The organism is Bradyrhizobium sp. WSM2254, from assembly GCF_000472645.1.
GTDB lineage: Bacteria > Pseudomonadota > Alphaproteobacteria > Rhizobiales > Xanthobacteraceae > Bradyrhizobium > Bradyrhizobium niftali.
On record NZ_AXAB01000050.1, the window covers coordinates 1 to 55,447 of the forward strand.

Annotated in this window: 56 protein-coding genes (1 of these 56 cut by a window edge); 24 read left to right on the plus strand and 32 right to left on the minus strand. The window is 63.9% G+C overall.

Annotated features, from left to right (window positions below; all coding sequences use genetic code 11):
• Nucleotides 1-282: ATP-binding protein (locus A3M7_RS0130955; protein WP_027546943.1), on the plus strand; the 282-nt coding region annotated here is incomplete at its 5' end.
• 295 nt (nt 283-577) lie between these two features.
• Here A3M7_RS0130955 and A3M7_RS50750 read toward each other — a convergent pair.
• The 11 genes from A3M7_RS50750 to A3M7_RS0131000 form a co-directional block, all read right to left on the minus strand.
• Nucleotides 578-772: a hypothetical protein gene (locus A3M7_RS50750; RefSeq protein WP_084302673.1), complete on the minus strand. Its 195-nt coding sequence runs from the start codon at nt 770-772 to the stop codon at nt 578-580.
• A 138-nt stretch (nt 773-910) separates the two neighbouring features.
• Nucleotides 911-2,482: an AAA family ATPase gene (locus A3M7_RS49935; protein WP_027547408.1), complete on the minus strand. Its 1,572-nt coding sequence runs from the start codon at nt 2,480-2,482 to the stop codon at nt 911-913.
• Entirely contained in the window at nt 2,479-2,961 is a 483-nt protein-coding gene (locus A3M7_RS0130965; RefSeq protein WP_027547409.1) for a hypothetical protein, read from the minus strand. Before A3M7_RS0130965 ends, A3M7_RS49935 begins: the two co-directional genes overlap by 4 nt.
• Before the next feature lie 12 nt (nt 2,962-2,973).
• Nucleotides 2,974-3,921 (minus strand): hypothetical protein, encoded by a 948-nt coding sequence (locus A3M7_RS49010; protein WP_027547410.1) that lies wholly within the window; start codon nt 3,919-3,921, stop codon nt 2,974-2,976.
• 229 nt (nt 3,922-4,150) lie between these two features.
• Nucleotides 4,151-4,306: a hypothetical protein gene (locus A3M7_RS49940; RefSeq protein ID WP_198033829.1), complete on the minus strand. Its 156-nt coding sequence runs from the start codon at nt 4,304-4,306 to the stop codon at nt 4,151-4,153.
• 373 nt (nt 4,307-4,679) lie between these two features.
• Nucleotides 4,680-5,681 (minus strand): hypothetical protein, encoded by a 1,002-nt coding sequence (locus tag A3M7_RS0130975; RefSeq protein ID WP_027547411.1) that lies wholly within the window; start codon nt 5,679-5,681, stop codon nt 4,680-4,682.
• 10 nt (nt 5,682-5,691) lie between these two features.
• Complete coding sequence (locus A3M7_RS0130980) at nt 5,692-6,819, minus strand: hypothetical protein (protein WP_027547412.1); 1,128 nt, start codon at nt 6,817-6,819, stop codon at nt 5,692-5,694.
• Nucleotides 6,819-7,094 carry a helix-turn-helix domain-containing protein gene (locus A3M7_RS0130985; protein ID WP_027547413.1) on the minus strand — a complete coding sequence of 92 codons (276 nt, stop codon included), beginning with the start codon at nt 7,092-7,094 and terminating at the stop codon, nt 6,819-6,821. The genes A3M7_RS0130980 and A3M7_RS0130985 overlap by 1 nt, the downstream gene beginning before the upstream one ends.
• A 328-nt stretch (nt 7,095-7,422) precedes the next feature.
• Entirely contained in the window at nt 7,423-8,268 is an 846-nt protein-coding gene (locus A3M7_RS0130990; RefSeq protein ID WP_156937022.1) for a hypothetical protein, read from the minus strand.
• A complete protein-coding gene (locus tag A3M7_RS0130995; protein WP_027547415.1) occupies nt 8,252-8,830 on the minus strand; it encodes a hypothetical protein in 579 nt (192 codons plus the stop codon). Before A3M7_RS0130995 ends, A3M7_RS0130990 begins: the two co-directional genes overlap by 17 nt.
• Before the next feature lie 354 nt (nt 8,831-9,184).
• Nucleotides 9,185-9,709 (minus strand): hypothetical protein, encoded by a 525-nt coding sequence (locus A3M7_RS0131000; protein ID WP_027547416.1) that lies wholly within the window; start codon nt 9,707-9,709, stop codon nt 9,185-9,187.
• A 247-nt stretch (nt 9,710-9,956) separates the two neighbouring features.
• Here A3M7_RS0131000 and A3M7_RS0131010 point away from each other — a divergent pair, with 247 nt between their 5' ends.
• On the plus strand, nt 9,957-10,430 hold the full coding sequence (locus tag A3M7_RS0131010) for an L-2-amino-thiazoline-4-carboxylic acid hydrolase (RefSeq protein ID WP_027547418.1): 474 nt from the start codon (nt 9,957-9,959) through the stop codon (nt 10,428-10,430).
• Between the two features lie 12 nt (nt 10,431-10,442).
• On the opposite strand, the gene A3M7_RS0131015 is transcribed toward A3M7_RS0131010, so the two are convergent.
• Complete coding sequence (locus A3M7_RS0131015) at nt 10,443-10,910, minus strand: NUDIX hydrolase (RefSeq protein ID WP_027547419.1); 468 nt, start codon at nt 10,908-10,910, stop codon at nt 10,443-10,445.
• 225 nt (nt 10,911-11,135) lie between these two features.
• Here A3M7_RS0131015 and A3M7_RS0131020 point away from each other — a divergent pair, with 225 nt between their 5' ends.
• On the plus strand, nt 11,136-11,558 hold the full coding sequence (locus tag A3M7_RS0131020; RefSeq protein WP_027547420.1) for a RidA family protein: 423 nt from the start codon (nt 11,136-11,138) through the stop codon (nt 11,556-11,558).
• 16 nt (nt 11,559-11,574) lie between these two features.
• Here A3M7_RS0131020 and A3M7_RS0131025 read toward each other — a convergent pair whose 3' ends face one another.
• Nucleotides 11,575-12,666: an enolase C-terminal domain-like protein gene (locus A3M7_RS0131025; protein ID WP_027547421.1), complete on the minus strand. Its 1,092-nt coding sequence runs from the start codon at nt 12,664-12,666 to the stop codon at nt 11,575-11,577.
• Nucleotides 12,667-12,859: 193 nt separating this feature from the next.
• Between A3M7_RS0131025 and A3M7_RS0131030 the strand changes: the two genes are divergently transcribed.
• Nucleotides 12,860-14,422, plus strand: a complete 1,563-nt coding sequence (locus tag A3M7_RS0131030; RefSeq protein ID WP_027547422.1) for an adenylate/guanylate cyclase domain-containing protein — start codon at nt 12,860-12,862, stop codon at nt 14,420-14,422.
• A 230-nt stretch (nt 14,423-14,652) separates the two neighbouring features.
• On the opposite strand, the gene A3M7_RS0131035 is transcribed toward A3M7_RS0131030, so the two are convergent.
• Nucleotides 14,653-15,876: an ABC transporter substrate-binding protein gene (locus A3M7_RS0131035; protein ID WP_027547423.1), complete on the minus strand. Its 1,224-nt coding sequence runs from the start codon at nt 15,874-15,876 to the stop codon at nt 14,653-14,655.
• Between the two features lie 427 nt (nt 15,877-16,303).
• On the opposite strand from A3M7_RS0131035, the gene A3M7_RS49015 reads away from it, so the two are divergent.
• Nucleotides 16,304-16,465, plus strand: coding sequence for a response regulator (locus A3M7_RS49015; RefSeq protein ID WP_156937023.1), 162 nt, complete (start codon nt 16,304-16,306; stop codon nt 16,463-16,465).
• A gap of 182 nt (nt 16,466-16,647) precedes the next feature.
• Here A3M7_RS49015 and A3M7_RS0131045 read toward each other — a convergent pair whose 3' ends face one another.
• The 5 genes from A3M7_RS0131045 to A3M7_RS0131065 form a co-directional block, all read right to left on the minus strand.
• The gene (locus tag A3M7_RS0131045) at nt 16,648-18,651 is read right to left on the minus strand and encodes a bifunctional diguanylate cyclase/phosphodiesterase (protein WP_027547425.1); all 2,004 of its coding nucleotides are present in this window, start codon (nt 18,649-18,651) and stop codon (nt 16,648-16,650) included.
• 6 nt (nt 18,652-18,657) lie between these two features.
• On the minus strand, nt 18,658-19,662 hold the full coding sequence (gene dctP / locus A3M7_RS0131050) for a TRAP transporter substrate-binding protein DctP (protein WP_049823773.1): 1,005 nt from the start codon (nt 19,660-19,662) through the stop codon (nt 18,658-18,660).
• 203 nt (nt 19,663-19,865) lie between these two features.
• On the minus strand, nt 19,866-20,795 hold the full coding sequence (locus A3M7_RS0131055; RefSeq protein ID WP_027547427.1) for a carboxylesterase family protein: 930 nt from the start codon (nt 20,793-20,795) through the stop codon (nt 19,866-19,868).
• A 109-nt stretch (nt 20,796-20,904) separates the two neighbouring features.
• Nucleotides 20,905-21,399, minus strand: a complete 495-nt coding sequence (locus tag A3M7_RS0131060) for a hypothetical protein (RefSeq protein WP_027547428.1) — start codon at nt 21,397-21,399, stop codon at nt 20,905-20,907.
• A 59-nt stretch (nt 21,400-21,458) separates the two neighbouring features.
• A complete protein-coding gene (locus A3M7_RS0131065) occupies nt 21,459-21,854 on the minus strand; it encodes a DUF3606 domain-containing protein (protein WP_027547429.1) in 396 nt (131 codons plus the stop codon).
• A 271-nt stretch (nt 21,855-22,125) separates the two neighbouring features.
• Here A3M7_RS0131065 and A3M7_RS49945 point away from each other — a divergent pair, with 271 nt between their 5' ends.
• The gene (locus A3M7_RS49945; RefSeq protein WP_007597071.1) at nt 22,126-22,266 is read left to right on the plus strand and encodes a hypothetical protein; all 141 of its coding nucleotides are present in this window, start codon (nt 22,126-22,128) and stop codon (nt 22,264-22,266) included.
• Here A3M7_RS49945 and A3M7_RS0131075 read toward each other — a convergent pair.
• Genes A3M7_RS0131075 through A3M7_RS0131085 form a run of 3 tightly spaced genes read right to left on the minus strand, consistent with a single transcriptional unit; the run spans nt 22,263 to nt 26,071 of the window.
• The gene (locus A3M7_RS0131075) at nt 22,263-23,849 is read right to left on the minus strand and encodes an ATP-binding protein (RefSeq protein WP_027547430.1); all 1,587 of its coding nucleotides are present in this window, start codon (nt 23,847-23,849) and stop codon (nt 22,263-22,265) included. The genes A3M7_RS49945 and A3M7_RS0131075 overlap by 4 nt on opposite strands.
• Nucleotides 23,846-24,550 (minus strand): response regulator transcription factor, encoded by a 705-nt coding sequence (locus tag A3M7_RS0131080; protein ID WP_027547431.1) that lies wholly within the window; start codon nt 24,548-24,550, stop codon nt 23,846-23,848. Before A3M7_RS0131080 ends, A3M7_RS0131075 begins: the two co-directional genes overlap by 4 nt.
• Nucleotides 24,551-24,562: 12 nt before the next feature.
• Complete coding sequence (locus A3M7_RS0131085) at nt 24,563-26,071, minus strand: DUF4173 domain-containing protein (RefSeq protein ID WP_049823774.1); 1,509 nt, start codon at nt 26,069-26,071, stop codon at nt 24,563-24,565.
• Between the two features lie 189 nt (nt 26,072-26,260).
• Here A3M7_RS0131085 and A3M7_RS0131090 point away from each other — a divergent pair, with 189 nt between their 5' ends.
• Complete coding sequence (locus tag A3M7_RS0131090) at nt 26,261-27,604, plus strand: glycoside hydrolase family 3 N-terminal domain-containing protein (protein ID WP_027547433.1); 1,344 nt, start codon at nt 26,261-26,263, stop codon at nt 27,602-27,604.
• On the opposite strand, the gene A3M7_RS0131095 is transcribed toward A3M7_RS0131090, so the two are convergent.
• The 3 genes from A3M7_RS0131095 to A3M7_RS0131105 all read right to left on the minus strand — a co-directional run bounded on the left by A3M7_RS0131095 (nt 27,601) and on the right by A3M7_RS0131105 (nt 31,477).
• On the minus strand, nt 27,601-29,223 hold the full coding sequence (locus tag A3M7_RS0131095) for an ABC transporter substrate-binding protein (RefSeq protein WP_027547434.1): 1,623 nt from the start codon (nt 29,221-29,223) through the stop codon (nt 27,601-27,603). The two genes, A3M7_RS0131090 and A3M7_RS0131095, sit on opposite strands and share 4 nt — an antisense overlap.
• Before the next feature lie 94 nt (nt 29,224-29,317).
• Complete coding sequence (gene hydA, locus A3M7_RS0131100; RefSeq protein ID WP_027547435.1) at nt 29,318-30,772, minus strand: dihydropyrimidinase; 1,455 nt, start codon at nt 30,770-30,772, stop codon at nt 29,318-29,320.
• 96 nt (nt 30,773-30,868) lie between these two features.
• Nucleotides 30,869-31,477, minus strand: coding sequence for a TetR/AcrR family transcriptional regulator (locus tag A3M7_RS0131105; RefSeq protein ID WP_027547436.1), 609 nt, complete (start codon nt 31,475-31,477; stop codon nt 30,869-30,871).
• Nucleotides 31,478-31,579: 102 nt separating this feature from the next.
• On the opposite strand from A3M7_RS0131105, the gene A3M7_RS0131110 reads away from it, so the two are divergent.
• The 6 genes from A3M7_RS0131110 to A3M7_RS0131135 all read left to right on the plus strand — a co-directional run bounded on the left by A3M7_RS0131110 (nt 31,580) and on the right by A3M7_RS0131135 (nt 35,701).
• On the plus strand, nt 31,580-32,275 hold the full coding sequence (locus A3M7_RS0131110) for a PspA/IM30 family protein (RefSeq protein ID WP_027547437.1): 696 nt from the start codon (nt 31,580-31,582) through the stop codon (nt 32,273-32,275).
• Between the two features lie 40 nt (nt 32,276-32,315).
• On the plus strand, nt 32,316-32,591 hold the full coding sequence (locus A3M7_RS0131115) for a YiaA/YiaB family inner membrane protein (RefSeq protein WP_027547438.1): 276 nt from the start codon (nt 32,316-32,318) through the stop codon (nt 32,589-32,591).
• A gap of 221 nt (nt 32,592-32,812) precedes the next feature.
• Nucleotides 32,813-33,874, plus strand: coding sequence for an amidohydrolase family protein (locus tag A3M7_RS0131120; RefSeq protein WP_027547439.1), 1,062 nt, complete (start codon nt 32,813-32,815; stop codon nt 33,872-33,874).
• 15 nt (nt 33,875-33,889) lie between these two features.
• Complete coding sequence (locus A3M7_RS0131125; RefSeq protein ID WP_027547440.1) at nt 33,890-35,002, plus strand: amidohydrolase family protein; 1,113 nt, start codon at nt 33,890-33,892, stop codon at nt 35,000-35,002.
• 7 nt (nt 35,003-35,009) lie between these two features.
• Nucleotides 35,010-35,423: a Rieske (2Fe-2S) protein gene (locus tag A3M7_RS0131130; RefSeq protein WP_027547441.1), complete on the plus strand. Its 414-nt coding sequence runs from the start codon at nt 35,010-35,012 to the stop codon at nt 35,421-35,423.
• Between the two features lie 71 nt (nt 35,424-35,494).
• On the plus strand, nt 35,495-35,701 hold the full coding sequence (locus tag A3M7_RS0131135; RefSeq protein ID WP_027547442.1) for a hypothetical protein: 207 nt from the start codon (nt 35,495-35,497) through the stop codon (nt 35,699-35,701).
• Nucleotides 35,702-35,711: 10 nt separating this feature from the next.
• On the opposite strand, the gene A3M7_RS0131140 is transcribed toward A3M7_RS0131135, so the two are convergent.
• Complete coding sequence (locus tag A3M7_RS0131140; protein ID WP_027547443.1) at nt 35,712-36,557, minus strand: SDR family oxidoreductase; 846 nt, start codon at nt 36,555-36,557, stop codon at nt 35,712-35,714.
• A 192-nt stretch (nt 36,558-36,749) separates the two neighbouring features.
• On the opposite strand from A3M7_RS0131140, the gene A3M7_RS0131145 reads away from it, so the two are divergent.
• From A3M7_RS0131145 to A3M7_RS0131155, 3 genes are all read left to right on the plus strand, one after another.
• Entirely contained in the window at nt 36,750-38,246 is a 1,497-nt protein-coding gene (locus A3M7_RS0131145; protein ID WP_027547444.1) for an aldehyde dehydrogenase family protein, read from the plus strand.
• Nucleotides 38,247-38,368: 122 nt separating this feature from the next.
• Complete coding sequence (locus A3M7_RS0131150; RefSeq protein WP_027547445.1) at nt 38,369-39,496, plus strand: alkene reductase; 1,128 nt, start codon at nt 38,369-38,371, stop codon at nt 39,494-39,496.
• A gap of 245 nt (nt 39,497-39,741) precedes the next feature.
• A complete protein-coding gene (locus tag A3M7_RS0131155; protein WP_027547446.1) occupies nt 39,742-40,248 on the plus strand; it encodes a GFA family protein in 507 nt (168 codons plus the stop codon).
• Here the strand turns inward: A3M7_RS0131155 and A3M7_RS45140 are convergent.
• The gene (locus A3M7_RS45140; RefSeq protein ID WP_245284355.1) at nt 40,202-40,744 is read right to left on the minus strand and encodes a TfoX/Sxy family protein; all 543 of its coding nucleotides are present in this window, start codon (nt 40,742-40,744) and stop codon (nt 40,202-40,204) included. The two genes, A3M7_RS0131155 and A3M7_RS45140, sit on opposite strands and share 47 nt — an antisense overlap.
• A 39-nt stretch (nt 40,745-40,783) precedes the next feature.
• Here A3M7_RS45140 and A3M7_RS0131165 point away from each other — a divergent pair, with 39 nt between their 5' ends.
• Nucleotides 40,784-42,445 carry a thiamine pyrophosphate-binding protein gene (locus A3M7_RS0131165; RefSeq protein ID WP_027547447.1) on the plus strand — a complete coding sequence of 554 codons (1,662 nt, stop codon included), beginning with the start codon at nt 40,784-40,786 and terminating at the stop codon, nt 42,443-42,445.
• Between the two features lie 151 nt (nt 42,446-42,596).
• Here A3M7_RS0131165 and A3M7_RS0131170 read toward each other — a convergent pair whose 3' ends face one another.
• A complete protein-coding gene (locus tag A3M7_RS0131170; RefSeq protein WP_027547448.1) occupies nt 42,597-43,976 on the minus strand; it encodes an LLM class flavin-dependent oxidoreductase in 1,380 nt (459 codons plus the stop codon).
• A 272-nt stretch (nt 43,977-44,248) separates the two neighbouring features.
• On the opposite strand from A3M7_RS0131170, the gene A3M7_RS0131175 reads away from it, so the two are divergent.
• The 6 genes from A3M7_RS0131175 to A3M7_RS0131200 all read left to right on the plus strand — a co-directional run bounded on the left by A3M7_RS0131175 (nt 44,249) and on the right by A3M7_RS0131200 (nt 50,000).
• Nucleotides 44,249-45,634, plus strand: a complete 1,386-nt coding sequence (locus A3M7_RS0131175) for a M20 family metallopeptidase (protein WP_027547449.1) — start codon at nt 44,249-44,251, stop codon at nt 45,632-45,634.
• A gap of 112 nt (nt 45,635-45,746) precedes the next feature.
• On the plus strand, nt 45,747-46,658 hold the full coding sequence (locus tag A3M7_RS0131180) for an amino acid ABC transporter substrate-binding protein (protein ID WP_027547450.1): 912 nt from the start codon (nt 45,747-45,749) through the stop codon (nt 46,656-46,658).
• A gap of 126 nt (nt 46,659-46,784) precedes the next feature.
• Nucleotides 46,785-47,516, plus strand: coding sequence for an amino acid ABC transporter permease (locus A3M7_RS0131185; RefSeq protein ID WP_027547451.1), 732 nt, complete (start codon nt 46,785-46,787; stop codon nt 47,514-47,516).
• Between the two features lie 4 nt (nt 47,517-47,520).
• A complete protein-coding gene (locus tag A3M7_RS0131190) occupies nt 47,521-48,213 on the plus strand; it encodes an amino acid ABC transporter permease (protein ID WP_027547452.1) in 693 nt (230 codons plus the stop codon).
• A gap of 12 nt (nt 48,214-48,225) precedes the next feature.
• The gene (locus A3M7_RS0131195; protein ID WP_027547453.1) at nt 48,226-48,957 is read left to right on the plus strand and encodes an amino acid ABC transporter ATP-binding protein; all 732 of its coding nucleotides are present in this window, start codon (nt 48,226-48,228) and stop codon (nt 48,955-48,957) included.
• A 182-nt stretch (nt 48,958-49,139) separates the two neighbouring features.
• Nucleotides 49,140-50,000: a D-amino-acid transaminase gene (locus A3M7_RS0131200; protein WP_027547454.1), complete on the plus strand. Its 861-nt coding sequence runs from the start codon at nt 49,140-49,142 to the stop codon at nt 49,998-50,000.
• 219 nt (nt 50,001-50,219) lie between these two features.
• On the opposite strand, the gene A3M7_RS0131205 is transcribed toward A3M7_RS0131200, so the two are convergent.
• The 3 genes from A3M7_RS0131205 to A3M7_RS0131215 form a co-directional block, all read right to left on the minus strand.
• Nucleotides 50,220-50,681, minus strand: coding sequence for a carboxymuconolactone decarboxylase family protein (locus tag A3M7_RS0131205; protein WP_027547455.1), 462 nt, complete (start codon nt 50,679-50,681; stop codon nt 50,220-50,222).
• Between the two features lie 28 nt (nt 50,682-50,709).
• Entirely contained in the window at nt 50,710-52,326 is a 1,617-nt protein-coding gene (locus A3M7_RS0131210) for an MDR family MFS transporter (protein WP_027547456.1), read from the minus strand.
• A gap of 118 nt (nt 52,327-52,444) precedes the next feature.
• Nucleotides 52,445-53,626 carry an HlyD family secretion protein gene (locus A3M7_RS0131215; protein ID WP_027547457.1) on the minus strand — a complete coding sequence of 394 codons (1,182 nt, stop codon included), beginning with the start codon at nt 53,624-53,626 and terminating at the stop codon, nt 52,445-52,447.
• Nucleotides 53,627-53,904: 278 nt separating this feature from the next.
• Between A3M7_RS0131215 and A3M7_RS0131225 the strand changes: the two genes are divergently transcribed.
• Nucleotides 53,905-54,816 (plus strand): LysR family transcriptional regulator, encoded by a 912-nt coding sequence (locus A3M7_RS0131225; RefSeq protein ID WP_027547458.1) that lies wholly within the window; start codon nt 53,905-53,907, stop codon nt 54,814-54,816.
• Nucleotides 54,817-54,951: 135 nt separating this feature from the next.
• On the opposite strand, the gene iaaH is transcribed toward A3M7_RS0131225, so the two are convergent.
• Nucleotides 54,952-55,447, minus strand: the 3' portion of a protein-coding gene (iaaH, locus tag A3M7_RS0131230) for an indoleacetamide hydrolase (protein ID WP_027547459.1). It continues 926 nt past the right edge of the window; the window shows 496 of its 1,422 coding nt (coding positions 927-1,422); its start codon lies beyond the right edge, outside the window; it ends in the stop codon at nt 54,952-54,954.

The window sequence follows — 55,447 nt, forward strand, 5'->3', positions numbered from 1 at the left end:
ATCGTGACCACCAATCTTGCCTTCGGCGAATGGCCAAGCGTGTTCGGCGACGCCAAGATGACCACCGCGCTGCTCGATCGGTTGACCCACCACTGCGACATTGTCGAAACCGGCAACGACAGCTGGCGGTTCAAAAGCCGCGACGACGATCACGCCACCCGCGCTCGTCTCGCCTCCGCTATCCCGACCAGCTCCGACGAGACGAGCGCTACCACCAAACCCCGCCGCGCTAAGGGGTCAAAATTGGACGCCGATGAGGGGTCAAATTTGCAGGCCGATTGACATGCGTCAGACGTGCGACCTATCGGATGACGCCGCTCTGTCCTCGAGGGCGAGCAGATTACTAAGCCAAAGTGCTAGTTCTGCAATCCTAGGACGAACGGAACCAGACCCCCGCCCAATGGATCGGAGGTATCGAGATCATCAAGAGTTGCCGTAGGCTTTCGATATCGAAGCGGTGACGATCATCACTCAGCGCGGAGCAATTGATGACGAAGACCACGGCGCTTCCTGTAACACGACCCCAGTTTCGCACACCGCGCCGCTTCAAGACGCGCCTCTCTGAGTTCGCCGGTGCTCATGAAGCCGCGCGTGATGTTGCTGGCGGTTGAGTTCGCGCCCGTTCTTCCCGAATTCCCAGGCGTAGATGCTGCCGCCATGGGGTCGGCAGGCGCAGGTTGATGCAGTTGTGCTCGGTCAGGGGCGCGGCGAGCGATTCTGTCAGCTTGATTTCGGTGCGGCAGCTCGGGCAGACGATCTGGGGATCGGTCACGGTATCGGTCCTCTGATGATTGCCCGCGATAGTACCGGGCGAGGGGGCGCCGTTTAAGCCCTGCGCGGGTTATCCCGCGCAATTGCGGCGGCCGCGGCAATGGCGGTTTCGGCTTTCTGTCGCTCTGTTCCGCCATGATCAGTTCCTCGTTGCGCGGATATCGCGCTCACGCAGGATTGCTTCGACGATTCGGCGAAGGCGGCGCACGGAGCCTCCTGACCAGTGTCGTGCGATGGCCTCGCGCTCGACCCCATCGAGTGGCATCACCCAGCTCTGGTCGAGGCCGCGCTCTTTGGCGAGGTCGGCGATCACCGCCGGCAGCAGAGCGTCCAAATGATTGGCCGTCGGCTTGGGAAACGTCACGATGCGAAAGCGGTCCCGGATAGGGCTCGGCAGCGGATCGAGACTGTTGGCGGTGGCGACGTAACTCACCTGCGACAGATCGAGATTGGTCTGCAATGCGGGGTCCGGATATCGGCAATTTGTTTCGGATTCGAGAAAACCAAGCATACAGTCCCAGAGACGGCCGTGGTCGGACCTCGTCGCCGCTTTCTCGAATTCATCCAGGAGGACCAGTACGTTTGCCGTTTTGCCTTGCGCTATGGCAAGAAAAGGATGGCATGGCTCGCTCGAGTACCAGCGCCGGTCGGTCCCCCCGAACACCGCGCCGTCGGAACGACTGGCGTCGGTCCGCCAAACGTGGAGGCCCAACACCTCACCGAGCCGACGAGCAAACCGGCTCTTACCGCCGCCGGGTTCGCCCACGATGAGGAGGGGGCGTAGCTGAATCGTTGCGCGCCCCACTAGATCGGCTAGTGCGAAGTCAACCACTTCGGCGGCGTACGGGAACTCGAACAGCAGAGCGGTGCGCGCGTCGTGCAGCACCGGAGTCTGCACGAGCGGCAGTGCGGTATTGATGACGTTCTTCAATGGGCCGATGATGTCCTTGAGCTTCTGGCTCTTCATCTCCTGGTCGGACAAGCGCGCGACCACGAGATGGTGGTCGGGAATGGTTGCCGCAATGGCGGTGGGCTGTTGCTGGACAGCTTCGGCTTGATCCTCGGATTCTTGTTTTCTTTTGCGGTCTTCTTGCTCCCGATACTCGCGCCGGAGTGCGGCCTTGGCTGCGATGATCCGGTGTTCCGCCATGCGGTATCCAAGCCTATCGGCGTTCGCAGCTGCTGAGACCATCTTCGGCAGAACGTGGGTGCAAGCCGGCAGCGCGGCCCAACCGTAGGTGAACCCTTCGAGGTCGCTGCAGAGCTCCTCGTCGGCGTGCCTGACACCTACGTGAAGCGCCTGGACGAGGGCTTTGCCAACCCTGCGGTGCAGCTCGAAGTATTCGTCAGTGGACGGTGTCGGCAAGCTCACAAGCCGGATGCTATCGGCAAGGCCCCTAAGCACCGGCTCATTCTGACCGGCAGCGAGGTGGTCAAGTTCATCCGCGAGTGCCAAGGCGGCCTCGAGCGATCTGCTAGTGGCCCATGCAAGGTTAAATGGCAATTGCGGACAGAGTTCGTCAACCTCCGCGATGAGCCGCTCCTCGATATGGTCGGCCTCATCGATGATGAGCTTTGCGTAGCGCAGAAGCCGGGGCAGACCCTTCAGGCACTCATCCGAATCGGCCGAATCGGCAGCGGCGCCGGTCGAGACGACATCCTCCGCCGCCGGCAGATCGAAGTCGTCGTCACCACCGTTATCAGTGCTCACGTGCCGCTCTCCTCTTGGCAGAAAAAATCGGAGAGCGCAGCTTCCGTCTGAGCAAACCGATGTGGATCACGCGCGGAACGAAAGTGGTGCGCGAGCCGTGAGGTGGCGAGTTCAGCGGCGAAGGGATGGTCGAACTCAATGCGACCTATGACGTGCGACAGCACAAGTGCGGCCGCAGCGTCGTTGTCCAGGGCGGAACGGAGCAGGGCAGTCATCGCGATGTCGACCGACAGTGACACCTCACGTATCGGCACGAGCGAGAGCGCCGCGGCGATCGCCGCCGCAGGATCACCTCTCAACGCAGCTGCGACTTGCTCGCCAACATGGATCACGGCGATTCCTTCCAGAGCGTTCCGCACGAGGAGGTGCTCGGCGTCGCGGAAATGATGCATCGGCAGCATCCGCCACCATGCCAAGGGCGAAACGTCCTCCGCGCGGAAGGGCCAGGCGTCGTCGTGCTTGTTGATTGAAACAGGCATCTGATCGCTCCCTTACTTCGCGATGATGATCGGCTGGGGGAAGCGGCGCGGTACCCAGACCCGAGCGGCGGCGTGAGCGCCGGTGACCACTTTCGCGGCAATCGCCGGGGACGGAAACCAAACGGCCGCCAGCAGGCGCTCGCGATTAGCAACGCCTGATATTGCGACCAGGGCTTTCTTCTCTCTCAGCTCATTGCGGCGCGTCTCGACGATGTCATGGGCGCTTCCGTTGACCGGAGTTCGTACTTCAGCGCCTGGCAGGACGACAAAGCCGCCGTCGACAGTGGGGTAGCCGCGAGCCCATAGACCCACGTAGTTGAGCTCAAGTTCGCTTCCAGCCGGCGGCGTGGCGACCACGTCAATTCGGATCGGGTCTTCATCATTCGGACCGACGGGGTCGTCATCGAGTTCAGGGGACAAAGCGACACGGCGCTGACTATCGAAATTGGAGTCAAGCGCCAGACAGCCGGCGTCGAACAACAGCTGACGAGCGTGTTCGAGGAGCCACTGCAACTCGCCGCGCTTCTCCTCATCTGCCGTGGGCATTTGCGGGGTGCGCTCATTGGCGATGTTCACATGACCGGCCGTTTGCGCGATGTCCCACAAGCGGTACTGCAGATAGACGGCGGGAACCTTATTCGGCCACGGTTCCGGATGGCCAGTCGCGATGTATGCGACGCGAGCGAACGCCTTGGTCGGGTCTAAGAGATGCTGGTTGATGCGAGTGCTTGCGTTGGAGGTCTCGCCAAAATATGCCGTGTCATGGTTCATCAACACGTAGGCGGCAGGACCCGAGGCCAATGCCGCGAGATGAGCTGCTTGAGCCAAGGGGATGGCGCAAACCGCAACACGGCTTACGGCGTCGCGAACCAGGCGCGGGCCGGTGATACCTTGGAGCGGGCGGTAAACTCTTGTCGTGCAGAACGACCGAGGCGAAGGCAGTTCGATGGTGATTGACATGATTGATACCCCTTGTTGCGAGGGGCCGCGGGCCGACGTCGTGAGCTGAGCGATCGATGCCGTTCCGGCTGAGTGAGCCAGGTAAGACCAAAGCCAAAAGCGCCGGTAACATCCAGTCGGCTCGATGAGCACAAACGTGCGGTCGGACCGAACGCAGGAGCACAGCGCAAGTTGGCTCGATCTCTATGGCGCCCTCGGCGCCTCACGAGGCCAAACCTGCGACCGTTTCCTAGTCCGTGACCGGGAAAATGGCCGTGGACGGCGGCAGCGAGCCGATTCCCAGGACGCGCTCGCGCGTCACTGAGTTTGAAGGGGGAAGCTCCCCGAGCAGCAAGTGGTGGTGGGGCAGATGCGCCGAATCGGCGATATACTGGCTGTCAGCCATGGTCGACTCTCCTATAGTCGGGTGTGGTCAGGCTGTCGTTCGGTGTTCCAGACCGGACGGCAGCCGCTTCGCGTGATCCGTGAAGCTGAAGCAAATATGCCCATAGGCCAGCCGCTTCGCCAGCGGCGGCGCACGAAGATGGTTAATGCAGGCGTTCGCCGAGGGCATCAGCGCAACGTTGACCGATTTCCGGTGTGTCGCGGCTCCGCAGATTGACCTAGCTGGGATCCATCGTTGAGCTCGGCTCGCTGCTCAATTCGAAATGGATCCAGGCGCTTACTGCATGTGAGGCAGGGTCAACATTGCGCGCCGTTTGGGTGGCAGAACCCGCGCCGACGAAAGCTATCTCGCCAGAGACTTCTTCAACGACCTGCTAGGGCTTCCACTCCTCGCACTTGACGCTCATCGGCGCGCGGTAGCGCTTGCGAACACGTGCGACTTCCTCCGGGGCGGGCGTAGGCGTCGGAAATCGGCCACCCGCCTCGCCGGCGCGTGCGTAGTGTCGGGTTGCCGTCTCGTCAGTGGCGTGCCCCAATAGCGCCGCAACAATTGCAAGTCCGAGCTCCTTGTCCTCCGGCGAGCGCGCGGAGACCACGTAGTTCATTTTCCACCGGGCGGTCGCGGCGTGCCGCGCTGATGATAGCGTAGGGCGGCGCTGTCGCCTCGGGAAAAGCTGCTTGGTCACTCGCCGCATCAGCGATTCCAGCGTTGATATGAGGGTGTCGTAGCATCCATTGGCGGCTGCCTCGCGCGCCGCAAAGATCCAGGCTTTCGTCTGGGCGACTAGATCCTCGGGTAGCCATTCCCATCTCAAAACGCGCGTTTCGCCGTGCGCGCGTCCGTTTGAGTGCTTGCCGTTTACGAGCGTCAATTGCCACGCGTAGTCGGGATCGCTGGACGGTCCGAATTTAGCCGTCGGCCATTCGACGAGCCGTGCACCGGTGAGCGAGCCGACCGTCAGGCAATCCACCAAAGCGCTCGCATTCGGGCTCGTTGTGGCTAACGCGCCATGGCAGATGCGGTCCAAATCGTCATCGAGGCGCTTCTGTTTCTGCGCCGAGGTGTGCGGCACCCCATCGTCGGGCCTCTCAACGGATTCGACATCCTTCAATATCGCGATCGCCGCGCGCGTTTGCGGGTCCAAGGCGGGCTGGTTCAGTGCGACCTCGTTCAGCATGAAGGTGACGGCGGCGCGGTTCTGCCGGAAGCTCGCCGCGGCAAGCTGCGGGCGGCGGGCAACCATGGTTTGAGCAAGCTCGGTCGGCGACAGAGGGCGCTTTGCTTTCTTGCTCGCCGCTGTGGCGATCTGCTTCGCACGCCTGCGGTATGAATCCTCGGTTTTTTCTTTCCGGGTCGTCGTCTTGTTGGTGGTCATCGCTAGTACCTCAAAGCCAGGGAGGGGAAAGGATGTTGTGGCGCTTCGTGTGCGAGGCGATTTCACGCACGAACGCCTCGACCGCTGCCTTCGCGTTGAGCAGGTAATCGGGGGCGAAGGGGCTGTAAACGAGCGTCGTCTCGATCGAATCCGGCGGGCGGAGGTGCCCGAGAAACAGCGAGATCTCGAGCGGCTCAACGCCATTCCTCAGCATGTAGCGACCGAGAGCATGGCGAATGGAGTACGTGTTTTCGCCTCCCGGTAGTTTTGCGCGGCGGCAAGCTGCCGCGAACCCCGTGTCGATTTCACCTACCGGTTCGCGGCGCCAGTTAATGATGAAGCCGGGTGGCAGGTCGCGCGTCCAGGGCTCAAGCGTGGCGGTGATGGGAAGCGTGGGACGCCATTTGTCCGTCTGAACGCGGCCGGGCGCGTTGAGATGGATGAGGCCATAGGTCCGGTCGATCTGCGCGGCGGTCACGTCGAGGATCGCACCGATCCGACTGGCAGTGTTGATGATGTAAACAGTTGCGACAAGGAGATGGAGGAAGTCGAGGGCGTCGATGAGCGCGGCGATCTCGCGTGGCGTCATCACGCGACCTTTTGGCGCGGCGCTGCGGGCGTGGTTCTTCGTCAGATAGTATGGCACGGCCGGAACGTGATGGCGCGGCAGCCGCCGCTCGTTGGCCGCCAGTTTGCAGGCGCTTCGCAAAACCGTGAGCGTACGGTGCGCAGTCGAACGCGAGATTCCTTCGGCCAAAGCCGCTTCGAGGAAGTTGTCGAAGTCCGACTTGACCATAGTCTGCAACGCTTTGCTGCCAACCAAGCGCGTCATGCGATCGATAGCGACCCCGCCGAATTCAGCAGATGCTTGCTTTTCGACGGTCGGGCGATAGAAATCGAGCACCTCGGCCACGGTGCGGAGGGGTTTCTGCACCAGAGCCTCTGCGGGGTCGCCGGTCACGCCGCGGTCAACGAGGCTGCGTACCTGAACGCAGGCATTTTCGATGCTCGTGGTCAGCAACGAGCGGTAGACCGTTTTTCCGATTTCCTCGACGTAGGCTCTTACGTAGAGATTCGGCGTGCCTTTGTGGCGGCACACGACGAACTCGCCGATTTCTTCGAGCTTTTCGTAAGCCATCAGCGAGCCTGCGCGTCGATCTCGGCCTCGGCGCGGACCGCTGAAGCGGTGTTGGGCTGCTGGCCGTCTTTAGGCGAGGAGGCGGCGCTGATATCGCCCCGTGCGAAGGCCCGCACCGCGATGGCGGGGAAATACAAGACGCGGAATCCGGCGATGGCGCGGAGCCGCCCCTCCTTGGCTGCCTTTCTGACAGCACCGGGGCTGATCTTGAGGGCCTCCGCCACGTCTAGCGTCGAGAGCAGCATGTAGTCGCTGCAGCAGTCGAGATCGATCATTGGTGCTCTACTCCATTTACCATATCACTGGCTCTATCGGTTGCTTTAGGAACCAACGCCATGCGATCCAACGTCTTTCGTGCCCCGGCAACGGTCAACGACCCGCGACCACAAGAGGCGGGAAAACCTGTTGAGAGCCGGAAGTCCGAGGAGGTGTTCGAGTTCGCCTCGGACCCTGATACGTCGGACGGTCGCGACTGATAGGAGGACCGTCACGTATCCGGGCGGAAGCCGGCGGTAACGACGGTAGTAATCGAGCACGAAGGTCGCTGCTTCGACTTTGATCAACTGCCGCCGCCGCACGAGATGGGCGACCCGCTCCTGGAGCCTACGCGGTGAAACCTGCCGGCGCATGCTTCACCTCGAGCATCTTCTGGAGCTCGGCGCCCGTGGCGTTCCACCAGACGGCCAGTTCGGAGGCACATGCAGTGGCCGCGAAGACGTGCACACCGAGACGGCTCGCCAGTTTATCGAACGGCAGCATCAGCGCCGAGGCGATGTCCAGGCCAGCATCCGAACAGAGCTGCAGGGCGCGCCCGGCAACGAGCGGGATGGACAGCTGGGGGATGGCGCCCGCCGCAATCTTCAGGCGGGCGAAGGCTTCGGCCTGTTCCGACTGCTCCGGCCAGTGGAACGGGCCATTGCGGCCCGACAATCCGAGCGCGCGGGGCAGATTCGGAGCGACCTTCTCGAGGCCCTTCAGATAGCGTTCGGCTTGACCCATGTGCTCGGCGGAGCAACTCGTCATGACGATCGACATGCCGCGGATCCCCATCGCCGCAAGTGTCGCGTCGAAGTTCGTTGCGGCAAGCACTTCCAGCCGGTGCGCAGCGGTCCCGCCAGGCCAGTCGACGATCACCGCGCCGCCGCTCCGTGGAATCCGCATGATCGCCTCGTAGAAGGGCGAGAGTACCCCGACCAAGCCTCCGGTCCGGGTCGCGGCGCTGGTGAACTCCTCGAGCGGGATGAAGATCTCGGTGTCAGCGCAGCCGCTGTCGTGTCCGCGGCGACGGGCGCTCTCGATCCGTACGCGGGTCACGGGCCGGCCCGCCTCCCGGTACAGATGGCTGGTCCGGTTGGCCAAGGTGCTCTTTCCGATCGCGGTCCCATCGGATCCGATCTCGACGAGATCGATCAGATTGGGTTTGGTCTCCTTCTTAGGTGTCTTCATCATTCAAACTCCTGATTTGAGCGAGTAGAGCCGCTGAGCGGCGGGTGTCCGCCGGCAGGTCGAAGCCGGCCGGCGGTCCGTTCGGCATGGGCCGAAGGGAGCTGTTGGCGCGCGCAGGCGTTGGCGCGTCCTGAAGCGGGGGGCGGTTGAGGAGGCCTTGGATCGGCGCTCCGTCAGGCGCTGCATTGGCCTGCGGTGCATTGCAGGCCTCTGCAGCGACCTGCATGTCCATGCAGCTTTCGGCCGGGCACTGCCGCATGGCGGGCGCACGGGCGGCGCGTTCGCGGGCGCGGCTGAGCGCGCTGGACACGGTGCCGGCTGGCAGCGGCGTGCCGTCCGAGCGGGCGATGCCGGCCTCCGCCAGCAACTGCCCGATCATGACCGCGGTGGCGCCGGCTGCGGCGAGATACTCGAACAGGCTAAAGTGAGCATCGAAAATGCTCTGGAAGCAGGCCGCTCCGAACACCCCGCGCCCCTCGCTGCCGATCTGCAGCAAGCGCTGGCGTGGTTCGGGGGGCAGCCGGTCAAGCAGGCGTCCGGTCGGAGGGGAGAGCACCCGGCTCATGCGAGCACCTCCAGCAATGCCGGGCGGCTTCCACGAACTTTCCACGTTGCGCTCAAAACGCCGGAGAATGGCGACGAACGAGGCCGCATGACGTGGAACGAAAAGGATTTGAGATCAATAAGATACGCTGGCGGGACCTTCCTTGACATGGTAGGGGTCACAGGTTCGATCCCTGTCGTGCCCACCACGCTTCGCCTCCGGCTTCGCGTGGCACAGCCTGGAAGATTGCGGCGAAGCGTGTCCGGCGTAGCTCGAAGAGCGTAGACGGACTGGAGCGTCTTGCTCCGCTTCTCTGGAACACCGCGAGACCCGGATCACGCCACGCTCCATTCGGGCTTCGATTCTGGATCGCAGCTATTTCAGTTCCGTGTTCGCGACCGGCAGGACGGACGCGACGGACCAGCCGTTCGCATCCCGCACGTAGGTCTGGCTGATCAGAAACGTATTCTGTTGCGGCGGCTTGCCGGGAAGGCCGCGCGTGAAGACGATGGGAACGAGGACCTGCATGACCTCGTTCGAGATCACGGCGACGTGGAATTTCGACATGTCGGGCTCGAGGTGCCAGGTGCCCTCGTAGTAGCCCTTGAAGCGGTCCGCGACCGCATCACGGCCTCTGGTTTCGATGCCTCTCGCAAACAGCAGCGTGCCGGGCGAATTCCACAGCATGGCCTTCACATCGTCCGCGTTGTGCGCATTCTGCGCGGCAATGAACTTCTCGAAGATGGTTCGTGCTTCGGCATCATTTGCCGCGGCCAGCGCAGGCCCGACCGACCAGACTATCATGGCGAGCAACAGCGCCGCGGCAGTCGCCGCAAGATGGCGGCGCCGTGCAAATGGTCGTGGCCTGACGTGGACTGGAGACATCTCGGACGGGGGCATGTTCACCTCTCTTTTGGATGACGATAATCATACCACCAGCCGCCTCGCCGGCTTTTCAGGATCGCGCGATCAGCGATCACCTCGGCATCACAGATGCGTTGGTTCAGGTCATGCCGGTTGCCGCGGGACGTAACGGGCAAACTCTCGTCGCCACCGTCAAGTTGAGTTATCGTGTCGCGGTTGAAGTAGCCTGGATGGAGCGAAGCGCAATCCGGGCTTCGATTTCATCCCAGTCGCGAGCCTGACCATGAGCACATCCGTCATCGAACAGGCAAAGATCCAGGCGCAGGTGCTGGTGCCGCTGGTTAGGGCGCTCCAGGCCGAGCTCGGCGAGGCGCGCGCCAACGCGCTGGTGCGCAAGGCGCTGGGCGATCTCTATCGCGGCTTCGGCGAGGAATTCTGGAAGGCAAAGAACGAGAGCGATCTCGGCAAGGCCGTCTCGTCGGCGTTCAGGGCCTATGCCCGCGACGATGCGCTCGCCTATGACGTGATCGAGCAGAGCCACGACGCCTTCGCGTTCGACGTCAAGCGATGCGCCTATGCCGAGTTCTACAAGGCGCTGGGCGAGCCGGAACTCGGCTTTCTCCTGATCTGCACCGCGGACTTCGCGACCGCCGAAGGATTCGGCCCCGACGTCAGGCTCACGCGCACGCAGACGATCATGCAAGGCGCCGATCATTGCGACTTCCGCTACCGGCGCGATGACGGCGGGGCGCGATGAGAGGGGCGCCTCTCACGCAGCTCCGTCGCTTGCCCCCCGCAGCAAGCCCTTCAGTCCGCCCGGATAGAGGCTAGGTCCGCCCTCCACGTCGAGATCGGCGAGGTCGAACCAGCGCGCGACGATCTGCTCGCCGTTGTCCTCGCGGAAATCGATGCGGTCCTGGCCGCCGAACGCGCCGTCCGGAAATGCCACCTCGGCGATGAACATCACCTCGTGCCCAATGGCGTCCTCGTGCACGAAAATGTTCTCCATCATCAACGGCTCGCCTTTGATGGTGATGTCGAGGCCGAGCTCTTCCCTGAATTCCCGTATCAGCGCAGTCCGCCAGCTCTCGCCGAATTCGATCTCGCCGCCGAGCGGACGGACACCCCTGAGCCGGCCTGCATTGTCGCGAACCTCGGCCGCTAGCAGGCGCCCGGCCCGCCAGTGCAGGCCGATCGCGACAACCCTGATGCCGGGATGGGGGCGCCATGTGGTCATGGGGGCATCGTTATCGTGCTCGCCGCGGCTGCGCAATGCGCGCCGGCGAATGTCGTCGGGCCTGGATCGCTTTCAGCATGCAAAAGCTTCGCAGCCTTGATCCGTGACGTCCTGCCTGCCATTGTCCGGTCATCCACCACGGCGACGGGCGTGGTGAGATCCAGATTGTGGCGTTCGGCGACAGGTGTCGCTTCGCCGGACGTGAAGAGAAGGCAAGTTGGCGAGATGAGCAGTGTGAACAAGCCCGGCGGCAACTACCTGCCGGTGATCATCCATGCTGGAATTGCGTATGTCAGTGGTCAGCTCCCGCGTCGCGGCGAAGACCTGCTATATGCGGGCAAGGTCGGTGCAGGTGTCGACATCGCGGCCGCGCAAGAGGCTGCGGCCCTTTGCGCTGATCTCTGCATTGCCGCCATCAACCACGCCACAGGCGGCGAGGACAGGGTCGTCCAGGTCCTGCAACTCGTGGGATACGTCGCCTCGGCGCCTGGATTTACCCAGCAGTCGCAAGTCATGAACGGTGCCTCCGACCGGCTGATCGAACGCCTCGGCGATCGCGGTCGTCACACGCGTACGTCCGTCGGCGTCGCCGAGTTGCCGCGAGGGGCGCCGGTCGAGCTGAGCATGATCGCCGCTGTTCGGGCCTAGGACGGCGCTCAGCCCCTTATCCGACGAGATACTTGGCGACCGCCGCCTCGTCCCACGCAATTCCGTTGCCGGGCTCCTCGCCCGGCAGCGCAAAGCCGTCCTTGATCGTCAAACGCGCCGAAAGCACCGCGTCGGCCCAGTCGACATATTCCAGCCAGTGCGCGGTCGGCGTCACGCACAGCAGGTGTGCGCTGACCTCCGAGAACAGATGGGTGGACATCTCGATGCCGGCGGCATGCGCGAGCGATGCGGCGCGGAGCCAGCCGGTGACACCGCCGATGCGCTGCACGTCGGGCATCACGTAATCGCAGGCTTCCGCCGACAGCGCCGATTGCATCGCGAAGGCGCTGTCAAAATTCTCGCCGATCTGGACCGGCGTGCCCAGCGCGTCCGCGATGCGGGCGCAGCCGGCGTAATCGTCGTGACGGATCGGCTCCTCGATCCAGGTCAGCCCCTCGTCGTCGAGCATCTCGCCGCGGCGGATCGCCTCGGTCACCGTGAGCGCCTGGTTGTAGTCGCACATCAGCGTGATCCGGTCGCCGACGGCGTTTCGCACCGCGCGCACCACGGCGAGATCCTCCCGCGCATCGGGCCGGCCGACGCGGATCTTGGCGGCGTGAAAACCCTCGGCCAGCAGCTTGTGCGCCTCTTCCACCGCGGCGCCCGCCGGCATGATGCCGAGCCCCTTCGAATTGTAGGCCTTGACCGGTTTCGGCGCGCCGCCGAGCAGCCTCGCCAGCGGCAGGCCGCGTGTGCGGGCCAGCGCGTCCCAGGCCGCCATGTCGATGCCGGACTGCGCCAGCCGCTGCAGGCCGGCGAGGCCCAGCAGCGTAAAGCGCTGGGTCAGCTTGCGCTCGATCTCGAACGGCAGCAGCTCGTCGCCGGCGAGCAGCTCCGACATTTCCGTGACCATCGCCGTCAGCGGCTTCAAGGCCGACGGTGTGATCGAGAACAGATAGGCGTGCCCGCGGGCGCCCTGGTCGGTCTCGCAGTCGATCAGCACCAGCGGCGCCTTCGCGACCGCCCCGGTCGAGGTCTGGAGCGGCAGGTTCATCGGCACGATCACAGGCCGCGCAATGAAGCGCTTGATGCGGACGGTCTCGGTCATGGGCACTGGTTCCGGATTTATCAACGCAGGTTGATCCCGATCTTAAACCTTCGTGATGAAACGGAAAGACGCTTGGTGCGACCACCATAAAATGGGGTTGCGCGGGGGCGCGTTTGTTGGCTCTGTGCCGCCGCAGGCTTTGCCGCAAATCGCGAGAGGTTTGCGACAAAAATGCACGCAACGGAGCCACAGAGTGAAACAAGAGATCGCCGAAGAACAGCGCAAGAGCGGCATCCTGACCGGTGCCGCGATCGCCTTCCTGCTGCTCGCGCTGCCGCTCGCGGTGTGGCTGGACCTGACCGAGCTCTCCAAGACGGCGCTGCGCCGGCAGGCCGCCGATCTCAATTCGGTGATCACGAGCGTGCGCAGCTATTACGCGACCAACGTGGTCGGGCGCATCATCGCCAATCCGAACGGCACGACCAGGGTGGTCCACAACTACGAATCCGTCCCCGGCGCGATCCCGATCCCGGCGACGCTGTCGCTGGAGCTCGGACGGGTGATCGGCGCGCAGCAGGAGAACATCACCTACCGCTTTGTCTCGGACTTCCCGTTCCAGAACCGTGCGCCGCACCAGCTCGACAAGTTCGAGAAGGACGCGCTCGACGCGCTGCGCAGGGATCCCGAGCAGAAGATCGTCGAGACCGAGACCTCGCTGTTCAACGACAAGGTCCGCCTCGTCGCCCCCGTCACGATGGGCCCAGCCTGCGTGAGCTGCCACAACAGTCATCCCGAAAGCCCGAAGAAGGACTGGAAGGTCGGCGATATCAGGGGCATCCAGGAGGTGATCATCGCCCAGCCGATCGCCGCCAACATCTTCTCGTTCAAGTTCCTGCTGGCCTATTTCCTGATCGCCGCGGGCAGCGGCCTGTCGTTCCTCTCGCTCCAGCGCCGCCAGGCGAGCCGCATCAAGGGCATGAACAAGGAGCTCGAATCCGCCAACGACTTCCTCGCCTCGCTCTCGATGAAGATCTCGCGCTACATCCCGCCGCAGGTCTACAAGAGCATCTTCTCCGGTCAGAAGGACGTCACCATCCACACCGAGCGCAAGAAGCTCACGATCTTCTTCTCCGACATCCAGAACTTCACCGCGACCGCGGAGCGCCTTCAGCCCGAATTGCTGACCCAGCTCCTCAACGAATACTTCACCGAGATGTCGGCGATCGCCCATGAATATGGCGGCACCATCGACAAGTTCATCGGCGACGCCATGCTGATCTTCTTCGGCGACCCCGAGACCAGGGGCGATCGCGCCGATGCCGAGGCCTGCCTCCAGATGGCCTGGCGGATGCAGCAGCGGCTCGCCGAGCTCAATGCGAAGTGGCGCGCCTCCGGCATCGAGCAGCCGTTCCGCTCGCGCATGGGCATCAATTCCGGCTATTGCAATGTCGGCAATTTCGGCAGCAGCGACCGCATGGACTACACCATCATCGGTGCCGAAGCGAACCTCGCCGCGCGCCTGCAATCGATCGCCGAGCCCGGCGGCATCGTGCTGAGCTACGAGACCTTTGCGCTGGTCAGCGACATCGTCCGCGCTCACGCGCTGCCGGCGATCACGATGAAGGGTATCAGCCGCGAGGTCATTCCCTATTCGGTCGACGCGCTGAACGATGCCGCAGCGGAGAAGAGCGGCATCATCACCGAGCGCGCGCCAGGCCTCGAGCTCTATCTCGATCCCGCGGTGGTGAAGTCAGGCGACGCCGCGCGCGTGCGCTCGCTGCTGGAAAGCGCACTGGCCTCGCTGAAGCCGGCGTGAGGCGTCCGTCGTTTCCGATCGAGAGAGTTTGCCGCGTGGCACCCCTCTCCCTAACCCTCCCCCGCAAGGGGGGAGGGAACGCACCTATGCGCGTGGCTGCTTCAAGGTGACGATAGTTGGCTTTGAGCTTGTGAGCCCGGCTCTCGCCGCTCGGCACACTGCGCTCCCTCCCCCCTTGCGGGGGAGGGCGGGGGAGAGGGGTAACCCGGCAAAAGGTGCGCCTGAGCAGGCTAGCGCGCCGCGCCTTCCGTGAACGCCGTCTCGATCACCTCGCCGAAGAGCTGCCAGGAGCGGCCGTCAAACTGGACCAGCCGCATCTGCTTGATCGGCAGATAGCTGGTGGGCGAGGTGCTCATCCTGATGTTGGGCAGCGCAACGGAGGGCTGATAACTCTTAAGCGAAGCCGCCTGGCGCATGATGTTCTCGCGCGAGAGGTCGTCGCCACATTGCTGCAGCACCTTGGTCAGCGCCTCGGCCGCGGCGTAGCCATAGACTGCCGCGCTGTTGTTCGTGCTTTCGATCTGATGGTACCGGTCCATGAAGGCGAACCAGTCCTTCATGGCGGGATCGTCTTTCCATGCGGGATCGCTCGGATCCTTCAGGAAGGCGGCCGAGATCACGCCGGCCGAATTTTCCAGGCCCGCCGGCGCCATCGCATTGGCGATCGAGGCGGAGGCGTCGTTCACGATGAAGACCGGACGCCATTTGAGCGACGCCGCCAGCTTGATCACCTTGGACGCCGTCGACGGCACGCCGAGAAAGACGAAGATATCGGCGCCCGCGCGCTTCAGGATCGAGACGTGCCCTTCGAGATGCTCGTCGTTGATGTCGAAGGCGATGTCGACGAGGACGAGACGGTTGAGGTCGCCGAGACCTTCCTGGATGCCCTTGTAGAGCATGCGCCCGAACTGGTCGTTCTGCCAGAGCACGACGATCTTCTTCCTGGGATAATAGGCCTGGATGTAGTTGGCGTAGATGCGCCCCTCCGACCGGAACGATGGCTGCCAGCCCATGGTCCAGGGAAACGCCTTGGCCTGGCTCAGCTCCTCGTCGCCAGAGGCGAGGAAAAGCTGCGGGATCTTCTTCTCGTTCAGATACCGGCGCGTGGCGAGATTCCCGGGCGTGCCGAACGAGCCGAACATGAGATGGACGTCGTCCTTCTCCACCAGGTTGCGGGTCAGCTCCAGTGCGGCCGCCGGATCGGAATTGTCGTCGCGGGTGATGAAGCGGATCTTGCGTCCGTTGATGCCGCCGCGCGCGTTGATCATGTCGAAATAGGCGGCCTCCGCCGTGCCGATCGCGCCGAATTCCGAGAGCGGCCCCGAATACGGCATGACATTGCCGATGCGGATTTCGTTGTCGCTTGCGGATTGATCTGCGTGTTGCTGCGACATCGCGCCGAGCGAGGCGAACGCGACCACGAAAACGAGCAGCATCCTGCCGACGATGCGCATGTCCGACACCTTGATGTTGGCCCCACATGGAGGTCGGCTCAACTGGTCAAGCCCGCTTGATCTAGGTCAAGCGTTTGTCAATCGTGTGGCTTGACGGTTCGTTTTCGAAGCGGCGCACTTGTCGTCCACGAAATGGCAGGCGTGCTGACGCGCCGATGTCTTGGCCGACTCGGGGTTGCACTCGGCGGGTTTGGAATCGTCCGATGAAAAATGAATCGATCTGTGTAAGATCACGTTCGGGATAGCGGGCCTTAATTTGGATGGTGGTCAATATTGACCAGTGGCAGCAGAGCTCATGGTTCCATGATGGTCCATCACCGCCCCCATCCGCATCCATCGGTGACTGAGAGTATCGCGCTCCCGCCGGATCCAGGCGAGTCTCATGACCATTCAGCGACCACCTTGTCCTAAATGCCAGACAACAACGATGCTGGCGCGCATCACGCCCGGCCCCGCCGGTTTTGACATTCGTACCTTCGAATGTCCCGCTTGCAATTTCGTCGATCAGATCGAGGTCGAACTGGTCGACCCGATGAGATCGGCCAAAACCCTGGCTTGGTTTCAGAGCGAATTGCGGGCGCCCACGTAGGGGCGCGCGACCCGGAACGATCGAGCGCCGGAAGCCGAGAGGCGGGCGTTGGTCGAGAAGAGCCGATTGCAGCGCTCGGCTTGCGAAAGACGCACGACCAATTCTTTAAAGCCCCACGCAGAATTGTCTGCAATAGAGATCTGCCAAGAGCCGCATTGGCCGATACAGGCAAAGGGTCCGTGCTACCGTTCAGCCGAAAAGTTGACGAGGCGCAGCTTGGCCGCTTGTGCAGTCGCGGACGAAGGTGTCGGCGTTGTCTTCTCAAAGTCCGCGAGAATGCTGGCGCTGAGCTCCGAGGCAGGGACCGGCCGGCCGAAGAAGAACCCCTGGGCCTGATCACCGTCGGCCGATTCGAGGAAAGCCGCCTGGTTGGCGGTTTCGACGCCTTCGACCGTCACTCGCATGTGCAACTCGCGTCCGAGCGCGATGATCGCTTTCACGACCGTCCCGACCTGACAATGGGAGCCGTCGAGGCCCTGTATGAAGCTTCGATCGATCTTGATCTTGTCGAACGGAAAGCGCCACAGGTAGCTGAAGCTCGAATAGCCGGCCCCGAAATCGTCCATCACGATCGCTACGCCCATCGCCTTGAGCGTCAGGAGCTGCGCCATGATCGTCTCGGTGTTGCCGAGCAGCAGGCTTTCGGTGATCTCCAATTCGAGCCGGTGCGCCGCGAGGCCCGCCTCTTTCAGTGCGGCGGCGACGATGCCGCTGATGCTACCCGCCACGAACTGCGCGGGCGACAGGTTCACTGCAACGGTCAGGTGCTCCGGCCAGGTCGCGGCGGTGCGGCATGCCTCCCGCAATACCCATGCGCCGATCTGGTCGATAAGCCGCAACTCCTCGGCGACGGGAATGAAGGTCAATGGCGGAATGAGCGTTCCGTCCGCCGCGGGCATACGGATCAGCGCTTCGAAGCCGACAAGGCGGCGCTGAGACATTTCGAAGAGCGGCTGGTAGTGCAGTTCGAAGCGATCATTCAGCACCGCCTCGCGGATTGTCCTCTCGAGCTCGATTCGCGCTTGCAACGCAGTATCCATCTCGGGCAGGAAAAACCGGATGCAATTGCGTCCGGCTGCCTTGGCCGCGTACAGCGCCAGATCGGCGCTCTTGAGCAACTGCTCCGCGGTGGTGGCTTGCTCCGGCGCCAGGGCCACGCCGATGCTGGCGGTGGTGAGGATCTCGTGCTGCTTGAACCTCACCGGAGCATTTACAGCGGTGGCAAGATGGCGCGCAAACGACTCGGCCTGCGTCCTGCCGGCGACGTCATACTGCACGACGACGAACTCGTCCCCGCCGAGCCGGGCCACCACGTCGTCGATCCGGACCGTTGCGCGCAGACGCTCCGCGATGGACTTGAGCAGAAAATCGCCACCGTCATGACCAAGCGTATCGTTGACCTCCTTGAAGCGGTCGACGTCGATGAAGTGCACGGCAAGGCTGCCGCCCCGCTTCGGCAAGTGAACGAGAGCTCTCTCCAGTTTTTCGATCAGATGGGGACGATTGGTCAGTCCGGTCAACGCGTCATGGTGGGCGAGGAATCGGATGCGTCGGTCAGCCTGCTTCACCTTTGTTTCACGATACCACGCAATCGCGGGAATGGAGAAGGCGAGGCCCGACAGCAGGCAAAGGAATACGGCCGCGGTCAGGAACGTATTGTGGACATTCTTGCGTTGCTCGGTTTCATCCACATAGGCCGCAACGACCGCGGTGAGGCGACCATCGGTCTGGACCGGGACATAGGCGCGGGCGAAGAATGCCGGTCGGTCGGGTGAACTTCCCTCCCTGACGTCGACGATCGGGCGACCGTCAATCACTGATCGCGCCGCATCGGGGCTGTATTCGGACAAGTCGACGAGCGCGATCTTTTCGCGGGTCGAAACGAGCTGGGAGTAGCCATTGCGGTTGAATATTTCGTAGTGAAAGACCTCGCCGGAATTTCGCGCCGACAGGAAGAACCTCAGACTCGCGGCTGAAGGCTGCTCGCCGCCGGCGATCTGCTCAAGATCGGTGACGCTGGCCGCCAGGAAGCTCGCCCAGCTGCGTGCGGTCGACATCGCATCTTGGCGGAGAAGGTGATCGGTCGTGATCTTCAGGGTCATCCCGGTGCCCGTCAACAGAATGGCGAGCGCAGCGACGATGGTGACGATGTTTCGCTGAGGCCAGATGTTGGCGAGCGACGGCATCCGCGGCTACCGGGTCGATCGCATTTTCGTGAGCTCGGTCCGGACCGTTTTCAGCAGTTCGGCATTGCGCTCGCTTTTTGAAGCCCAATCATTGGCAATGGCTGCGAACACGGCATTTGCCGCATCTAGGTCCGACGACGAGGGCATGATCACTTGGCGCTTCGGATCGGATTTCAGTTCCCGCATAATGCTGTTTTCCACCGCTTCGTAGGTGTCCATGAAGCGCGCGGCAGCCCACTCACCACTGTATTTGAGGATGATCGCCTGGGCCAATTCGGGCAGCCGATCGAACGTTTTTCGGTTCATCAAAACCATCAATGGCGCGCCGCTGATTCCAAGAAGGTAATGATAAGTTGCAACGCGTTTGATGCCATAGTCGACCAATGGAGACGGTGGCACGAGCGCGCCATCGATGCTGCCGTTGCCGATGGCTTCTGAGATCTTGGTGACCGCCAGAAACACGGGCTGCGCTCCGAATTTTTCCAGCGCGGCGGCTTCGCCGGGATTGTTGACGCGAATTCTCTTGCCCTTCAAATCATTCAGCGACGTGATCGGGATCTTGCTGTGGATCGTCTCCGGTTCGGTGACGTAGGCGCCGATCACGGTGTAGTCATCGTATCCTTGCAAGGCATTGGCGGCCACGAGCCGGGTGAACACGGCAACGGACTCCCGCATGCTCGTAAACAGACCGGGCATCTCGATGATTGCATTGTCTGCGAACCGGTTGCGCGTCAGGCCTGTCACGACGTAGGCGATGTCGGCCGTACCATCGAGCACGAGCTGGGGCTGCTCAGCCGGATCCTTGCCGAGCACGCCGCTGAAATAGGTCTCGATTTCGATCACGCCTCTTGCCTCGGCGTTGACCGCATCGACAAATGGTCTGACCGCGGCGAGATAACTCGTCGAGCGGTCGGAGCTGGGGAAGGCCAATTTGAGCTTGACCGGTTCGGCGGCCGACGCCGAAATCAACACAACAGAGATCACCGCGCATCGTGCCAGCAACTTGAGCATCGGTTTTCCGATCGTGGCGGCGGCGCGTCACACAGTTGTGCGAACGCCGATTTCCTCGGTCTCTAGCGAACCCCCCATAGATAGAAATGTTCCAGATAACTCTCCTAGATAGCATGCGGCGGTCCGGGCGGCGACCAAATCGCGAATCGTGGTTTGAGGCGTGCTAACGCCGGCGAGACAATTGTCTGGGAGGCAACGCCCCGCTACGGCAGTCCCCGCGCCTCGAGCTGATGCACCAGCAGCAGCGTCGGTTCGGCGAGGCTGTCGCCTGAGCCGTCGAGGCCGAACGCGGCGGCGATGCCGTCGCGGCTGCGCAGGATGGTGCCGCGCGGACAATGGCCGGCGCCGCAGAGCGTCTTCTTCAGGGTCTCGCCCTGTGCCACCACCCCGGCGGAATCGTCTGCGGCCCAGGCCAGCACGATCGGCACGTCGACATTGAGGATGCCGGGGAAGACCGAGCGCTTGTCGTACTGGCCGGCGTCGCCGCCGAGATAGGCCTTCACGCTGTCGCTGGCGTCCTTGCCCGCACGGTAGATTCCGGACACCAGCACGACGCCCGCGACGTCGGCGCGGTCGGTCTGGAACTCGGGATGCGCCAGCAGGGTGGCGACGTGAAAGGCGCCGGCGCCATAACCGACCGCGACGATCTCGCGGGCGTCGCCATTGAACAGGTCGATATTGCCGTGAACCCAGGACAGCGCCGCCGCCACGTCGGTCGCCCCGACGGGCCAGGTCGCCGATGGCGCGAGGCGATAGCTGACGCGCACCCCGATCATGTCGTTGCGCGCGGCAAAGCACATGGCCTGGTCCTGGATCTGGCGCGACAGCTCCGGCGCCGCATGATCGCCCGTGAAGGTGTCGCCCGCCACGAACAGCAGCACCGGCCGCGGCGTATCCGCCTTGGTCGCGCTGGTGGCGACATCGAGCACATTGGCTTCGCTCTCGCCGTAGCGCAGGCCGCGCGCGAAGGTAACCTGCTCGCAGAGCCGCGCGGTGCCGCCGGCGGTGGTGTCGCTGTCGGTGAGCCCGACGCGGACGAGCTCGGACGGCGCAGTCAGCCGGGCCGGAACCGGACCATGTGCGGAGGCTGTCGAGACGGTCAGAACAAGTAAAAATGCGAGATAATTCTTCATGATGGTGCCGGGCCTTGCGCGCTCATATTGGCTCGCTGTCGGGGCCTGTCTTTTCAATTCGCCTTATTTGTTGGCTGGTCTTGAGGCGATTTGACGGCACCTTCGGCTCTCAATTCCCCGGCTCGAACGTGCAATCCGCGCCGCTGCCGTCCTTCCGCCTGATCGCATTGGGGTCGATCGTGCAGCTCAGCTTGGCGAGGCTCTCGAAATTCGTTCCCGCCGCGCCGTCGGGCGGAACGCCGGCCAGCGCTTCGGTGGCGAAGATCTCGTTGGCGGTGGAGCCGTTCACGGTCTTCACCTTCTTGCCGAAGGTCACCTCGCAATTGCGAACGGTGATGTCGACATTGCCGGTGCGGCAGACGATCCGGTCAGCCGTCACCACGATCGCCTTCTTGTAGGCAATGTCGGCATTGGCGGCGAACAGCATCGCCACCGCCTTCTTCTCGGCGCCGGTGAGATTCGGCGACAGCGGCGCGATCACGCCCGCGAGCGCCAGCGCCGTCGCGCCCGAGACCTTCGCGGGCGTGGCCGCGGAGGCGCCGGCGAGGTGGGACGTGGCGGCAAGAACGAGGGCGCAGGATAGGATCGATCGGCCGGATGTCATCCCTGCCTCCAAGAGTCCGAAAATGAGTCCGAAAATGGGTCCGAAAATCGGCCGAAATCTCAGGCGGCCTTCTTCCGTTTGACCGTTTTCTTCGCCTTCTTGGCCTTTTTCGCCGCCTTCTGGGCTGCGAGGTACGCTTCCACCTTCCTGGAGGAATGGCCGGCTGCGGCCACGGCGGCCTTCAGCCTGGCCGGGGTGATCTTGAATTTCTTCGACCAGTAGCGGACCTCATAGGCCTCGCCGAGCGCGATGCGGCTCTTGTCGGAGGCGCGGTGCTTCTGGAGCTTGATGTAGGCCTCGACCTTTTTGGCGGAGTGGCCGACCTTCTTGACGGCGTATTTCAGCTTGGCCGGCGTCACCTTGAACTTCTTCGACCAATAGGCGACTTCGTATTTCTCGGTGAGCGCAATCAGGGCGCGATCGGCGCCGCCCCGCTTTGCCTTGTTGTCGGCCATGCTTCCCTCCTGCCGTGGACGGCGTCCAGTCTAGCATGCAACCGGATTTGGAAGGCAAGGCGCGGGGCACGCGGGAATTGCGCGGCGGGGCCGTTTTGGCTCGGCGCGTCAGGCGGTTGTGCGGCGCGACCTAGCCTCGTGCCGGAGCAGGCTTTCTACTGTGCATGGGGTTGTTTTCGCGTTTTTTTATTCCTCGCATGTCCGTGATGGAACCTTATGGCGGCTGGTGCGACTTAATCCATAGACACGGGGAGAAACGTGCGAGGCTGTCATGGCAGAGAAGCATACCGCCGATCCGGCAGAGATCATGCGGGCGACCGGTCACCCTGAACTGGAATATGCCGCCGGCTGGACCATCGCTGGTCTCGTCACCATCGGCACCATCGTCGCCGCCTGGGTGTTCGCGATCTAGGCGACTGGAAACTGCAGCTCGAAGGCCGCGCCCTCGTCGGTCGGCTTGAGCCTGATCGAGCCGCCATGGCTCGCCATCACCGCGCGCGCGATTGCCAGCCCCATCCCGGTGCCGCCCTGGTCGCGGCGGGTCGTGAAGAACGCGTCAAAGATCCTGTCGCGGTTCGGCGCCGAGATCGGCTCGCCGTCATTGCTCACCGTCACAAGCAGGGTCGTCCGCTCGTCCACCGCCTCCAGCCTGATTGACCTCGCCTTGTGCCGCATCGCGTTGTCGGCGAGATGCGACAGCACGATCAATGCCTTCTCGCCGGACATGCCGATCGCCCGGTCGAGGCTGCCGCTGGCCGAGATTGAGCTTGCCGGAAACCGGCTCCGGAGGTCGGCGATGACGGGCGCCAGCTCAGTGCGCTCGTTCTGCGGCAGGCTCTCGGCCCGGGCGAGCTCGCGCAGCCGCTGCGCCATCGCCTCCAGCCGCTGGGTGTCGGACAGGATGTTGGCGATGAAAGTCGTCTGCTCGGCCGGCGTCAGGCTGCCCGACTTGCCTTGAACCGAATCCTGCAGCAGCTCGGCCGCGCCCTTGATCGAGGTCAGCGGCGACTTCAGCTCGTGGGTGAGATGGGCCGAGAAGGTCGCGATATAGTCGGAGCGCCTTGCGAGCTGCTCGGCCATGCCGAGGAAGCTGTGCGAGAGCTGGGCGAACTCGCGCGTGCCGTAGTGCCGGAGCGGCCTGAACGCCTCGCGGTCGCCGCGGCCGATCCGCGCGGCGCGGTCGATCAATTCGCGCATCGGCAGCGTGATGGTGCGCGAGAATACCAGGCCGATCGCGATCGTGCCGAGGATCACGGCGAGCCCGGCCAGCACGAACTTGGCCCGCTCCTGGTACAGATGGTCGAAGATGTTGCTCGGCGTCCGCGTGGTGTAGATCACCCCCGCAACGCGGTTGTTGACGATGACCGGCATCGCCGAGAACACGTGCACGCCGAGGCCGCGGCTGAAGGAATAGATCGGCGGCGGCGGCTTGTCCGGCACGCGGTTGCGCAAGGTGGCGCGGTACTGCCCGTGCAGCGCGTCCGCGACCTCCTCGATATGGGCGAGCGACTGGCCGACCTCCTGGCGCCCGGCGATCACCACACCCTGCGGATCGAGGATGCGAAAGCCCGCCAGCGTCACCTTCTGGGTCTCGCGGATGATCGGCGTCAGCCTTGCGCCGATCTCGACATAGGCCGGCTGTGCCGGCCGGATTGCTGCCTGCGCATCGGGCCGCCGCCGCAACAAATCGTTGGCGGTCAGGTCAAGCGCGGGGCGGATCGGCGTGACCAGGTCGCCGGGGTCGGGCAGCACGTCCGGCGGCACCTCGGCGCCGAGCGTGAGGCCGCCATCGAGCCGCGCGGTGACCTCCTGTGCATAGATCGTCGCCAGCACGCGGCTTTGCGCGATCAGCTCGGCCTGGGTCTGGCGGATCAGCTGGTTGTCGTAGAGGCGGAAGAAGAACAGGCCGACCAGCGGCAGCACCGCGACGGTCGCCAGCACCGCGAAGATGACGAGCCCGAGCGACGGCCGCCATTTGTCGGGCGCCGCGCTCATGCCTCTTTCTCGCAGCGGCCGAGCTTGAAGCCGACGCCGTGAATGGTCTCGATCACGTTCTCGCAATTCAGCGCCGCGAGCTTGGCGCGGATGTTGCGGATGTGGCTGTCGATGGTGCGGTCGGAGACCTGGATGTTGAGCTGATAGGCCGCCCGCATCAGCTGCTCGCGGTTGAACACCGAGGTCGGCCGGGTCAGGAGCGCGCGCAGGATGCCGAACTCGATCGCGGTCAGCTTCAGCGGCGTACCGGCGAAGGACGCGACATGCTGCTCGGGATCGATCAGCAGGCCGCCTTGCGCCAGCGCGCTCGGCCCGGCCTTGGCCTCGCCATTGCGCGGGCTGAGGCGGCGCAGAATGACGTTGACCCGCGCCACCAGCTCGCGCGGGCTGAAGGGTTTTGTCACGTAATCGTCGCCACCGATCTCGAGACCCAGGATGCGGTCGATCTCCTCGTCGCGCGCCGACAGGAACAGGATCGGCACGTCGGAGCTCTTGCGTATCTCGCGGCAGACGTCGAGGCCATCGAACTCGGGCATGCCGATATCGAGCACGATCAGGTCAGGCTTGTCGGCGGCAAAGCGGGTGAGTGCCTCCTTGCCGTCGCGGGCCTCGATCACGTCCATGCCGGCCTTCTTCAGCGCGACGCGGATGACCTCGCGGATGTGGCCTTCGTCGTCGACGATGAGAATGCGATGCGCCAAGGATATCTCCGCTTAGCCGGCCGGCTGATTGCCGGGCGGGTTCTTGACCTCGGCATCGAGCCTGCGTTGCAGCCGCCAGCTCCGAAAGCCCCAGCTTCGCCAGGCCAGATCCCGGTGCTGAAGTTCTACAAGCAGGTCGCGGCGCGACACAAGGCAGCTCTCGTTGGCGCCGGGCCGCAGCAACATCGCCTTGTCGATTGCGGGCAACGCCTGCGGTCCGAGCGTGAGGAGGTAGTTGATATCGATCTGCACGCCTTTGCCTGACACTTCCCGGCTGTGGGCGACATTATAGTCGGCGATGAACGCGTCGAAGTTCACCAGCGAGGTAATATAGAGCACGATCGTTAACACGATCAGGTTGGCACTGATCAGCCACAGGTTGGACCGGTCGAGCGCGATCCGGGCGACGATCAGGATCAGCCCGAGCGCCACCAGCCCCATCCAGATGAAGGCCGCGATGCGCCAGTAGGTCAGCATGTAGATGTCGACGTAGAGATCGAGGCGGAGGATGGAGGAGGCGACCAGCAGCACGTTCTGCCCCACCCAGAGATACACCAGCGGCCGGATCACCTTCGATTTCTCCGCCGGTCCGCCCGGACGCATCGCCACCAGCACGAAGGCAGCGGCGAGCAGGGCGGTCGCGATCAGCGGATAGGCGCCGCGATGGGCATAGGCCGCGTAGGTCAGGTTGGCCGGCAGCGCCACATGGCCCCAGAGATAGATCCCGTCGAGGATGGACTGTGCCGCGAACAGCAGGTTGAACAGGATCAGGGAGCGCAGAATCGCCGAGGGTCCCAGGAACTCGGCCGGGACCAGGGGCGGGAGCGGCGGCGGCACCGGGCCATCGTCGACCGTCGTGGTGAGAACCTTCCTGCGCCGCCAGCGCACATGAATGAATGGCCAGACCAGCGCCAGCATCAAAGTCCAGAACAGCACGCGCCAGACGCTGACATATTCGAAGACGACCTTGGGATTGAGCAGGGAGACCCACTGCTCGATCACCGGATTGGCCGCGGCGAACAGCGCGACGAACACCGTGCCGAGCGCCGCCGGCAGCAGCCAGAGCGCAATGCCGCGGGTGAAGGCCGACATGTTGAAGATCTGGAGCGTCTCGGGGAAGAACCTGAAGGGACCGAACAGGACAAAGTTGCGCAGCGCGCGGGCGCGGTCGGCGAGTTCAGTCGTCTCCGGGTTGGTCGCGAGCAGCAGCGCAATCGTCAGCGACGTGACCAGGATCAGGAACGACAGCGTATTGAGCTCCTCGACGGCGGGCATGAGGCCGAGCATGAAGATCGTGCCGCCGATCGCCGCGCGCCGAAAATCCAGTACCGCATGGTTGAAGAGCACGGACACGCAAGCCATCGCGACGGCAAAGAGCGTGAGCGAAAGTCCGATCCGCTCGCCATAGAACAGCCAGTCGGCGAGCGCGGCCAGCGCCAGCGCGAGGCCGACCTTGGCCGCAATCGAGGAATGCCTGATCGGCTGGATGTCCGCTGCGATCGTCGAAGCCAGGCTCGTCATGTCCGGAAAACCTCTCGTGATGGGTGACGTCACGAAGTCTGACCGCTGCTTGTGCAGAAGGCGGGATCATCGTCTGCACGGTTTCAGGAGTCTTTTGCAGTTTTCGTGCAGGCGCGCTTTTGCCTCTCGCGCAGCGCAAATCGCTTTGTTAGGTGCGAAGCATTCATCACCTCTCGCATGTGGCGCATCATGCAATTCCTCCGCCGTATTGGTCTCATGCTGCTCTGGCTGGCCGCGCCCCTCGTCGCATTCGCGGCCGCGAACAAGAACGATCCTTATTTGGTCCCGCTGCGCGGCGCCGGAAACATCGTGCTTGTCGTTGCAAGCATCGCGATTGTCATTTTTCTGCTTCGCAGAGGGCGGTGGCGCACCATGGCCGGCAAGCTTCTCGTCATGCTCTGGTGCCTGCCGCCGCTGTTGATGTCGGCAGCGCATCTGAAGTTCGAGTTGCGCAAGCACGATGTTCTGGGGGCCAGTGCCGTCGAGGCGCGCCAGCTCGGGCCTCACTTCATGATCGGCTATTCCTCTTTTCCCGAGGTCGCGCGTCTTGCCGAGCAAGGCTTGATCGGTGGCGTCTACGTGACCCGGCACAACATCCGCGGCCGGACGGTCGAGACGCTGCGTGCCGAGATCGCGGCGCTCCAGGACAAGCGGCGGGCAGCTAGCCTGCCGCCGCTGGTCGTCGCCGCCGACCAGGAGGGCGGCATCGTCGGGCATCTCGCGCCGCCGCTGACGAAGGTGCCGGCGCTGGCGACGCTCACCGGGCTCGCCCCCGACGACCAGCAGGCCAAGGCCGAAGAGTTCGGCCGTATCCACGGCCGCGAGCTCGCCGGCCTCGGCGTCAACCTCAATCTCGCGCCGGTGCTCGACCTCAAGCCGCCGGGTCGCCGCAATCGTCTCGACTTCCACACGCTGATCGGTCAACGGGCGATTGCGACCGATCCCGTCGTGGTCAGCACGATCGCGAACGCCTATGTGCGCGGGCTGGAAGAGTCCGGCGTCGGCGCCACGCTCAAGCATTTTCCCGGCATCGGGCGCGTGCGCACCGACACGCATCATTTCAGCGCCAATCTCGACACGCCGGTTAGGGAGCTGGAAGCAACCGACTGGCTCCCGTTCCGCGAGGTGCTGTCGCATTCACACAGCGCGCTCATGGTCGGCCATGTCACGCTCACCGCGGTCGATCCCGATCGCGCCGCCTCGCATTCGAAGCGCGTCGTCCAGGGCATCATCCGCGACAAGTGGAATTACCAGGGCGTGGTGATGACCGACGACCTCGTGATGGGCGCGATCTACCAGCACGACGTCTGCAAGGCGGTGGTCGAGGCGATCAACGCCGGCGTCGATCTGCTGCTGGTCGCCTATGACGGCGCGCAGTTCTACCGCGTCTTTGCCTGCGCGCTGGACGGATCGCGACAAGGCAAGCTCGATGCGACGATACTCCGTGCGAGCGAGGCGCGGCTGGAAAGGGGCTTTCCGACCGCGCAGGCGCGAGGCCCCTCAGGCCTCGTCCGCGTCGTCGATCGGAACTAGCCCTTTGCGAACTGACGGTAGTCCGGCTCGCGGTGAAACCAGAACTCGTAGCCGGTGACGCCTTTCTGCATGGCGACGTCGTGGATCGGCTGGTTGAGCGGGATGACGGGAACGTCACGCATGCAGAGCGCGATGAAATCCTTGACGGCCTTGTCGTACTCGGCTGCATCCGCAGTGAAGCGTGCCTTGTCGATCAGCGCGTCCATCTCCTTGTTCTGGTAGGAGGAGATGTTGAAGATCGAGTTGTTGCCGTGGAAATTCCAGTAGAAGTAATACTCGGGATAATCGAGCCAGCCGCTGAAGCGATTGAGCGCGAGCGGCAGCTCCTTCTTGTTCAGCGTCGTGCGCCAGTTCGCACCGGGGATTTTTTCGATCGACGCCTTGATGCCGATCTTGGCGAGGCTCTCCTGGATCAGGATCGCGGTCGGCTCGCCGACGGTCGCCGTACCGGTGTCGAGCGACAGCGTCGTTTCCAGCCCGGACTCGAAGCCGGCCTCCTTCATCAGGGCCTTGGCCTTGTCGAGATCGGTGACATAGGGAAACGGCTGCGGCCAGACCGGCTTTGAGACATCGGCCGCGCCGCCATACATGGGGACGGCGCGTCCGAAGAAGGCGCTGCTCTGGATCTGCTCGTAAGGCATCGCCCAGGCGATGGCCTGGCGCAGCCTGGCATTGTCGAACGGCGGCTTTGCCGTGTTCAGCGCGACGTACCAGAGCGCGTTCGGGATCGGCACCCCTGATACCTTGACCTTGCCCTCCCGAATGATCTGCTCGAAATCGCGCGGTGCAAAGCCGCTGGAGATATCCGCATCGCCCCGCTCCAGCATCGCGCGCCGGGTGCCGGCGGAAGGGACGTCGCGTGCGATCACGCGCTTGACCTTCGGCAGCGGTCCGCTCTTCCAGTCGTCGAAGCGCGCCAGCACGGTCTCGCTGCCGGGCTTCCAGCTCTCGATCCTGTAGGCGCCGCCGCCGGCCTCGTTGGTCTTCAGCCACGCCAGCGCCCACGGATCCTCAGGCGTTGCGTTCTTCTTCGCGAGCTCGGAGTTGATGATGAAGGGCACGACGACCGCCACGTTGAACAGCAGCATCTTGTCCTTGCGGACATAATCGATTCGGAAGGTGTGGTCGTCGACCACGATGAATTGCTCGGGCTTTTCCAGCGATCCCGCCGACATCTGAAAGGTCGGAAAGCCACCGACCTTCACCGCACGGTCGAACGACCATTTGACGTCCCTGGCCGTGACCGGCGTGCCGTCGTGGAATTTCGCGTCCTTCCGCAAGCGGAAGGTGCAGGACATGCCGTCGGCCGCGACCTCCCAGCTCTCGGCGAGCTCGGGCGCGAGCTTCTCGCGATCATAGGACACGGTCCCATCGGGCAGCGTCTTGGAGGCGTAGGTCAGCAGGCGATCGTAACAATTCCAGGACAGGCCGTTCACGGTCTGGTTGGAGCCGACGCCCTGCATGTCGAGCGAATTCGGCCCCAGCTCCTGTACCACCAGCAGCGTCTCGCTGCGCCCCTGCGCCCAGGCGAGGGGAGGCGCGATCGCCGTCATTCCGGCGATGCCGAGGCCGCCGAGCACGACGCTGCGGCGGTTCATGTCGGAAGATGATGCGCTCATCGCGGCCTCCTTGAGAGAAAGTTGCGACATAAAGAGGCAAAGCGCGTGCCATCAGCCGCGCTTCATGGCGCCGCATCCCGCGTGAATCGCGTTCTTACGGCGTCACCGCTCCGCGTGCGACCGCGCGCGGGGCGCTGAGCTCCTTCCATGTGGAATTCGCCACATGGACGGGCGAGAAGGCGGGGCGTTCGACGTAGCGGCCATCGCCTGCCTCGGCGCGCAGATCGCCATCCTTCCAGACAATGCTGCCGCGCGAGAGCGTCGCCGCCGGTCCGCCGGTGCAGGCAAAGCCCTCGAACACGTTGTAATCGATCCGGCTCATCTGCCGCTTGGCGCTGATGCTCTTGCTCGCCTTGGGGTCCCACACGACGATATCGGCATCCGAGCCGACCGCGACCGCGCCCTTGCGCGGATAGATGTTGAGGATGCGGGCGATGTTTGCCGAGGTCACCGCGACGAACTCTTCCTTGGTCAGCCGCCCCGTGGCGACGCCCGCGGTCCACAATAGCGCGAGGCGGTCTTCGAGGCCGCCGGTGCCGTTCGGGATCTTCCTGAAATCGCCGAGCCCGAACCGCTTCTGCTCCGTGGTGAAGGCGCAATGGTCGGTCGCGACCACCTGGAGCGAGCCGGCTTGCAGGCCGGCCCAAAGGCTATCCTGGTGCGACTTGTCGCGGAACGGCGGCGACATCACGCGCTGCGCGGAATGATCCCAGTCCTTGTTCTGGTACTCGCCGGCATCGAGCAGCAGATGCTGGATCAGCGGTTCGCCGTAGACGCGTTTTCCCGCCGCGCGCGCCCGCGCGATCGCTTCATGCGCCTCGCGGCAGCTCGTGTGCACGATATAGACCGGTGTGCCCGTCATGTCCGCGATCATGATGGCGCGGTTGGTGGCTTCGCCCTCGACTTCCGGCGGCCGCGAATAAGCGTGGCCCTCGGGGCCGGTGAGGCCGCGCGCGATCAGCGCCTCCTGCATCAGGGCGACGACGTCGCCGTTTTCCGCATGGACAACGGGCATGGCGCCGAGATGGGCGCAGCGTGCGAACGAGTTGTAGAGCTCGTCGTCGTTCACCATCAGCGCGCCCTTGTAGGCCATGAAGTGCTTGAAGGTGTTGATGCCGTAGGTTTTGACCACGGTCTCCATCTCGTCATAGATCTGCTTCGACCACGACGTCACCGCCATGTGGAAGCCGTGGTCGGTCGCCGCCTTCTCGGATTTGTGCCGCCACTCCTGATAGGCCGCGAGCATCGACTGGCCGGGATCGGGCAGGCAGAAATCCACCACCATGGTGGTGCCGCCGGTCAGCGCCGCCTTCGTTCCCGATTCGAAATCGTCGGCGGTGACGGTGCCCATGAACGGCATTTCGAGATGGGTGTGGGGATCGATCCCGCCCGGGATGATGTAGGCGCCGCCGGCGTCGATGATCTCGGCACCCGTCGGCGCGTTGAGCGATGTCCCGACTGCTACGATGGTCTCGCCGTCGATCAGCACGTCCGCGCGTCGCGAATGATCGTGATTGACGACGGTGCCGCCGCGGATGAGGAGGGGCATGGGAGACTCCGGGGGAAAGGTGAGGGACGGCCCGAAGGCTAAGCGCACCTCTCGCGATGCGACAGGCGAAATTTTAGTCAGCCGCCGCCGATCTTTTTACTCAGCCCGCGCGACCAGCCCGTCCAGCATCGCGCGAACGAGGCCCGCGATCTCGTTCCGCAGCGCCGGCAGCGGAACGGCGACCAGCTTCTGCTCCAGCCCCAGCGCCACCATGCCATGCACCGCCGAGAACAGGCTGCGCGCGGTGATGCCGAGTTCCTCGGGGCTGCGCTCGGGAAGCAGCAGCGCCAGCGGATGATAGATGTGGCGGAACAGCTGCATCTGGTCGTCGATGGACCAGTCGGGGAGGATCTTGTCGGCGGCCATGCGGTGCTCGAACAGCGCGCGCCAGAGTTCGAGGTTTTCGGCGGCGAAGTCGCAATAGGCAATGGCGATGCGGACCAGCGTCTCATGTGGCGAAGGATCACCCGCGCTTTCCGCTGCGCTGAGCGCCTCATCGAGGCGATGCAGCGTGCGCGAGCCGACCCGCAGGACGAGCTCGTCCACATCAGCGACGAGATTGTAGACCGCGCCATTGGCGCAGCCGATCTCGCGGGCCAAATCGCGGGTTTTCAGACCCGCCAACCCCCGCTCAGCGATCATCCGCTCGGCCGCCTGGATCAGGTCGGTCCGAAGTTTCGCTCGACGTTCCAAGGCCTTAGTCATTTGGCGTCAAATTCTTGAGCGTCGCTCATTTTTTATTGAACGATGTTCAAGATTCCTGCTACAAAGCATGTGTGAGCAACGCTCATAAACAGGGAGCTGCAGATGTTCAAGACCGTCGTGACACTTTTCCGCGGCAGCGTGGCCGCCGCGGGCGAGGAGCTGGAGGACCGGACGGCCCTTCTGATCCTCGATCAGCAGATGCGCGATGCGGCCGCCGCCGTCGAGCGCAGCAAGCGGACGCTGGCGCTGGCGATCGCACAGGACCAGCAGGAGGGGCGCAAGCTCGAGGCAACCGTCGCCCGCATCGCCGATCTCGAGAGCCGCGCGGTTGCGGCGCTCGACGGCGGCCGCGAGGATCTCGCCAGGGACGCCGCCGAGGCCATCGCCGGGCTCGAAGCCGATCGCGACGCGGCGATGACGGCACGCGCCTTGTTCGCGACCGAGATCGTCAGGCTGAGGCGCCACGTCGCGAGCGCACAGGCCCGTATCACCGAGCTCGATCGCGGCCGCCGCCTCGCCCGTGCCTCGGAAGCGGTGCGCTCGCTTCGTCGCAGTGGCATCGAGGCCGCACGTCCTTACGAATCCACGCTGCCGGAGGCGGAGAGCACCTTGAGGCGCTTGCGCGAACGCCAGATGGAAGCCCAGGCCGCCGATGACGCGCTGTTTGAGCTCGATGCGGCGAGCGGACCGCTAGCGACCGCCGAACGACTCGCCGAACAAGGCTTCGGCCCCCGGCTCAAGACGACCGCGGACGATGTGCTGGCGCGGTTGAAGTCCAAGCGCACGCCGACCGCCTGAACTCAGATCCCATCATCATTCGAACCAACAGGAGACGACCATGAACCAGAACGGCCAGCCCCACAGCAACGCCTGGGTGACCTTCACTTACGTGTCCTTCGCGGCCTCCGCGTTCCTCGTCGCCGTCGGGATCTTCTTCCTGCCGATCGACCTCTGGATGAAGGGCTACCTCACCATGGGCATCGTGATGCTGATCCAGACCTGCATCACGCTGACCAAGACGGTGCGCGACAATCACGAGAGCGGCCGGCTGATGAACCGCATCGAGGATGCCAAGGCCGAGCGTCTGCTGATGGAGGTTTCCAAGGCGGCTTGAGGAGAAGTGCGCAACGGTTTGCAATCTGACGCGGTGGGTGCTGGAGCATCCACCGCCCGACTGATCCCCATATCGCGCCTGCGAAATGCAACCGAGCCATGACGGATCGCGCGGGCGCGCGCCCTTGCGAAGCGGTGGCGGCCGGAGCACTCTGCCCAGGCGGCGCACCAAGAACGCCGCCAATAAAGACTTGCTTACAAGATCTCGGCGAGGAAGCATCCATGGCGGTGACGCGGATCGACTGCGACATCCACCCGGCGGTTGGTGGCACGCGCACGACGCTGCTGCCCTATCTCAGCGATCACTGGAAAGAGCAGGTGGTGAGCCGGGCGATCGACGGGCTCGACCTCACCTCCTATCCGCCGGGCATGCCGCTTTCGGGCCGCGCCGACTGGCGGCCGGCCAATGGCGCCAAGCCGGGGTCCGATCTCGCCATAGTGCAGAAGGGCGCGTTCGACCAGTTGGGCGCGAGCCACGCCATCCTCAACGTGCTCTATGGTGCGCAGGCCGTGTTCGACGCCTACATGGCGGCCGACTTCTGCAAGGCGATCAACGACTGGATCGCCGCCGAATGGCTCGCGCGCGATTCCCGCCTGCGCGCCTCCATCGTGGTGCCGATGCAGGCACCGGATCGCGCGATCGAGGAGATCGAGCGCCGCGCCGGCGACAATCGCTTCGTCTCCATCCTGGTGCTGGCGCAGGGCGAGACGCTGCTGGGCCGGCGGCATTTCTGGCCGGTCTATCAGCTCGCGGAGAAATACAAGCTGCCGCTCGCGATCCACGCCGGTACGCAATATCGTCAGGCGCCGAGCTCCGCCGGCTGGCCGTCGCATCGTTACGAATACTACTTCGTCGAGGCGCAGGCGTTTCAGGCACAGATCCTCAGCCTGATCTATGAGGGCGTGTTCGGCAAATATCCCGATCTCAAGGTCGTGCTGATGGAGTCGGGCGTGAGCTGGCTGCCGGCCTTCATGTGGCGGGCCAACAAGACCTGGCGCGGCGTGCGCGTCGAGGTGCCCTGGGTCGAGCGCGAGCCTGCATCGATCATCCGCGACAATTTCCGTGTCACCATGCAGCCGTTCGATGCACCTGGCGATGCGAAAAGCGTCGAGGAGATCATCGACCAGATCGGCTCCGAAAAAATGTTCCTGTTCGCGTCCGACTACCCGCACTGGCAGTTCGACGGCGACGATCCGATCCCGCCGAACCTGCCGAAGAGCATCATCGCGAAAATGTGCGTCGACAATCCGCTGGAGACGTTTCCGCGGTTGTCTCTAAACTAGTTTCTGGAGGATCGCATGAGTGAGGTCATCGACCGTCCGTTGCGTGACGACGAAAAGCCTGCCGCGACGCGGCTGCGTATCGTCGATTGTGACGTCCATCCGAGCCTGCGCTCGACGGACGATCTCAACGACTTCCTGCCAAAACGCTGGCAGCAGCATCTCAAGGAATACGGCAGCCATCTGCGCACGCCCTATCTGTTCACCACGCCCTATCCGCGGTCCTCGCCGCTGATCGCGCGGCGTGATGCCTGGCCGCCGACCGGTGGGCCGCCCGGCTCCGATCTTGATTTCATGCGCAAGCAGCATCTCGATCCGCTCGACGTCGAGTTCGGCATTCTCCAGGTGCTCGATCTCTTCATCTTCTCGCAGCAGAATCTCGAATTCGGGGCGGCGATCCAGCGTGCGATCAATGACTGGCAGCTGGCGTTCTGGACGCACCGCGATCCTCGCCTGAAGGCTTCGATCCTGGTCGGGCAGGACGGGACCGATCTAGCGATTGCCGAGATCGAGCGTTGCGCCAAGATCGGTGAATACATCCAGATCAACGTCTCTCCGCGGGCCAACGAGCCGCTCGGTCGCCGCCGCTACTGGCCGATCTACGAGCGCGCGCAGGCGCTGGACCTGCCGCTCGGCATCCATGTCGGCGGCTATGGCGGTCACGCGCCGACCGGCGGCGGCTGGCCGTCTTATTATGTCGAGGAGCACCAGTCCAACGCGCACACCATTGCCGCGCAGCTTGCGAGCCTCGTCATCGAGGGCGTGCCGGAGCGCTTTCCAAAACTGAAGATCGTCTTCATCGAGGGCGGCTTCGGCTGGATCCCCTCGGCGGTGTGGCGCATGGACCAGCATTTCGAGCGTTTCCGCAGCGAGGTGCCGCATCTCAAGCGCAAGCCGTCGGAATATGTCCGCGAGCACTTCTGGTTCACGACCCAGCCGATCGACGAGCCGGACGAGGCCCGGCATCTGCGCGCGCTGATCGAATGGGTCGGCATCGAGCGGCTGTTGTTCTCGTCGGACTATCCGCACTGGGATTTTGACGATCCGCGCTTCGCCTTCAAGACGCCACTGACCGAGGCCGAGCGGAAGAAGATCTTCAGCACCAATGCCCGCGCGGTCTACAAGTTCTGAAACCAGCATGGCCCGTCACATCGTCGCCCGCACCTCCGACATCCCGCCCGGCGGCAACAAGGTCGTCGACGTCGCTGGCCGCGACATCGTCGTGTTCCACGTCAACGGCGAGTTCTTTGCGCTTCTGAACCGCTGCCCGCACGAGGGCGCTCCGCTCGACAAGGCGGCCTGCGTGGCGCGGCTGACCTCGCCCGAGCCGGGCATCTATCAGCGCTCGCGCGTCGGCGAGATGCTGCGCTGTCCCTGGCACGGCTGGGAGTTCGACATGCGCAACGGCCAGTCCTGGTTCGACCCGAAACGCGTCAAGATCCGGTCATATCCGGTCGCGGTGGAACGGGGCGAGGAGCTGCAGAAAGGTCCGTATGTCGCCGAGACCTTTCCGGTGCATGTCGAGGACAGCTATGTGATTGTCGAGGTCTGAGCGGCCGTTTCGGATTGTGATTTCGACGCAGGTGCGATAAGCCTCGCCCGCATTCATGGCGGAGATGAGCTTTGTCCAAACAATCCCTGCGAGAGGAGGCCGAGCGCCTGATCCGCGAATCGATGGAAAAGAAGACCATCGTCGTCAAGCAGGGCGATACCCGGATCGAGGCGGTCTGCGGCAAGTGCGGCGCCCCGAACCGGGTGCAGGCGCCGAAAGGCCAGAGCCGCGTCAAGTTCGCCTGCAAGAACTGCGGGCACCAGCAAGAGACGCTGTAGGCCGCGGCGCCTAGCCGCCCTTCAAGAACTTCGCGAACGCATCGGCGTAATCCGGGTGCCAGCGCGACAGCGGCGGGCGGTTCTCCACGATATCGCCGGCGGCCCAGAGCATGCGCTTTTCGTCGAGGGCGCGGGGCACGTCATTGTCGGGGCACAGGATGTAGAAATCGCCGGCCTCGAGCCGCGCGATCATGAAGTCGACGGTCTGCTCGGGGGTCCAGGCTCCCGCCGGCTTCTCGGTGCGGCCCTTGGCGGTGAGACCCGTGAAGACGAAGCCGGGAATGAGCAGATGCGCCGTGATGTGGCAGCCTTCCGTGTTGCGCAGCTCATGCTGGAGCGCTTCGGTGAAAGCCTTCACGCCGGCCTTCGAGACATTGTAGGCGGGATCGCCGGGCGGCGTGGTGATGCCCTGCTTCGAGCCGGTATTGATGATCAGACCGGCCTTGCCGCGCGCGATCATGCCGGGCGCGAAGATGCGCGAGCCGTTGACGATGCCCCACATGTTGACGGCGATGATGCGCTGCCAGTTGTCGGGCTCGCCAAACAGCGTGCTGCCGGGCTGGATGCCCGCATTGTTCATGAGGATATCGGTCCCGCCGAAATGCGCGCCCACGGCGCGTTCCAGTTCCTTCACGCTCTCGGCGCGGCTGACATCGACGACGAAGGTCATCACATCTGTGGCAGCCGTGACGGATGACAGTTTTGTTGCGGCCTCGGTCAGTCGTGTCGGGTCGACGTCGGCGATGCACACCTTCATTCCCGCGCGTGCGAAGGCGATGGCGGCGGCGAGGCCGATGCCGGATGCGCCCCCGGTGATCACGGCGACGTTGCCCTTGGCGATGACAGGATGCGACATGGCTCATTCTCCGGGGAGGGGCGTCGAGTTCGGTCGAGCTATAACATGGCGTTTGTGCGACCCTGCACAAGTCGGCATGGGAGGTCTTCGTTCCACGCCGCCTTTACGCCTTTCCGGCACCGCTGTATTCTCCCTGACCTAACGATCCCGCCCAGATCGAACCCAATCAATCACCTGACAGGGAGTGCAGCCATGGCTGTGTCGCAGGCTATTCCGATCACGCGCCACCCGTTCGCCAATGGGTCCTACAAGCAGATGCTGATCGACGGGAAGTGGGTCGATGCCGCCTCCGGCAAGCGCTTCGAGACCCACAATCCCGCGACCGGCGAACTGCTCGCAACCGTCGCCGAGGGCGACAAGGAAGACATCGACCGTGCGGTCGCCGCCGCTCGCCGCGCCTTCGAAGGACCCTGGAGCAAGGTCAAGCCGTTCGAGCGGCAGAACCTGCTCCTGAAGCTTGCCGACCTCGTCGAGAAGAATTTCGACGAATTGTCGCAGCTCGACACGCTCGACATGGGCGCGCCGCTCAGCCGCACCCGTGCCTATCGGCTGCGCGCCGTCGGCATGCTGCGCTATTACGCCGGCCAGACCACCGCGATCCACGGCGAGACCATCGAGAACTCGCTGCCGGGCGAAATCTTCTCCTACACGCTGAAGGAGCCGATCGGCGTCGTCGGCGCCATCATCCCCTGGAACGGCCCGCTCACCGCGACGATCTGGAAGATCGGCCCCGCGATCGCGACCGGCTGCACCGTGGTGCTCAAGCCCGCCGAAGAGGCGCCGCTGACCTCGCTGCGCATCGCAGAGCTTGCGATGGAGGCGGGCATTCCGCCCGGCGTCATCAACGTCGTGCCCGGCTATGGCGAGACCGCGGGCGCTGCGCTCGCCTCGCATCACGACGTCGACAAGGTCGCCTTCACCGGCTCGCACGTCACGGGACAGTCGATCATCCGCGCCTCGGCCGGCAACCTCAAGCGCGTCTCGCTCGAGCTCGGCGGCAAGTCGCCGGACATCGTGTTCGCGGATGCCGATCTCGATGCCGCCGTGCCCGGCGCCGCGATGGCGGTGTTTGCCAACTCCGGCCAGATCTGCAGCGCCGGCACGCGCCTGTTCGTCGAGCAGTCGATCTATGAAGAATTCGTCGGCCGCGTCGCCGAGTTCGGCAAGAAGCTGCAAGTCGGCAACGGTCTCGATCCCAATGTGCAGATCGGCCCGCTCGTCTCCGAGCAGCAGCTCGAGCGCGTCACCGGCTATCTCGACATCGGCCAGAAGGAAGGCGCACGCGCGCTCGCCGGCGGCGGCCGCGTGACCGAAGGCGCACTTTCGAAGGGCTTCTTCGTCTCTCCGACCGTGTTCGCGGGAGTGCAGGACAATATGCGCATCGCGCAGGAGGAGATTTTTGGCCCCGTCATCTCCGCCATCGCGTTCAAGGACATGGACGAGCTGGTCAAGCGCGCCAACAACACCACGTTCGGCCTCGGCTCGGGCCTGTGGACGCGCGACGTCAGCAAGGCGCATGCCGTTGCGAAGAGTCTGCGCGCCGGCTCGGTGTGGGTGAACTGCTACCAGGCAATGGACCCGGCCGTGCCCTTCGGCGGCTACAAGATGAGCGGTTACGGCCGCGAGTCCGGCAAGCAGCACGTCGAGGAGTATCTCAACGTGAAGGCCGTCTGGATCAAGACGGCGTAAGGTCTATTCCCTCCCGCGCGTTCCACAGGGGGGAATATCTGCTTTTGCGGGGGCGGTACCTTTTACGGTGACCGCCCCTCGCTATATGATCCGCATCCTTCCATAGCCACTTTGGGGCCAGCATGAAATTTCCGGCGTTGTTCAAACCGTTGCAGGTCGGTCCGTACAAGCTCGCGCATCGCGTCGCGATGGCGCCGCTGACGCGCATGCGCGCCGAGCGCGACAGCTTTTCGCCGCGGCCGCTCAATGCCGAATATTACGGCCAGCGCGCAACAAAGGGCGGCCTGCTCATCGCCGAAGCCTCGCCGGTGCTTTCGCACGGCCGCGGCAACCCGGCGACGCCGGGCATCTATTCGGAGGCACAGATCGCCGGCTGGCGCAAGGTGACGGATGCCGTGCATGCCAAGGGCGGCATCATCTTCCTCCAGCTCTGGCATGTCGGCCGCGTCTCGCATTCGTCCTTCCATGGCGGTGAGCTTCCGGTCTCGGCTTCGGCCATCGCGATCAAGGCCGAAGGCATGAAGGCGATGACCGCCGACGGGAAGATTTCCGACTACGAGACGCCGCGCGCGCTGGAGACGGACGAGGTCAAGGGCATCGTCGAGGCCTTCAGGCAGGGCGCGAAGAATGCGCTCGCCGCTGGCTTCGACGGCGTCGAGATCCACGGCGCCAACGGCTATCTGCTCGAGCAGTTCCTGCAATCGCGCAGCAACCAGCGCACCGATCAATATGGCGGATCGATCGAGAACCGCGCGCGGCTTCTGCTCGAAGTCACGCAGGCCGCGATCGATGTCTGGGGCGCGAACCGCGTCGCCGTGCGGCTGTCGCCGCACGGCATCGCCAACGATTCCGGCGAGCCCGATCCGATGCCGCTCTACACCCATGTTGTGAAGGCGCTCGACAAGCTCGGTCTCGCTTATCTGCACCTCATCGAGCCGCGCTCCAGCGGCGCCGGCCGCGCCGACGTCCACTGGGAGAACGTGCCCTCGGCGATGGTGCTGTTCCGTCCGTTCTACAGCGGCGTGCTGATGACGGCCGGCGGCTTTACCGGCGAGACCGCAAATGCGGCAATCGCCGACGGCCATGCCGACATCATCGCCTTTGGCCGCATCTTCATCTCCAACCCCGATTTGCCGCGACGCCTCGCGCACGATTATCCGATCACGCCGTATAACCGTGCGACGTTCTACGGCGGCGAGGAGAAGGGGTATACGGACTATCCGGCGTATGACGAACTGACGCCGGCGTAGGCTCTTTCCGTCATTCCGGGGCGATGCGAAGCATCGAGCCCGGAATCCATCCCGCCTCTTGGTATGCCGCCCGATGGATTCCGGGCTCGCGACTTCGTCGCGCCCCGGAATGACGAGCTTGATTTGTTGCGCGACTGCCAACACAATTTCCGTCATTGCGAGCGTAGCGAAGCAATCCAGACTATCTCCGCGGAAAGACTCTGGATTGCTTCGCTACGCTCGCAATGACGACGGAGGGACCTACCATGGCCAAAGCCGCAGCCGCCGCAGGTATCGCCACTGGCCAATGCCTCTGCGGCAAGGTCACCTTCGAGATCGACGTTCCCGCGCGCTGGGCCTGGCACGATCATTCCGCCGGTAGCCGCCGCGCCCACGGTGCGGCCTATGCGACCTATGTCGGCAGCTGGAAGAAGCGCTTTCGCATCACCTCCGGCAAGACTGCGCTCACGCGCTACGAGGACAAGGCAACGAAGACCGCGCGCAGCTTCTGCTCGCATTGCGGCACGCCGATCGCCTACGAGCGGCCGCGCGGCCAGCACATGGTCAACATCCCGCGCGCCCTGTTCAAGGAGCGCACCGGCCGCCAGCCGCTCTATCACATCGCCATCGAAGAGCTCCAGGAGTGGGCCTACACCGGCGAGCCGCTGGTGCCGCTGAAGGGCTTTCCCGGTGTGGTGTGGCAGCGCTCGAAAAAGAAGAAACGCGCTAGCGGCGAAGACCCTTTCGAGCTCGGCCGCGAGGAGGTGCTTTAGCCCCGGCGGCGACCTTTGTTTTCGCCGAAACAGCCTTCCGCGGCGCCGCTTTGCGTCCCGCTGTATTGGCCGCCACGAAGTCGAGCCCGCGCTTGACCCATTTTTTCAGATCGGCGTCGCTCTGATAGCCGTCTGGCGCGACGCGCACGAAGCCGGTCATGATGCGCCCGCGCATTTCCATCGGGCTGGTGTGCGGCTCCTGCAGCATGCGTGCATGCGCTTCCGGGCCGACGCGGATCAGCATGCCGCCGCGCCCGCTGACCGTGCAGCACATGGTGTTGTTCACCATGAAGCAGAGGCCGCCCATCATCTTCTTTTCCGCGACGTATCGCTGATCAGCCAGTAATTTGCGCACCCGCGCCGCGGTGTTCTCGTCATAGGCCATCGCGTCTCCCCGTGCAGGTTTACGCCCGAGCATGTTCCCAGCTTGCGCGCGCCGACGCAAGTCTGCCATGACGGCGCTTCCTTGCGTGCCTCGGCCAAGTTCGGCCATCATGCCTCCGTCCTTGCGGCAACGCCCGCTCCTGGAGGAAACATGAAGAACAAGATCACCGGCCGCTCCGCCTTTCTCGCGTTGCTCAAGGACGAGGGCATCACGCATCTGTTCGGCAACCCCGGCACCACCGAGCTGCCGATCATGCATGCGCTGAAGGACCACCCTGATCTCACCTATGTGATGGCGATGCAGGAGAGCCTGGTGGTGGCGATCGCCGACGGCTACAGCCGCGCCTCCGGCAAGCTCGTCGCCTGCAACGTCCATGTCGCGCCGGGCCTCGGCAACGCCATGGGCTCGCTTTACAACGCCCAGTTCACGGGCACCCCGATGATTTTGACCGCGGGCCAGCAGGAGCAGGGCCACGGCCTGATGGAGCCGGTGCTGTACGGCCCGCTGGTGCGCATGGCCGAACCGTTGGTGAAATGGGCGGTCGAGGTGACGCGGCTGGAGGATCTGCCGCGCATCGTGCGCCGCGCCGCCAAGGTCGCGATGACGCCGCCGACCGGGCCGGTGTTCATCTCGCTGCCCGGTGACATCCTCAACAGCGAAGCCGGTATCGATCTTGGCCGCTCTACCCGCATCGACGCGCGCACCAGGCCGTCGGACGAAGCGCTGAAGGCCTTTGCCGCGCGGCTGCTCAAGGCCGAACGTCCTGTCATCGTCACCATGGACGAGGTGGTCAAGAGCGATGCGCTGAAGGAGGCGGCCGAACTCGCCGAGCTGCTCGGCGCTGCCGCCTATCAATCCTCGACCGCCTATGGCTCGCACTTCCTCTCGGAAAGCCCGAGCTTCGTCGGCACGCTGGCGCGCGTCCAGAAGGTCGCACGCGATACGCTCGCGCCCTACGATCTCCTGGTCGCGCTCGGTGGCGATCCCGTGCGCATGTCGGTCTATAGCGAAGTCGACCCGCTGCCGGACGGATTGCCGATTCTGCAGGTCGGCCTCGCCGACTGGGAGATCGCCAAGAATTTCGGCGCGGAGATTGCGCTGAAGGCGGACGTCAAGGAAACGCTGCGCGCACTGCTTCCCGTGCTGAAGGAGATGGGCGGCGCGGCACTGGCGCAACGCTCAAGCCAGCGTCGCGCCGAGCTCGCGCCGAAGAACTGGAGCGCGCGCCGCGCCGCTTTGGTCGAGCAGATCGGCAAGAGCGCCGGGCGCACGCCGATCGATCCCGACTATCTGGTGCTGCACATGGTGGAGGCCATGCCCGAGAACGCCATTCTCGTCGATGAAGGCCTCACTTCCAGCCGCCAGATCACGAACCTGCGTCCGCACCGCGATCGCTTCGGCTATCACGGCCTTGCCTCGGGCGGCATCGGCTGGGGCCTGCCGGCATCGGTTGGTGTCAGCATCGCCAATCCGGATCGTCCCGTGGTGTGCTTCTCCGGCGACGGCAGCGCGATGTATTCGATCCAGTCGCTATGGACGGCGGCGCATCACAGGCTGCCGCTCAACGTCGTCATCGCCAACAATGGCGGCTATCGCATCATCAAGCAGCGCCTGCTCGCCTTCCATGGCGACGACAATTATGTCGGCATGGATTTCGTCGACCCGCCGGTGGATTTCGCCGGCATCGCCAGGGCGCTGGGCTGCGAGGCGATCAAGATCAGCGACCCTCGCGAGCTGAAGGCGACGCTGGCGTCGGCGTTTGGCCGGCCCGGGACGAAGCTGATCGAGGTGATGGTGGACGGGAAGGTGTAGCCCTGCTGTCGTCCCGGCGAACGCCGGGACCCATACCGCGTGATCCATCGACTGCGGGTGGTGTCAATCCCGAACGACCAATCTTCGCCAAACTACTCCCTGGGGTTATGGGTCCCGGCGTTCGCCGGGACGACAGCGTGTATGTGGCAGCTTACCCGTTCTTCCCCACCCGATACCCTGCCGCCGGATGCGGCGCGCCGAGCCGTGCGCGGCCATCGCCGAACAGCTTCTCCCGCAATGTGCCTTTTGCGTATTCCGGCTTGTACCGCCCGCGCCGCGTCAGCTCCGGCACCAGCATGTCGGCGATGTCCTCGAAATCGCCGGGCGAGATCGCGAAGGCGACGTTGAGGCCGTCGACGTCGGTTGCCTCGAACCATTGCTCGATCTTGTCCGCGACCATCTCGGGCGTTCCGACCACGACGGGGCCGGCGCCGCCGATGCCGACATGCTCGATGACGTCGCGCACGGTCCAGACGCGATCGGGGTCGGCGCGGGTGACGTTGTCCATGGCGCTGCGGCCGGCATCGTTCTGGACGTGGCGGACCTGCTGGTCGAGGTCGTAGCCGGAGAAGTCGACGCCGGTCCATCCCGACATCAGCGCCAGCGCGCCTTCGGGACTGATATGGCGGCGGTAGTCGGCGTATTTCTCCTTCGCCTCGGCTTCGGTCCGGCCGAGGATGATCGTCATCATCGAGAACATCAGGATCTCGGCCGGATTGCGGCCGAGCGCGGCGGCCTCCTGCCGGATCGCGGAGACGCGCGGTGCGATCACCTTGGCTGACGGCCCCGACATGAACACGCATTCGGCGTGACGCGCGGCGAACTGGCGGCCGCGCGGCGAGGTGCCGGCCTGGTACAGCACGGGCGTGCGCTGCGGCGACGGTTCGCTGAGGTGAATGGTGTTGTTGATGCGATAGTTCGCGCCCTCATGATTGACGCGATGAACCTTTGCGGGATCGGTAAAGATACCGCGCTTGCGATCGCGCAGCACGGCATCGTCCTCCCAGCTCCCTTCCCAGAGCTTGTAGACGACATCCATATATTCGTCGGCGATGTCGTAGCGGTCGTCATGCCCGGTCTGCTTGTCCTTGCCGGCGCCGCGGGCGGCGCTGTCGAGATAGCCGGTGACGACGTTCCAGCCGATCCGCCCCTCGGTGAGATGATCGAGCGTCGACATCCGCCGCGCGAAGGGGTAGGGCGGCTCGAAGGACAAATTGCTGGTGACGCCGAAACCGAGATTTTGCGTCACCGCCGCCATCGCCGAGAGCAGGAGCAGCGGCTCGTTCGACGGTGTCTGTGCTGCATTGCGCAAGGCTGCGTCAGGGCTGTTGCCATAGACGTCGTAGACGCCGAGCACGTCGGCCAGGAACAAGCCGTCGAAGCGGCCGCGCTCCAGCGTCCTGGCAAGGTCGATCCAGTAGGGCAGGCGGTTATATTCGGCGGTGCGGTCGCGCGGATGGGTCCACAGGCCCGGCGACTGGTGTGCGACGCAATTCATCGCAAAGGCGTTGAGCCTGATCTGCTTGGCCATGATGGTCCCCCGGCGCTCTGTACTGAGCGCTCTTCGAATGATAGACGTGCGCCCCAACTTGGCGAAGTTCTTGCATATAACTTGCGCTTGGCAAGGCCAAAATCAGCAGCACTGCTGCCCTTGGCAAGCCGATCTCAAGCGAGCAAGAACGAAATCCCAAGAGAACTACAAGAGAACTACAAGAGAACTACAAGAACAATCCAAGTCCCCGCCACTTTCGAAGGCCGTCCTGTCTCGGGTAGGGTCCTTCCTCGAAGTCCGAAAAGCAAATCATGACCAGAGCCGACGCCATCGCCCGCGCCCGTGAGGATTTCAAATCGGGCGCGCTCCTCGCCGAACTCGACCGCCGCGTCGCCTTCAAGACCGAAAGCCAGAATCCGTCGCGCGGCGCCGAGTTGCGTGCCTATCTGGAACAGGAGATGCAACCGGCCTTCGCTGCGCTCGATTTTCAAAGCCGTATGGTCGAATCCCCCAGCGGCAAGGCGCCGTTCCTGTTCGCCGAGCATCACGAGAGTGCGTCCGCCCCGACCGTGCTGATTTACGGCCACGGCGACGTCGTCGACGGCATGGAAGGCGAATGGCGCGATGGCCGCGATCCCTGGCGCACGACGGTTGCGGGCACGCGCCTCTACGGCCGCGGCACCGCCGACAACAAGGGCCAGCACAGCATCAACATGGCGGCGCTCCGCGCGGTGCGCGAGGCCCGCGGCGGCAAGCTCGGCTTCAACGCCAAATTCATCGTCGAGATGGGTGAGGAAATCGGCTCGCCCGATCTCGGCAAGGTCTGCGATCTCAATCGCGATGCGCTCAAGGCCGATCTGTTCATGGCCTCCGACGGACCGCGCCTGTCGGCAGATCGCCCGACGCTCTTCCTCGGCTGCCGTGGCGGCATCCGCATCCATCTCGACGTGAATTTGCGCGACGGTGGCCATCATTCCGGCAATTGGGGCGGCGTGCTCGCCAATCCCGCGACCATTCTGGTCAACGCGATCTCGACGCTGGTCGATGGCCATGGCCGTCTCCAGCTCGATGCCCTGAAGCCGCCGCGGCTCACCAACCAGATCCGAAGCTATCTTGCCGATGTGCAGGTCGTCCCGACCGAGGACGAGCCGGCGCTGGCGGAGAACTGGGGCGAGGAGGGATTGTCAGCGGCCGAGCGGCTCTATGCCTGGAACACGCTCGAAGTGCTGGCGATGTCCTCGGGCAATATCGAGAAGCCGGCCAACGCCATTCCCGGTCACGCCAATGCCGTGCTGCAACTGCGCTTTGTCGTCGGCACCAAGATCGACGGCCTGATCGAGGCCGTCCGCGCGCATCTGGTCGAGAAGGGTTTCCCGATGGTCGAGGTGCGGGCCGCACAGAGCTTTGCGGCCTCGCGTACCGACTTCGACAGCCCCTGGATCAAATGGGCGGCGGATTCGGTGCGAGAAACGACCGGCAAGGCGCCGGCGGTGCTGCCGAACTTCGGCGGATCGCTGCCGAACGACGTGTTTTCCGAGATCCTGGGCCTGCCGACGATCTGGGTCCCGCACTCCTATCCCGGTTGCTCTCAGCATGCGCCCAATGAGCACATCCTGCTGCCATTGACCGAAGAGGCCTTGACGGTGATGGCCGGGCTGTTCTGGGATCTCGGGGAATTGCCCAAGCCACTGACCTGAGCCACTGATCCTTAGCCATTAACCTGAGCCGCAAGCCAGCCGAAAGTCACATTCTAATCCGGGCCGATTTGTGCTTGCATCCGGCCCATCATCCTGAAAGGGGAACAAAAAAGTGAAGCATTTCCGTCACATCGGTCTCGCGCTTGCCGCGACCTTTGCCGTCAGCCAGGCCGGGGCCCAGGAGCTGACCGGCACGCTGAAGAACATCAAGGACACCGGCGCCATCACGCTGGGCTTCCGCGACTCCTCGATCCCGTTCTCCTATCTGGACGACAACCAGAAGCCCATCGGGTTCGCGATGGATATCTGCTACAAGATCGTCGACGCTGTGAAGAAGGAGCTCAAGCTCGACAAGCTCGAGGTCAAGCTCAACCCGGTCACCTCGGCGACGCGTATTCCGCTGATGGCCAACGGCACCATCGACCTCGAATGCGGCTCGACCACCAACAATGCCGAGCGCCAGAAGCAGGTCGCCTTCACCAACACCCACTTCCTGACCGCCAGCCGCTACGTGTTCAAGAAGTCGAGCGGCCTGAAGTCGATCGACGACCTCAAAGGCAAGACGGTGGTCTCGACCGCCGGCACCACCAATATCAAGCAGCTCACCGAGGCCAACGTTGCGAAGGGCCTCGGCGCCAACATCATCCCGGCCAAGGACCATGCTGAGTCCTTCCTGATGGTCGAGACTGATCGCGCGGTCGCCTTCGTGATGGACGACATCCTGCTCGCGAGCCTTGTTGCCGGCTCCAAGTCGCCGGACGACTACGTCATCTCCAAGGACGCGTTTTCAAAGCCCGAGCCCTACGGCATCATGCTGCGCAAGGACGACGCGCCGTTCAAGAAGGTGGTCGATGCGGCGACCGCTGCGCTCTACACCTCCGGCGAAGGCCAGAAGATCTATGAGAAGTGGTTCACCCAGAAGATTCCGCCGAAGGGCCTCAACCTCAATTCGCCGATCTCGGCCGAGCTGAAGAACGAGTTCGCGAAGCCCACGGACTCGCCGAACCCGGACGACTACAAGTAAGCTGAGTTGACGCCTCTCCCCGTTTGCGGGGAGAGGAAGCAAATTCCGGCCATTCTGGAGGGAGTGGCCGGACATTTGCATAGACGTTTACGACATCTATGATTGGCGCGTTCGCGCGGGGGACACGTGAACTACCACTGGAACTGGGGAATCTTCTTCGAGCCGAACCCGATGGGGACCGGCACCTATCTCGACATGCTGCTGTCGGGGCTGGCGCTGACCCTGAAGACGGCGGTTCTTGCATGGATCATCGCGCTGGTCTTCGGCTCGCTGATCGGCGTCATGCGCACGCTGCCCTCCAGGGCGGCCTACTGGTTCGGCTTCTGCTGGGTCGAGTTCTTCCGCAACATGCCGCTGCTGGTGCAGCTGTTCCTGTGGTACTTCGTGCTGCCGGAATTGTTGCCGAAGGCGGCCGGCACCTGGCTGAAGCAACTGCCGAACGCACCGTTCTGGACCGCTGCGATCGGCGTCGGCCTCTTCATGTCGGCGCGTGTCGCCGTGCAATTGCAGGCCGGCATCGGCTCGTTGCCGCGCGGGCAGAAGATGGCCGCAACTGCGCTCGGCCTGACCACCGTGCAGGGCTATCGCTATGTGCTGCTGCCGATGGCGTTCCGCATCATCCTGCCGCCGCTGACCTCCGAGTTCCTCAACACCATCAAGAACACGGCGGTCGCCATCACCATCGGCCTGCTCGAGCTGACCGGACAGGCGCGCTCGATGCAGGAATTCTCGTTCCAGGTGTTCGAGGCCTTCACCGCAGCGACTCTGCTCTATCTCCTTGTCAACGCCGTCGTCGTGACCGCGATGCGCTTCCTCGAGCGCTACGTCGCGATCCCCGGCTACATCACGGGGAAATAGCGCCATGTTCGGTAATCTCGATTTCGACGTCATCCGCCGCGCGCTGCCCTATCTGTTCTTCGAGGGCATGACGTTCACGGTGACCCTGACGACGCTGGCCGGCCTCGGCGGCCTGATCTTCGGCACCGCGATCGCACTGATGCGACTGTCCGGCTTCAAGGTGCTCGGCCGCATCGCCGGCATCTATGTCGACTTCATGCGCTCGCTGCCGCTGGTGCTGGTCATCTTCTGGTTCTACTTCCTGGTGCCCTATATCGGGCAGTGGGTGACCGGCGCGTCGCGGCCGATCAGTGTCGGTGCGTTCGCCTCCTCGCTCATCACCTTCATCATGTTCGAGGCGGCGTACTTCTCCGAGATCATGCGCGCCGGCATCCAGTCGATCTCGCGCGGCCAGCCGGCCGCCGCCAACGCGCTCGGCCTGACCTACGCCCAGACCATGCGCTACGTCGTGCTGCCGCAGGCGTTCCGCAACATGCTGCCGGTGCTGCTGACGCAGACCATTGTGTTGTTCCAGGACACCTCGCTGGTCTACGTGCTCTCGATCCCGGACTTTCTGGGCGCGGCGAGCAAGGTCGCGCAGCGCGACGGCCGCCTGGTCGAGATGTACCTGTTTGCCGCCGTCGTCTACTTCACCATCTCCTGTGTTGCGTCCTTCGGCGTTCGTCGCCTCCAGGCGCGCATCGCCATCATTCGATAGAGCGTGTCGGTCATGATCGAAATCAGCCACGTCAACAAATGGTACAGCCCGACCTTCCAGGTGCTGACCGACTGCACCACCAGCGTCACCAAGGGGGAGGTCGTCGTGGTCTGCGGTCCCTCGGGTTCGGGCAAGTCGACGCTGATCAAATGCGTCAATGCGCTGGAGCCGTTCCAGGAAGGCGACATCAGCGTCGACGGCACCAAGGTCAACGACCCCAAGACCGATTTGCCGAAGCTGCGCTCGCGCGTCGGCATGGTGTTCCAGCATTTCGAGCTGTTTCCGCATCTCAAGATCATCGACAATCTCTGCCTCGCCCAGCAGAAGGTGCTGGGCCGGTCGTCTGACAAGGCGGTGGCGAAGGGCATGCAGTTGCTGGATCGCGTCGGCCTCAAGGAGCAGGCGCAGAAGTTTCCGGCGCAGCTCTCCGGTGGCCAGCAGCAGCGCGTTGCGATCGCGCGCGCGCTCGCCATGGACCCCATTGTCATGCTGTTCGACGAACCGACCTCGGCGCTCGACCCCGAGATGGTGAGCGAGGTGCTCGACGTCATGGTCGACCTCGCCCATGAGGGCATGACCATGATGGTCGTCACCCACGAGATGGGCTTTGCCCGAAAGGTCGCCAATCGCGTGATCTTCATGGATCGCGGCGAGATCGTCGAGGACGCGGCGAAGGAGGATTTCTTCGGCAAGCCGCGCAGCGACCGCGCGCAGAAGTTCCTGTCGAAGATTCTGTCGCATTAACTTTCTGGCGTCATTCCGGGGCGCGACGCAGTCGCGAGCCCGGAATCCATAACCACCATCGGGAGTATGGATCCCGGGCTCGCGCTACGCGCGCCCCGGGATGACGAAGAGTAGGGTTTATCGGGCTCACCAAATCCCGTATACGGACAGCCAAATCCCCTTTTCCCGCCAGGAGACCTGCCTTGGACTCGATCGCCTACGTCAACGGCTCATTCGTCCCGCTCTCGGAAGCCAAGATCTCGGTTCTCGACCGCGGCTTCCTGTTCGCCGACGGCATCTACGAGGTCTCGGCTGTGCTGGATGGCAAGCTGGTCGACAACGCCTCGCATCTGGCGCGGCTGGAGCGTTCTGTCGGCGAGATCAGCTTGAGGCTGCCGGAGACGGTCGAGCGCATCACCGAGCTCCAGAAGGAGCTGATCGCGCGCAACAAGCTCGAGAGCGGCCTCGTCTATCTCCAGGTCACGCGCGGCGCCGACAAGGGCCGCGACTTCCCGTTCCCCAAGGGCGACGTCAAGTCGAGCCTCGTGATGTTCACCTCGGAAAAGGACATCATCAACGCCGCGGTGGCAAAGACCGGCATCAACGTGATCACGGTGCCCGACATCCGCTGGGAACGGCGTGACATCAAGAGCGTGGCGCTGCTGGCGCAGGTGCTGGCGAAGCAGGCCGCGGCGGAAGCCGGCGCAGGCGAAGCCTGGATGCTGCAGGATGGATACGTCACCGAGGGCGGTTCATCGTCAGCGTTCATCCTCACCAAGGACGACGTTATCGTCACCCGCAAGAACTCCAACGCGATCTTGCCGGGCTGTACCCGCAAGGCCGTCATTGCGCTCGCGGAAGAACGTCAGCTCCGCGTCGAGGAGCGGTCCTTCACGGTCGCCGAGGCGCTCGCCGCCAAGGAAGCTTTCATCACCTCGGCCTCGTCGTTCGTGCAGCCGGTGGTCGCGGTCGATGGCAAGACAATCGGCGAGGGCAAGCCTGGCCCGATGGCGACGCGTCTGCGCGAGATCTACGTGGAATTCGCCAAGGCGACGGCGGTTTAGGCCACACCCTCCACTGTCATCGCCCGCGAAGGCGGGCGATCCAGTACTCCGTGACATGAGTGCTTGAATCGAGAGGCGGCGGCGTACTGGATTCCCCGCTTGCCGCCTACGCTAATGCTTCGGCGCCCCTGGACCTCAACCCCGGCGAAGCCTTGGCGTAGCCGGGTCGCGGGGCATGACAGTCGAAAGTGTGGAGGCACATTGGCCTTCACACACCCCTCACACCACTGACGCCTTCACCTTCACCGGATGCACCGCGCGAAACGCGATCGCGATTCTGTTCCAGGCATTGATGGCCCCGATCAGCATCGTCAGGTTCACCGTCTCCGTGTCGGAGAATTGCGCGCGGACCTGCTCGTAGACGTCGTCGGGCGCATGCGTCTCTGAGATCAGCGTGACCGACTCGGTCCAGGCCAGCGCGGCACGCTCGCGGTCGGTGTAGAGCGGGGATTCGCGCCAGGCGTTGAGCAGATAGATCCGCTGTTCGGTCTCGCCGCGCTTGCGGGCGTCCTCGGTGTGCATGTTGATGCAAAAGGCGCAGCCGTTGATTTGCGACGCCCGGATCTTGACGAGCTCGATCAGCGATTTTTCGAGGCCGGTCGACTGGATCTGCTCTTCCAGCGCCATCAGCGCTTTCATCGTGTCGGGGGCGGCCTGGTAGAAATTCATGCGGGGCTTCATGGTCGTTCTCCTTTTGCTGGGGTTGACGTCAGTGGGCTCCACCGGCCGAGGTCTGGCCGGGCTTCTTCAGGAAGAATACGGCGATCAGGGCCACGATCAGTGCCATGCCGAGCAGATAGAAGGTGTCGCTGAAGGCGAAGATGTAAGCCTGCTTCTGCACGGTATGGCCGATCGCGACATAGGCGCGATGCGCGGCGTCGGCGCGGTCGAGCACGCCGTGATTGATGAAATATTGCGTCAGCTGCTCCAGCCGCGTCCGGGTCGCCTGCTCGAACACCGAGACCGACTGCATCAGCACGTTGGAGTGATATTGCTCGCGCTTGGTCAGTACAGTCTGAAGCAGCGCGATGCCGACGGCGCCGCCGAGATTACGCATCATATTGAACAGGCCTGAGGCCGAGCCCGCATTCTCCGCTTCGATGCCGGCGGTCGCCACAGCCGACAACGGGGCCATCACGAGTGCCTGGCCGATCGCACGGACGACATTGGGCCACAACAGCTGGTCGGCAGCGTAATCGTTGGTCATATAGATGTTCATGAAGTTGGAGCCTGCGAACAACACGAAGCCGACGCCGATGATGATCCGCGCGTCGAACTTCTGCATCAGGCGCGGCACCAGCGGGATCAGCAGGAGTTGTGGCAATCCGGTCCAGGCCAGCACCATGCCGATCTGCTCGGCATTGTAGCCCTGGATGCGCGCCAGATATTGCGGCAGGATGAAGACCGAGCCGTAGAGCGCGACACCGAGCAGGAAGTTCGCGAGCATGCCGAAGCCGAAATTGCGGCGCACCAGCAGGCGCAAGTTGAGCAGCGGCTTCTTCACGGTGAGTTCGATGATCAGGAAGGCGGTCAGCGCGACGGCCGCGATGACTGACAGCTTGACGATGAAGGGCGAGCCGAACCAATCGTCCTTGTTGCCCTCTTCCAGCACGGTCTGAAGCGCCGACAGGCCGATCGCCATGGTGATGATGCCGGCCCAGTCGCCTTCGCGCAGCAGCGCGAGCTTCATCGGCTTGGCCTCGAGCGCGTACCAGAGCATGCCAACCATGATCGCGCCCGGCACGAGGTTGACGTAGAAGATGTACTGCCAGCCGAAATTCTCGGTGAGATAGCCGCCGATGGTCGGGCCGATCGCGGGCGCGAACGTCGCCGACAGCGCGAACAGGGCAAGGCCGACCGGCTGCTTGCCGCGCGGCAGCAGCGTGATGATCAGTGTGAACGCCATCGGGATCAGCACGCCGCCGGTGAAACCCTGCACGGCGCGCAGCACGATCATCTGCGGCAGGTCCTGCGCCAGCGCGCACGCCGCGGAGAGCAGCAGGAACAGGATCGCGTTGGTGAGGAGATAGATGCGGATCGAGAACACCTGGGCGAGCCAGCCCGACAGCGGGATCACCACGATCTCTGCGATCAGATAGGACGTCGAGATCCAGCCGCCGTCGTCGATTCCGGCGCCGATCGCGCCTTGGATGTCGGCGAGCGAGGCGTTGACGATCTGGATGTTCAGCACCGCCATGAAGGCGCCGAGCGTCGCGCCGATCACCGCGATCCAGGTCTTGGCGGAAATTGCCGGCGTGACGGGCGCGGCAGGGGCGGGAACGCTTGCAGCGGAAGCGGTGTCGACTGTCGGTTGGAGCGTGCTCATGGAAGCCTCGTCTCGGGTACGGAGACAGGATGCTTTAGGCGGATGGTTTCGATAATCGGCGACGTTTGGGAAGGATCATCCGGCAGGGTTTGACAATCCTGCCGTATGTCCCTCGAGGTCAGCCGCCGTTCGGGCGAGAGGTGTTGTCGGCGAGGCGCCTGGCCGTCTCACGCTCGGCCAGCACGGCCTGCTTGGTGTCTACCGTTGGCACCGCGGACATGCCCGGCCGCAACAGGCCGGTCAGGCTGTGATCGTCGAGCACGATCTTCACCGGGACGCGCTGCACGATCTTGGTGAAATTGCCGGTGGCGTTATCGGGCGGCAGCAGCGCGAATTCGAGCCCGCTGGCCGGCGACAGGCTGTCGACATGACCGCGCAGGGTCTGGCTGCGGAAGCTGTCGACGCGCAGCTCGACCGGCTGGCCGGGACGCACATGGGTGAGCTGCGTCTCCTTGAAGTTCGCGACCACATAGACCGCATCGAGGGGCACTACCGCCATCAATTGCGTGCCGGCCTGCACGAACTGGCCAACGCGCAGGCTGCGGGCACCGACCGTGCCGTCGACCGGCGCGGTGATCTCGGTATAGGACAGGTTCAGCCGCGCCTGGTCCGCAACGGCGCGGGCGTGTTCGAGCTGGGCCGTGGCCTGGGCGCGCTGGGTGGTGAGCACGTCGACCTTGCGCTGTGCGGCCAGAAGGCCCGATTTCGCGTGCTGCAATTGCGCGCTGCTGGCGCGCAGCGCCGCATCGGTCTGCTGTGCGCGCTGGATCGTGCCGGAGCCCGACTTCATGAGATCGTCGTAGCGGGCGCGCTCCTCCTGGGCGAATTTCAGGTTGGCGTCCGCAGCCGTGACATCGGCCGTGCTCTGTTCGATGATCGGCTGTTGCAGTTCGAGCTGGGCATCGAGGTTGCGCACGGAAGCCTCCGCGGCGGCGACATCGGCGCGGGCCTGATCGAGCGCCGCCCTGAAGTCGCGATCGTCGATCCGGGCCAGCACCTGGCCGGCTTTGACCTTTTCGTTGTCGCCGACCAGGACCTTCGCGATGTAGCCGGAAACCTTCGGCGCGACGATCGTGGAGTCCGCCTTTACATAGGCGTCGTCGGTCGTCTCGAGATAACGGCCGTTGGTCCAGTAGTCGTGTCCGTAATAGGCGATCGCTGCCGTGCCCGCGAGGAGCGCGAGCGCCAAGGCCGCCCGCCGGAGCTTGTTGCGGACCGGCACAAACGGCGGCGCCTTGGAATAATCCTGAGTGATTTCAGTTGCTTGCTGAAAGGTTTCGGTGCGGGGCATCTCGGACATGACGGTCTCCTATCGGCTGGCAGGGACTATCGGTCTTTCCAGTTAGAGCGATAATCGGCGAAATGCTGGAAGGATTATCCACTGCGGGTGGATAGTCCGGGACCTCGCCTGAGGTGCGTATGATCTACCCAACCGGACGCGCGACTGCCCCAGAGCGATTGCCGCACCTGTCGAGCGATTGCTGCTAACGCAGCACCAATGCCGCGCGCGGGATGATCTGATAGATAATCGGGGCGAATTCCTTGAGATTATCGATCAAGAGCGGATAATCAGGCGGCATGGACCGATTGACCAGCCTCGAAGTCTTCAGCCGTGTGGTCGAGACCGGCGGCTTCTCCGCAGCAGCCCGCAAGCTCAACATGTCGACCACCATGGTGAGCAATCACGTTCAGGCGCTGGAAGACCGGCTCGGGGTGAGGCTGCTTCAGCGCACCACGCGCAGGGTCAACCTCACCGAGATCGGCAAGGCCTATTACGACCGCTGCGTCCAGATCCTCGCCGATATCGAACAGGCCGACGATATCGCGAGCGAATTGCAGTCGGTGCCCCGCGGCACGTTGCGCGTCCACGTCGCCACGCACATGGTGCCGTTTGTCGCGCCCGTCGTGGCGAAACTCCTGTCGACCTATCCAGAGCTCAAGATCGATCTGCGCATGGGCGAAGCCGACCTCGACCTCATCGAGGAAGGCTATGACATTGCCGTGCGCATGACGCCGCCGCCGGATTCGAGCCTGATCGTGCGGAGCCTCGCCACCTGGCGTCACGTGCTGTGCTGTTCCCACGAATACATCGAAAAGCACGGCCGGGTGCAGAAGCTCGACGAGCTCACTGCGCATAATTGCGGTCGTCACCTGAACTATCCGTTTGGCGATGAATGGCGCTTCCTCGATCGCAAGGGAGCGTCGGCTTCGGTGCGTATCTCCGGCAGCTTCATCACCAACAGCGGAGAAGCGCTGCGGAAGGTCGCGCTGGGGGGCGCTGCCGTCTGCCTGATGGCGGGGTTTCTCATTCAGGACGACCTCGAGGCCGGCCGCCTCGTGCGCCTGTTGCCGGAATATCGGACGGTCGAGCTGTCCATGAATGCTGTCTATCCGCACAAGCATCATCTGTCGGCGAAGGTCAGAACCTTCATCGACATGCTCGTGCACCACAGTGCCGAGCAGCAGAAGCTGATCAATCCGTATTCGTGAGACGCTGCCAATTCCTCAACCTGAGGAGCGCGGAACGCGCGTCTCGAAGGATGAAAGGCCCGGGTCGTGGCCTCGCCCTTCGAGACGCTTGCTTCGCAAGCTCCTCAGGGTGAGGAGATAGATGTGTGCTTGCCTCTAGCGGGACGGAGGTGGCAGCCGCCCGAATACCTTGTCCAGTGCCATGCCGATCGCAAGCAACCGGCGATCGCTGCCTGCCGAGCCGTCCAGTTCGAGGCCTACAGGCAATTTGCTCGTGGCGCCGAGCGCGATCGGAAGTTGGATGCCGGGAATGCCGGCATTGCTGCCGGGATCGGTGTTCTGGATGAACAGGCCGAAATTTTCGAGACTGCTGGAGTCGGGATTTGAGGAAATGGCAACGCGCGGCGTGGTCGGGAAGGCGATAGCGTCGAGCTTGTTCCCGGAAAACGTGTCGCTGTAGAGCGCCTGCAGCGCAGGCCGGGCGGTCCTGATCGCCGCGTCATAGATCGGCTTGGCGTCGTGCAGCGTGTTGTCGGGGCCGGGCAGTTTGCGCGGGATGACGAGACCATCATACGTGCCCTTCACGTCGGGGCTGGCGATCTCCTTAGCCAGCGCCTCGATGCTGAGGCCGGTGCCGGTGTGCGCGAGATAG

What these genes read in the sequence shown, in the direction of transcription:
- A3M7_RS0130965 (WP_027547409.1), bottom strand. Translation starts at nt 2,961, where the DNA reads ATGCCTGTTTCAATCAACAAGCACGACGACGCCTGGCCCTTCCGCGCG.
- A3M7_RS49010 (WP_027547410.1), bottom strand. Translation starts at nt 3,921, where the DNA reads ATGTCAATCACCATCGAACTGCCTTCGCCTCGGTCGTTCTGCACGACA.
- A3M7_RS49940 (WP_198033829.1), bottom strand. Translation starts at nt 4,306, where the DNA reads ATGGCTGACAGCCAGTATATCGCCGATTCGGCGCATCTGCCCCACCAC.
- A3M7_RS0130975 (WP_027547411.1), bottom strand. Translation starts at nt 5,681, where the DNA reads ATGACCACCAACAAGACGACGACCCGGAAAGAAAAAACCGAGGATTCA.
- A3M7_RS0130980 (WP_027547412.1), bottom strand. Translation starts at nt 6,819, where the DNA reads ATGGCTTACGAAAAGCTCGAAGAAATCGGCGAGTTCGTCGTGTGCCGC.
- A3M7_RS0130985 (WP_027547413.1), bottom strand. Translation starts at nt 7,094, where the DNA reads ATGATCGATCTCGACTGCTGCAGCGACTACATGCTGCTCTCGACGCTA.
- A3M7_RS0130990 (WP_156937022.1), bottom strand. Translation starts at nt 8,268, where the DNA reads ATGATGAAGACACCTAAGAAGGAGACCAAACCCAATCTGATCGATCTC.
- A3M7_RS0130995 (WP_027547415.1), bottom strand. Translation starts at nt 8,830, where the DNA reads ATGAGCCGGGTGCTCTCCCCTCCGACCGGACGCCTGCTTGACCGGCTG.
- A3M7_RS0131000 (WP_027547416.1), bottom strand. Translation starts at nt 9,709, where the DNA reads ATGCCCCCGTCCGAGATGTCTCCAGTCCACGTCAGGCCACGACCATTT.
- A3M7_RS0131010 (WP_027547418.1), top strand. Translation starts at nt 9,957, where the DNA reads ATGAGCACATCCGTCATCGAACAGGCAAAGATCCAGGCGCAGGTGCTG.
- A3M7_RS0131015 (WP_027547419.1), bottom strand. Translation starts at nt 10,910, where the DNA reads ATGACCACATGGCGCCCCCATCCCGGCATCAGGGTTGTCGCGATCGGC.
- A3M7_RS0131020 (WP_027547420.1), top strand. Translation starts at nt 11,136, where the DNA reads ATGAGCAGTGTGAACAAGCCCGGCGGCAACTACCTGCCGGTGATCATC.
- A3M7_RS0131025 (WP_027547421.1), bottom strand. Translation starts at nt 12,666, where the DNA reads ATGACCGAGACCGTCCGCATCAAGCGCTTCATTGCGCGGCCTGTGATC.
- A3M7_RS0131035 (WP_027547423.1), bottom strand. Translation starts at nt 15,876, where the DNA reads ATGCGCATCGTCGGCAGGATGCTGCTCGTTTTCGTGGTCGCGTTCGCC.
- A3M7_RS49015 (WP_156937023.1), top strand. Translation starts at nt 16,304, where the DNA reads ATGCTGGCGCGCATCACGCCCGGCCCCGCCGGTTTTGACATTCGTACC.
- A3M7_RS0131045 (WP_027547425.1), bottom strand. Translation starts at nt 18,651, where the DNA reads ATGCCGTCGCTCGCCAACATCTGGCCTCAGCGAAACATCGTCACCATC.
- dctP (WP_049823773.1), bottom strand. Translation starts at nt 19,662, where the DNA reads ATGCTCAAGTTGCTGGCACGATGCGCGGTGATCTCTGTTGTGTTGATT.
- A3M7_RS0131055 (WP_027547427.1), bottom strand. Translation starts at nt 20,795, where the DNA reads ATGAAGAATTATCTCGCATTTTTACTTGTTCTGACCGTCTCGACAGCC.
- A3M7_RS0131060 (WP_027547428.1), bottom strand. Translation starts at nt 21,399, where the DNA reads ATGACATCCGGCCGATCGATCCTATCCTGCGCCCTCGTTCTTGCCGCC.
- A3M7_RS0131065 (WP_027547429.1), bottom strand. Translation starts at nt 21,854, where the DNA reads ATGGCCGACAACAAGGCAAAGCGGGGCGGCGCCGATCGCGCCCTGATT.
- A3M7_RS49945 (WP_007597071.1), top strand. Translation starts at nt 22,126, where the DNA reads ATGGCAGAGAAGCATACCGCCGATCCGGCAGAGATCATGCGGGCGACC.
- A3M7_RS0131075 (WP_027547430.1), bottom strand. Translation starts at nt 23,849, where the DNA reads ATGAGCGCGGCGCCCGACAAATGGCGGCCGTCGCTCGGGCTCGTCATC.
- A3M7_RS0131085 (WP_049823774.1), bottom strand. Translation starts at nt 26,071, where the DNA reads ATGACGAGCCTGGCTTCGACGATCGCAGCGGACATCCAGCCGATCAGG.
- A3M7_RS0131090 (WP_027547433.1), top strand. Translation starts at nt 26,261, where the DNA reads ATGCAATTCCTCCGCCGTATTGGTCTCATGCTGCTCTGGCTGGCCGCG.
- A3M7_RS0131095 (WP_027547434.1), bottom strand. Translation starts at nt 29,223, where the DNA reads ATGAGCGCATCATCTTCCGACATGAACCGCCGCAGCGTCGTGCTCGGC.
- hydA (WP_027547435.1), bottom strand. Translation starts at nt 30,772, where the DNA reads ATGCCCCTCCTCATCCGCGGCGGCACCGTCGTCAATCACGATCATTCG.
- A3M7_RS0131105 (WP_027547436.1), bottom strand. Translation starts at nt 31,477, where the DNA reads ATGACTAAGGCCTTGGAACGTCGAGCGAAACTTCGGACCGACCTGATC.
- A3M7_RS0131110 (WP_027547437.1), top strand. Translation starts at nt 31,580, where the DNA reads ATGTTCAAGACCGTCGTGACACTTTTCCGCGGCAGCGTGGCCGCCGCG.
- A3M7_RS0131115 (WP_027547438.1), top strand. Translation starts at nt 32,316, where the DNA reads ATGAACCAGAACGGCCAGCCCCACAGCAACGCCTGGGTGACCTTCACT.
- A3M7_RS0131120 (WP_027547439.1), top strand. Translation starts at nt 32,813, where the DNA reads ATGGCGGTGACGCGGATCGACTGCGACATCCACCCGGCGGTTGGTGGC.
- A3M7_RS0131125 (WP_027547440.1), top strand. Translation starts at nt 33,890, where the DNA reads ATGAGTGAGGTCATCGACCGTCCGTTGCGTGACGACGAAAAGCCTGCC.
- A3M7_RS0131130 (WP_027547441.1), top strand. Translation starts at nt 35,010, where the DNA reads ATGGCCCGTCACATCGTCGCCCGCACCTCCGACATCCCGCCCGGCGGC.
- A3M7_RS0131140 (WP_027547443.1), bottom strand. Translation starts at nt 36,557, where the DNA reads ATGTCGCATCCTGTCATCGCCAAGGGCAACGTCGCCGTGATCACCGGG.
- A3M7_RS0131145 (WP_027547444.1), top strand. Translation starts at nt 36,750, where the DNA reads ATGGCTGTGTCGCAGGCTATTCCGATCACGCGCCACCCGTTCGCCAAT.
- A3M7_RS0131150 (WP_027547445.1), top strand. Translation starts at nt 38,369, where the DNA reads ATGAAATTTCCGGCGTTGTTCAAACCGTTGCAGGTCGGTCCGTACAAG.
- A3M7_RS0131155 (WP_027547446.1), top strand. Translation starts at nt 39,742, where the DNA reads ATGGCCAAAGCCGCAGCCGCCGCAGGTATCGCCACTGGCCAATGCCTC.
- A3M7_RS45140 (WP_245284355.1), bottom strand. Translation starts at nt 40,744, where the DNA reads ATGATGGCCGAACTTGGCCGAGGCACGCAAGGAAGCGCCGTCATGGCA.
- A3M7_RS0131165 (WP_027547447.1), top strand. Translation starts at nt 40,784, where the DNA reads ATGAAGAACAAGATCACCGGCCGCTCCGCCTTTCTCGCGTTGCTCAAG.
- A3M7_RS0131170 (WP_027547448.1), bottom strand. Translation starts at nt 43,976, where the DNA reads ATGGCCAAGCAGATCAGGCTCAACGCCTTTGCGATGAATTGCGTCGCA.
- A3M7_RS0131175 (WP_027547449.1), top strand. Translation starts at nt 44,249, where the DNA reads ATGACCAGAGCCGACGCCATCGCCCGCGCCCGTGAGGATTTCAAATCG.
- A3M7_RS0131190 (WP_027547452.1), top strand. Translation starts at nt 47,521, where the DNA reads ATGTTCGGTAATCTCGATTTCGACGTCATCCGCCGCGCGCTGCCCTAT.
- A3M7_RS0131195 (WP_027547453.1), top strand. Translation starts at nt 48,226, where the DNA reads ATGATCGAAATCAGCCACGTCAACAAATGGTACAGCCCGACCTTCCAG.
- A3M7_RS0131205 (WP_027547455.1), bottom strand. Translation starts at nt 50,681, where the DNA reads ATGAAGCCCCGCATGAATTTCTACCAGGCCGCCCCCGACACGATGAAA.
- A3M7_RS0131210 (WP_027547456.1), bottom strand. Translation starts at nt 52,326, where the DNA reads ATGAGCACGCTCCAACCGACAGTCGACACCGCTTCCGCTGCAAGCGTT.
- A3M7_RS0131215 (WP_027547457.1), bottom strand. Translation starts at nt 53,626, where the DNA reads ATGTCCGAGATGCCCCGCACCGAAACCTTTCAGCAAGCAACTGAAATC.
- A3M7_RS0131225 (WP_027547458.1), top strand. Translation starts at nt 53,905, where the DNA reads ATGGACCGATTGACCAGCCTCGAAGTCTTCAGCCGTGTGGTCGAGACC.